Source organism: Enterobacter sp. R4-368 (assembly GCF_000410515.1).
Lineage (GTDB): Bacteria > Pseudomonadota > Gammaproteobacteria > Enterobacterales > Enterobacteriaceae > Kosakonia.
Genome location: NC_021500.1, coordinates 2,928,766 through 2,985,339, shown reverse-complemented (window position 1 = coordinate 2,985,339; position 56,574 = coordinate 2,928,766). Strand labels below are relative to the sequence as shown.

Genomic DNA, 56,574 nt, shown 5'->3' with positions numbered 1-56,574 from the left:
TCAGGAGCTTTTCTTCTCGCGGCTATGCAAACCACGTTTCTCCAGACCACGGTAAATCAGCTGCTGCTGAATAATGGTCACCAGGTTGCTGACGATATAGTACAGCACCAGACCTGACGGGAACCACAGGAAGAACACCGTGAAGATGACCGGCATAAAGGTCATGATCTTCTGCTGCATCGGGTCGGTCACGGTGGTCGGCGACATCTTCTGAATGAAGAACATCGTTACGCCCATCAGGATCGGCAGGATGTAGTACGGGTCTTGCGCGGACAAGTCGTGGATCCACAGGGCGAACGGCGCGTGGCGCAGCTCAACGGAACCCATCAGCATGTAGTACAGCGCGAGGAAGATTGGCATCTGAATCAGCAGCGGGAAACAGCCACCCAGTGGGTTCACTTTCTCCGCTTTGTACATCGCCATCATTTCCTGGCTCATACGCTGTTTGTCATCGCCTAAACGCTCACGCATCGCCTGAATTTTCGGCTGCAGCATGCGCATTTTCGCCATGGAGGTGTACTGCGCTTTCGTCAGCGGGTACATGATGCCACGTACGATAAAGGTGATGGCGATGATGGCGAAGCCCCAGTTGCCGAGGAAGCTATGGATCCATTTCAGCAGTTTGAACAGCGGCTGAGAGATGAACCATAACCAGCCGTAATCCACGGTCAGATCCAGGTGCGGTGCCGCAGCAGCCATTTTGTCCTGAATCTCCGGGCCAACCCACAGGGTGCTGTTTAGCGCGGTAGTCTGACCAGGCTGAACAATAACCGGCTGGGATTTGTAGCCGATAGCGGCCACGCCATTACCCAGATTGCTGGTGTAGAAGTTATTGGCACTGTTGCTGCTCGGGATCCACGCCGTAGCGAAATACTGTTGCAGCATCGCAACCCAGCCGCCATTGGAGCTGACGTTCAGGTTTTCGTTATCGGCGATGGTGTCGAATTTGTATTTCTCGTACTTCGCGTCTGGCGTCGAGTAAGCCGCACCGCGGAAAGTATGCAACGCAAAGTTGCTGCTGCCGGTATCACGGTGAGTCGGTAAATTGATGGATTGCTTCAACTGACCGAAGGCTGCCACTTCCAGCGGTTTTTCGCTGGCGTTCTGCACGTTATAGCCGACGTTCACCGTGTATTCACCGCGTTTCAGGGTGAAGACTTTGGTGAAGGTGTTGCCAGCCGCATCGGTATAGGTCAGCGGGATAGCCAGCTCGTTCTGGCCATCAGCCAGCACAAACGCATCTTTTTCCACGTTATACAGCGGACGTGGGCCGTTCGCCGGGTTATCCGGGCCATCACGACCTGTCAGGCCACTCTGCGCCTGATAGATAAACTGCGGGGTGGTTTCCAACAGCTGGAACGGCTCGCTGGAACCCAGCTCTTTCGGGTAAGCCGGAAGCAGTGCCTGCTCAACATCACCACCACGGGTGTTGATGGTCAGCTCGAGCACATCGGTTTTAACCGTAATCAGTTTCCCCTGGCCACTGGCCGGAACGCCCTGGTCGGCTGCGTTACCCGCTGCGGTGGTCGTAGTCTGCGTGGTCTGCTGCTGCGCCGGAGGAGGATTTTTATCCTTCTCCCACGTTTGCCAGATCATGAAAGACACGAACAACAAAGCGATGATAAAAAGATTGCGTTGCGAATCCATCGTTAGTGTTCTCTGGTTTTAGAAGGTCCTGGCGGGACGGGATCGTCTCCACCCGGGTGTAAAGGGTGGCATTTTAATACGCGTTTCACTGTCAACCAACTGCCTTTTATCACTCCAAACCTGCGCAATGCCTCAATTCCATAGTGAGAGCAGGTTGGGGTGAAACGGCAGTGCGGCCCGAGTAGCGGACTAATCAGGCGTTGATAGACCCGAATGAGGGCTATCAGGACCCTTGAGCCAGGCGACAATGGCGGCGCCATAATTTTTCCAACGCTTCCGAGAGAGCACGGTTATCGAGGTCGGCAACCCCTTTCTTCGCCACCACCACAAAATCCATTGCCGGCAGTTCATGCTGGCGTAAACGGAAACTTTCACGCGTCAGACGTTTAATCCGATTGCGTTCATGGGCGCGTTTGACGTTTTTTTTGGCGACGGTAAGACCGATACGGGGATGCCCCAGCGAATTCAGGCGGCCGAGGATGGTGATTTGCGGCGTGCCAGCCCGTTGTGGCTGCTGGAAGACGAAAGTGAAATGAGTGGGAGTTAACAAACGTAACTCCCTGGGAAAAGCGAGCTTAACCACTCAGGGGTTAGCTTTATTACTTGGAAACGGTCAGACGTGCGCGGCCTTTAGCGCGACGACGAGCCAGAACCTGGCGACCATTTTTAGTAGCCATACGAGCACGGAAGCCGTGAGAACGGTTGCGCTTCAGTACAGACGGTTGAAAAGTGCGTTTCATGGCGGTTTCTACCTAAACTTGAATAAATTCACTGACTTTTGCGTATGCCTGAACGGATATCGAACGACTGGCGCGCAAGCCATGGGTAATTAAAGAGGCCGGATTGTAATAATTGTACACTCCGGAGTCAATTCTCTTTCCTTATTGCGCTCCTATTTTTGCACAGATTCGCACAAAAAATAAGCAGCATTCGACGCCCAACAAGAGCAATACGCGCCGGGGGCAGAATTATACGGAGCCAACAGCAAAGCGCAAGGATCCTCCAGGATCTTCATTAGATCGTTTAAGCAATAAATCGGCGTTACTCATTAAATTTTCCAATATGCGGCGTAAATCGTCTCGCACGTCTGGTTGGATCGTTTACACTTACCCGATTCCGAATCGCCCTGTGGATAAATAGTGAAGAATCTGTGAGAAACACAAGATCTCTGCCGCGGTTTACGCTATGATCCGCGGTCCCGATCGCGATCCAGGATCGTGAGCAGGGCAAAAAACCGTAAATAGCGGTTCGCACGTCACCCGGTTGGGTCTTATCGACGTGTGTCAAAAAACATTAATGTTTCTGTCTTTACTATTTATCGATTTTCGTTCGAGTGGAGTCCGCCGTGTCACTTTCGCTTTGGCAGCAGTGTCTTGCCCGATTGCAGGATGAGTTACCAGCCACAGAATTTAGTATGTGGATACGCCCATTGCAGGCGGAACTGAGCGATAACACGCTGGCTTTGTATGCGCCAAACCGTTTTGTCCTCGACTGGGTTAGGGACAAATACCTTAATAATATCAACGGGCTGCTGAATGACTTCTGCGGCACGGATGTTCCGCAGCTGCGTTTTGAAGTGGGCACCCGCCCGGTTAGCCAGACCCTGAAAGAACCTGCTGTTGTCGCTGCGCCCGCGCAGGCGGCGCAAGTAGTTGTGCAGCGTGCGGCACCGGCAGCTCGCCCTGGCTGGGATAATGTCCCGGCGCCAGCGGAACCGACCTACCGCTCAAACGTTAACGTGAAACATACCTTTGATAACTTCGTTGAAGGTAAGTCTAACCAGCTTGCTCGTGCGGCGGCTCGTCAGGTAGCGGACAACCCCGGCGGTGCGTATAACCCATTGTTTTTATATGGTGGAACCGGTCTCGGTAAAACGCACTTGTTGCATGCGGTGGGTAACGGCATTGTGGCGCGAAAGCCCAACGCTAAAGTGGTGTATATGCACTCCGAGCGTTTTGTCCAGGACATGGTAAAAGCCCTGCAAAACAATGCGATCGAAGAGTTTAAACGCTACTACCGCTCCGTTGACGCCCTGCTGATCGACGATATTCAATTCTTTGCCAATAAAGAACGATCCCAGGAAGAGTTTTTCCACACCTTTAACGCCTTACTTGAAGGCAATCAGCAGATCATTTTGACGTCGGATCGTTATCCAAAAGAGATCAACGGGGTTGAGGATCGTCTGAAATCCCGCTTCGGCTGGGGGTTAACGGTGGCGATCGAGCCGCCGGAGCTGGAAACTCGCGTCGCGATCCTGATGAAAAAGGCCGATGAAAACGATATTCGTCTGCCGGGTGAAGTGGCCTTCTTTATTGCTAAGCGCCTGCGCTCTAACGTGCGTGAGCTGGAAGGGGCGCTGAACCGCGTTATCGCCAACGCCAACTTTACTGGTCGTGCGATTACTATCGATTTTGTCCGTGAGGCGCTACGCGATTTGCTGGCGTTGCAGGAAAAACTGGTCACCATCGACAATATTCAGAAGACGGTGGCGGAGTATTACAAGATCAAGGTAGCGGATCTGCTGTCGAAGCGTCGATCCCGTTCGGTAGCCCGCCCGCGTCAGATGGCGATGGCGCTGGCAAAGGAGCTGACCAACCACAGTCTGCCGGAAATCGGCGATGCATTTGGTGGTCGCGACCATACTACCGTGCTGCACGCCTGCCGTAAGATTGAGCAGTTGCGTGAAGAAAGCCATGATATCAAAGAAGATTTTTCCAATTTAATCAGAACATTATCTTCGTGACGCTATGAAATTTACCGTTGAACGTGAACACTTATTAAAGCCGCTGCAACAGGTTAGCGGCCCGCTGGGCGGACGTCCGACGTTGCCTATCCTCGGTAATCTGCTGCTTCAGGTTACTGAAGGCGCGTTGTCGCTGACCGGCACCGATCTCGAAATGGAGATGGTGGCGCGTCTTGCATTAGTCCAGCCGCATGAACAGGGAGCGACCACCGTACCGGCGCGTAAATTCTTCGACATCTGTCGCGGTCTGCCGGAAGGCGCTGAAATCGCTGTGCAGCTGGAAGGCGAGCGTATGTTGATCCGTTCCGGGCGCAGCCGTTTCTCTCTTTCCACTCTGCCTGCTGCTGATTTCCCGAATCTGGACGACTGGCAAAGCGAAGTGGAGTTCACGCTTCCGCAGGCCACCATGAAACGCCTGATCGAAGCGACGCAGTTTTCGATGGCGCATCAGGATGTGCGTTACTACTTAAACGGCATGCTGTTTGAAACCGAAGGCGAAGAGCTGCGTACGGTTGCGACTGATGGTCACCGTCTGGCAGTCTGCTCAATGCCGATTGGTCAGGCGCTGCCGAATCATTCGGTGATCGTGCCGCGTAAAGGGGTGATTGAGCTGATGCGTATGCTCGACGGCGGTGATATGCCGCTGCGCGTGCAGATTGGCAGCAATAACATCCGTGCGCACGTTGGCGATTTCATTTTTACCTCCAAGCTGGTTGATGGCCGTTTCCCGGATTATCGCCGCGTATTGCCGAAAAACCCGGACAAGACCCTCGAAGCGGGTTGCGATTCGCTGAAACAAGCATTTGCCCGCGCGGCGATCCTCTCTAACGAGAAATTCCGCGGCGTGCGTCTGTATGTCAGTGAGAATCAGATCAAAATCACCGCCAACAACCCGGAGCAGGAAGAAGCGGAAGAGTTTCTCGACGTCACCTACGGCGGGAGCGAAATGGAAATCGGCTTTAACGTCAGCTACGTGCTGGACGTACTGAATGCGCTGAAATGCGAAAATGTGCGCATTCTGCTGACCGATTCGGTTTCGAGTGTGCAGATTGAGGATGCGGCGAGTCAAAGCGCAGCCTATGTTGTCATGCCCATGCGTTTGTAGTGATTAAAAGGGGCTGGTTTACTTGCCATTTCGCCTTCCGGCAGTGCTCGAAATGCTCACGTACTTCGTGTACGCTCCGCTTTCTGTGCGCTGACGGTAGACGAACTGGCTGCGACACTCACGCCCCTGGACTGATGCTCTGAACTATGTCACTGACCCGCCTTCTTATTAAAGACTTCCGTAACATCGAGAATGCGGATCTCGCGCTCTCCCCTGGCTTTAATTTCCTGGTCGGTGCGAACGGCAGCGGCAAAACCAGCGTGCTGGAAGCGATCTATACGCTCGGTCATGGGCGGGCGTTTCGCAGTTTGCAAATCGGCCGTGTGATCCGTCATGAGCAGGAATCTTTTGTTCTGCATGGGCGTTTACAGGGCGAAGAGCGGGAAACGGCGATTGGCCTGACCAAAGACAAGCTCGGCGACAGCAAAGTGCGCATTGACGGCACCGACGGGCATAAAGTCGCGGAGCTGGCGCTGCTGATGCCGATGCAGCTGATCACGCCGGAGGGGTTTACTTTACTCAACGGCGGCCCCAAATACCGAAGAGCGTTCCTCGACTGGGGATGCTTTCACAACGAAACCGGTTTTTTCACCGCCTGGAGCAATCTCAAGCGTTTGCTGAAACAGCGTAACGCCGCGTTGCGCCAGGTGAGCCACTACGCGCAGCTTCGTCCGTGGGACAAAGAACTTATCCCGCTGGCTGAGCAAATCAGTCGCTGGCGTGCGGAGTACAGCACCGCTATCGCTGAAGATATGGCGGATACCTGCCAACAATTTTTGCCGGAGTTTTCCCTGACGTTCTCTTTTCAGCGTGGCTGGGAGAAAGAGACGGACTACGGCGACGTGCTGGAGCGCAATTTTGAGCGCGACCGCATGCTGACCTACACCGCGCACGGCCCGCACAAGGCGGATTTCCGCATTCGTGCGGACGGCGCGCCGGTAGAAGACACGCTGTCGCGCGGGCAGCTAAAACTCCTGATGTGCGCGCTGCGTCTGGCGCAGGGCGAGTTTTTAACGCGCGAGAGCGGACGACGCTGTTTATACCTGATAGATGATTTTGCCTCAGAACTTGATGACGCGAAGCGCGGGCTGTTAGCCAGCCGCTTAAAAGCTACGCAGTCGCAGGTTTTCGTCAGCGCTATCAGCGCTGATCACGTGATGGACATGTCGGACAAAAATTCGAAGATGTTCACCGTGGAAAAGGGTAAAATAACGGATTAACCCAAGATTAAATGAGCGAGAAACGTTGATGTCGAATTCTTATGACTCCTCCAGTATCAAAGTCCTGAAAGGGCTGGATGCGGTGCGTAAGCGCCCGGGTATGTATATCGGCGATACGGATGACGGCACCGGTCTGCACCACATGGTATTCGAGGTGGTAGATAACGCTATCGACGAAGCGCTCGCAGGGTACTGTAAAGACATTATCGTCACGATCCATAGCGATAACTCTGTCTCCGTACAGGATGATGGCCGTGGTATACCGACCGGTATTCACCCGGAAGAGGGGGTTTCCGCAGCGGAAGTGATCATGACCGTTTTGCACGCAGGCGGTAAGTTTGACGATAACTCCTATAAAGTTTCCGGCGGCCTGCACGGCGTGGGTGTTTCCGTGGTTAACGCCCTGTCGCAGAAACTGGAGCTGGTTATCCAGCGCGATAACAAAGTTCACCGCCAGATTTATGAGCACGGCGTTCCGCAGGCACCGCTGGCGGTTACCGGTGACACCGAAAAAACCGGGACGATGGTGCGTTTCTGGCCGAGCTATGAAACTTTCACCAACGTTACCGAATTCGAATATGAGATTCTGGCGAAGCGCCTGCGTGAGCTGTCATTCCTGAACTCTGGTGTGTCTATCCGACTGCGTGACAAGCGCGATGGTAAAGAAGATCACTTCCACTACGAAGGCGGCATCAAGGCGTTTGTTGAATACCTCAACAAGAACAAAACGCCGATCCACCCGAATATCTTCTATTTCTCCACCGAAAAAGACGGTATCGGCGTCGAAGTTGCGCTGCAGTGGAACGATGGTTTCCAGGAAAACATCTACTGCTTTACTAACAACATTCCGCAACGCGATGGCGGTACTCACCTTGCAGGTTTCCGTGCGGCGATGACCCGTACGCTGAACGCCTACATGGATAAAGAGGGCTACAGCAAGAAAGCCAAAGTCAGCGCTACCGGCGATGATGCCCGTGAAGGCCTGATTGCGGTCGTCTCTGTAAAAGTGCCGGACCCGAAATTCTCCTCGCAGACCAAAGATAAACTGGTCTCTTCTGAGGTGAAATCGGCGGTAGAACAGCAGATGAACGAACTACTCAGTGAATATCTGCTGGAAAACCCGTCCGACGCGAAAATCGTGGTCGGCAAAATTATCGATGCGGCGCGTGCGCGTGAAGCGGCGCGTAAAGCGCGTGAAATGACCCGCCGTAAAGGCGCGCTGGATCTTGCCGGTCTGCCGGGCAAACTGGCGGATTGCCAGGAGCGTGACCCGGCGCTGTCCGAACTCTACCTGGTGGAAGGGGACTCCGCGGGCGGTTCTGCGAAGCAGGGCCGTAACCGTAAAAACCAGGCGATTCTGCCGCTGAAAGGCAAAATCCTGAACGTTGAGAAAGCGCGTTTCGACAAGATGCTCTCTTCGCAGGAAGTGGCGACGCTTATCACGGCGCTGGGCTGCGGCATCGGCCGCGATGAGTACAATCCGGATAAATTGCGTTATCACAGCATCATTATCATGACCGATGCGGACGTCGATGGTTCGCACATCCGTACCCTGCTGCTGACCTTCTTCTACCGTCAGATGCCGGAAATCGTTGAGCGCGGCCATGTCTACATTGCGCAGCCGCCGCTGTACAAAGTGAAAAAAGGCAAGCAGGAGCAGTACATCAAAGATGATGAAGCGATGGATCAGTACCAGATCGCAATCGCCCTTGATGGCGCCACACTGCACACCAACGCCAGCGCACCTGCGTTAGCCGGTGAGCCGCTGGAAAAACTGGTCGCTGAATACAACGCGGTGCAGAAAATGATTGGTCGCATGGAGCGCCGTTTCCCGCGCGCGCTGCTGAAAGAGCTGGTGTATCAGCCGACGCTGGCCGAAGCCGACCTTTCCGACGAACAGAAAGTGACTCGCTGGGTTAATGCCCTGGTCACTGAGCTGAACGAAAAAGAGCAGCACGGTAGCCAGTGGAAGTACGATGTGCGTGTGAATAGCGAGCTGAACCACTTCGAGCCGATTATTCGCGTGCGTACTCACGGCGTCGACACGGATTATCCGCTGGATAACGAGTTTATTATCGGTGGCGAATACCGTCGTCTCTGCGCGTTGGGCGAAAAGCTGCGTGGTCTGATTGAAGAAGACGCCTTTATCGAACGTGGCGAGCGCCGTCAGCCGGTTGCCAGCTTCGAGCAGGCGCTGGACTGGCTGGTGAAAGAGTCCCGCCGTGGTCTCGCTATCCAGCGTTATAAAGGTCTGGGTGAAATGAACCCGGATCAGCTGTGGGAAACCACTATGGATCCGGACAGCCGCCGTATGCTGCGCGTGACCGTCAAAGATGCGATTGCCGCAGACCAGCTGTTCACCACATTGATGGGCGATGCGGTTGAACCGCGCCGCGCCTTTATCGAAGAAAACGCCCTGAAAGCGGCGAATATCGATATCTGATCCGCTGTTTCCCCTCTCCATCCGGAGAGGGGAAAATCTAAAAGAGGCACTTCCCGCCCCGTTTCCATCCCCCTTTTCCCGTTTTATCCGTGCTGTTTTTTGAGCGGAATCGCGTTAGCATGAGCCTGGAAATATCTCATCTGGGGATCTCATGGCTATCAAACTTATTGCAATCGATATGGACGGCACGCTGCTGCTGCCGGACCACACCATCTCTCCCGCGGTTAAAAACGCGATCGCCGCTGCGCGCGAACGCGGTATTAACGTGGTGCTGACCACTGGCCGGCCATATGCGGGCGTACACAGCTACATGAAAGAGCTGCATATGGAACGGGAAGGCGATTATTGCATTACCTATAACGGCGCACTGGTACAGAATGCCAGCGATGGCAGCACCGTCGCGCAAACTGCGCTGAGCTATGATGATTATCGCTATCTGGAAAAACTCTCCCGTGAAGTGGGTTCCCACTTTCACGCGCTGGATCGCAATACGCTCTACACCGCTAACCGTGACATCAGCTACTACACCGTGCATGAATCTTACGTCGCCACCATTCCGCTGGTGTTCTGCGAAGCCGAGAAAATGGATCCGACAATCCAGTTGCTGAAAGTGATGATGATTGATGAGCCAACCATTCTTGATCAGGCCATTGCCCGTATTCCGCAGGAAGTGAAAGAGAAATATACCGTGCTGAAGAGCGCACCGTATTTCCTTGAAATCCTTGATAAACGCGTCAACAAAGGCACCGGCGTCAAATCGCTGGCCGATGCGCTGAATATCAAACAAGAGGAGATCATGGCGATTGGCGATCAGGAAAATGACATCGCGATGATTGAATATGCCGGCGTGGGCGTGGCGATGGATAACGCCATCCCGGCGGTGAAAGAGGCGGCGAATTTCGTCACCAAATCGAACCTGGAAGACGGTGTTGCCTACGCGATCGAGAAATTTGCGCTGAACTAAGCCGTAACATGCGCAAGGGCGCTACGCCCTTGCCGCTGTTGTTGGTTTTTCTGCGGTCAGCGGGATATGCGCAATGCCGCTTTTCATGATCCATTTGCGTAACCACGGTGTGGTAAGAACGCGATTTTTAATGATTTTTCCCAGCAGTTTTATGCGTAATCCCCGCGTTTTTTGGCGATAGACGTTATTCGCATTATCCAGCGCATTGCAAAGCACGCCGCTGAGTATTTCGGCGCTATCCAGCGCGTAACTGATGCCCTCGAGCGAGCTGGCGCTGATAAAACCGGCCGCTTCACCAATCAAAAATGCATTATCTTCCCCACAAACAAAATCGCCCCAGCGCGACGGGCACAGAACGGTACATTTTTCGCTTTTCACCACCTCGCCGAAGCGAAAATTGAACGTCTCAAGCCGCGTTTTCAGCGCCTCAAAATTTTCACGGCTGTTTTTCAACGCAAACGCACCGCCAAAAATAAAGTAGCCCTCTTTACTGATGCTCCATGCATAACAATCGGTGGTCGCGTTATCGAAAACGCAGGAATAGAACGGCTGCGGGTGCTGGTCTTTAAACCATTGTTGCAGCGCGACATATTTACGAATGTCATGCGCAGGGTAAATAACCCGCCGCACCATTGAGTTTGCGCCGTCTGCGCCCACCAGATAACGGCATGTCACAGTGGATTCCGCGCCTTCGGCGCAAAATGTCAGATGCCAGAGATCGTTTTCGCGCCAGATTTTTCGGCACAGCGCATCGTGGTAAACATTGACCGAGGGTGGAATCAACGATTTCATCCACAAATCAAACGCATGGCGATCGATATTCAGGTAACTGCGCTGGTAGTTTCGCGTAAGGCCACTTTGCACATCGACCGTACGCACGCTAAAAATCTGCGGATCGGCCATCACCTGCACCGGAAGCGTAATACCTGCACGGATAAACGCCCGCTGCGCATCGGGTGCCAGCAGCCCACCGCACGGTTTTTTAAAGCCGCTATTGCCCTGCTGCTGCTTTTTATCCAGCGCGATAACGCTCAGGTTCCCGGCTAACTGCCGCGCCAGCGCTGCCCCCGCTGGCCCCAGCCCGATTATTGCCACGTCAAAATGCTGCATCATTTCCTCCTGTGTTAAGGGAGGAAGGCTATACCGAGTCTGTGAAGTGACCGTGAAGTACAGAGTAGGCGAATCCCGCCCATTGCTATACCCTGAAGCGACATTATGGCTTCAGGGTCTTTTCATGAAACGGCTCACCTTTGCTCCGCGCAATCATCAACTTACCAATATCAACACCTGGACAGCGGACAGCCAGTGGCTGGTATTTGATGTTCGGCCCTCTGGCGCATCGTTTACTGGTAAAACCATTGAACGGGTCAATGTGCGCAACGGTGACGTTGAGGTGCTGTATACCGCAACACACGGTGCGCATGTCGGGGTGGTGACGGTGAACCCTCGGGCGCAAGAGTATGTCTTTATCCACGGTCCGGAAAACCCGGACGCCAGCTGGCAGTATGATTTTCACCATCGGCGCGGCGTGGCGTTGGCAAATGGTATCGTCCGTAACCTTGATGCGCTGGACATTACCGCGCCTTACACGCCCGGTGCATTACGCGGCGGCACACATGTGCATGTGTTCAGCCCGAATGGTGAGTTTGTGAGCTTCACGTATAACGACCATGTATTGCACGAGCGCGATCCGGCTCTGGATTTACGCAATGTCGGTGTCGCGGTGCCGTTTGGCCCGGTTACGCCGCCTTGCACGCATCCACGCGAATATGGTGGAAGCCACTGGAGTGTTTTGGTTAGCCGCACGACGCCCGTGCCACAGCCGGGTAGCGATGAGATCAACCGCGCGTATGAAGAGGGGTGGGTGGGCAATCAGCGGCTGGCGTTTATCGGCGATACCTTGTCGCACAGCGGTGAAAAAGTGCCGGAGTTGTTTATTGTTGCGCTTCCCGGCAATGAACAGGGCTGGAAAACGCCGGGCGATGCGCCATTAGCGGGCAGCGAACAAACCCTGCCCGCGCCGCCAAAAGGTGTGATGCAAAAACGCCTGACGTTTACCCATCACCGCCGCTACCCAGGATTAGTGAATGTGCCGCGTCACTGGGTGCGCAGCAATCCGCAAGCCACGGCAATCGCGTTTCTGATGCGCGACGACGATGGCATTGTGCAATTGTGGCTGATAAGCCCGGACGGCGGCGAACCGCGCCAGTTAACGCATACAACTCACGGAATTCAGTCAGCTTTTAACTGGCATCCTTCCGGCAAAGCGCTGGGATTTGTGCTGGAAAACCGTATTGCGATGTGCGACGCGCAGCATGGCGATATCACCTTTTTGAGCGCCGATCATGCAAATCCGCCGTCGGCAGATGCGGTCGTGTTTTCACCGGATGGTAAGCAGATTGCCTGGATGGAAGAGGTGGACGGTTTCCGCCAGCTATGGATGACGGAAACCGGCAGGTAATTTAATGTGCCGGCATGGGCGCGGGGGGGATCACCGAATCGGTCGCCAGCGAGGCTTTCTCGCTTTGTTCCACCCGCGATTTGAGAGAACTATCGCGGCGGAAAAGATCCCACGGCAGCAATAGCGTATCCAGGATGGCGGTAAAGGGCATATCCAGCACCACCAGTGATTTCGTGCCTATGCCGGTGTCATCATCAGACAGCATCGCCGAACTGGCGCGTGTGCCGGGGTACGTCCCCTCTTTGCCGCCAGTATGCGACATCACGCTTGAACACCCCGACAACACCATCCCGCTGAGCAATGCAGAAACTATCAGAATCGTTTTCATTTTCGATTTGTCATCGTTGTTTATCGTTTGAATGCTATCCAGGGGGTTATAGCCTCCCGAACGAGAAAGCGACAGCATTCGAGCTCCGCTCTGTGGCGGCATTCGCACTTTAACTTTTTGTGCTGCTACCCCAGTCTATGCGTTGTGCCAGAAAGTGCAAAAAAAAGTCCGAATTGCGGGCTTGAAAACCTCTCCTTCAACCACATTTTAGGAATGTAGCCCGGGAACATGCCGGAAGGGTGTTCGGCTACGTTAGTTGCCTGTCCATGGTGGAAGGCATAAAAATCTCGCTGATTTCAGGAGCTTTAACTATGCGTAACTTCGATCTTTCCCCGCTTTATCGTTCAGCCATTGGTTTTGACCGTCTGTTTAACCTGCTGGAAAACAATCAGAACCAGAGCAATGGTGGTTACCCTCCGTACAACGTTGAGTTAGTGGATGAAAACCACTATCGCATCGCTATTGCTGTGGCCGGTTTCGCGGAAAGCGAGCTGGAAATCACCGCGCAGGACAACCTGCTGGTGGTGAAAGGTGCCCATACCGACGAACAAAAAGAGCGCACTTACCTCTATCAGGGCATCGCCGAACGTAACTTCGAGCGTAAATTCCAGCTGGCGGAAAATATCCACGTGAAGGGTGCCAATCTGGTCAACGGCCTGCTGTATGTCGATTTAGAACGCGTGATCCCGGAAGAGAAAAAACCGCGTCGTATCGAAATTAACTAATTATCCAGGGTCGCGGCTGGCGGCCCGTCCCAGACATGCTCGCCGACAGGGAGCATATGTGAGCTTACGCGCTCGCAGGTATTCACTCGCTTCTTAGAAGGAGAAACACAATGCGTAACTACGATTTATCCCCGCTGCTGCGTCAATGGATCGGCTTTGACAAACTGGCCAACGCCCTGCAAAGCACCAGTGAGCAACAGGCGTTTCCGCCCTACAACATTGAGAAGGGCGACGACAATCACTACCGCATTACCCTCGCGCTGGCTGGTTTCCGCCAGGAAGAGCTGGATATTCAGCTGGAAAACGGGCGCTTAACCGTTAAAGGTACGCCGGAAAAACCGGCCAACGAGCCGAAATGGCTGCATCAGGGGCTGGTGATCCAGCCGTTTAGCCTGAGCTTTACGCTGGCCGACTATATGGAGGTCTCCGGTGCGACCTTCACCAACGGCCTGCTGCATATCGATCTGCTGCGTAACGTGCCGGAAAGCGCCGCGCCTCAGCGCATTGCCATCAGCAATCGCCCGGCGTTAAACAGCTAACGGTCAGTAACGAAAAGGCTCCGCATGCGGGGCCTTTTTTGTTTATGCCCGCACGCCCTGCAAGAAGCGGTGGCGCCAGGGTTTCAGCACAAAAAATGCCAGCAAAGCACAGAGAATATCCAGCGTAATGGCGCAGCCAAATACCAAATCCCAGCTACCGGTTTGCTGATACAGCAGCGCCGCCAGCGGGCCGCCGAAAATCGAACCAATCCCCTGAGATATATAGAGCCAGCCGTAATTCGCAGTGGCATGCTGCGTACCGAAGGTGTCGGTGAGCGTGGCGGGAAACAGGGAGAAAATCTCGCCCCAGCCGAAAAATACCACCCCGGAAAGCAGAACAAACAGCAGCGGATCGTCTTTGCAGAGCAGCCACAGCGCCATTGCGCAGCCTTCCAGGCCAAAAGCGATAAACATCATGTTTTCCCGGCCAATCCGGTCAGAAATATAACCGCACACCGGGCGCGTCAGCCCATTCATAAAACGGTCAATGGTCATTGCCAGCGGCAGCGCCGCCATCCCCATTACCGTTACGGCAGTGATGCCGAAATCCTCAGCGAAAATGGCCATCTGCGACGTCACCATCAACCCTGAGGTAGACATCATGGTCATCATCGCAAACATCAACCAGAACAGCGGTTTTCGCAGCATCTCTTTCGGCGCGGAGCTTTTATCGTTCATCTTCAGGTTGCTGGTAATTTCTTCTGTTCGAATGCTGTGCGGTGCCCGTAGCCCCTGACTGGCGATAAACCCGATGACCGCCATCAGCAGGCCAAATTGCCACAGCGTATTCTCCAGCCCTTTGGCAGCCAGCGATTGTGTCACCGGGAAAGTTGTCAGGATCGCGCCCATACCGTAGCCCGCCGCCACCATCCCTGTGGCAAATCCGCGTTTTTCCGGGAACCATCGCACCATCAGGCCAACCACGCCGATATAAACAATGCCGGTGCCAAGGCCGCCCAGTACGCCGTAATAGAGATAGAGTTCCGTCAGGCTGCTGATGGTGGCGGTCAGCATCCAGCTTACGCCGCTCAACACCGTGCCGATGGCAATCAGCCGCCGCGGGCCAAACTTATCAATTAATCGCCCCTGAAAGGGGGAGAAGAAGGTTTGCAGAATAATCAGCAGCGAAAAAGTGAGCTGGATTTCCGCCAGGGGCACGTGCAGTTTTTCCATAAACGGTCGCGTCAGCAGCGCCCAGACATACTGCGGGCTGGAAATAGAAACCATGCACACCAGGCCCAGCGCCAGTTGCATCCACTTTTTCGGGCTTGCTACTACCACGTTGGTCAATGTTGTATTTGTCATTCTGCCACCCTGTTGTTAACAAAAGTGGTCTTTTGCATTAACTATGCCATAACCTGTTGTTGCGGCTGGGATTGCATCGATGCTTAGCAGGCATAGGGTTTGAATCAATCCTGAAGCAGTCAGACAGGCGAACAGCACTGCTTTGATTCGGGGCAACCGTCGTTTGCTGGTGCACTTTTCGCCACATCACGAAGCAGAGAAAATCCCTGCACTTTGTGCAGCATCACCCATACAGTTATTACAGCTTCTGCCAATATTCCTGTAGTCATCATGTACAGGGAAACGATCATGAGTGATATCGCATTAACCGTAAGCGTTCTGGCACTCGTTGCTGTCGTCGGGTTATGGATAGGAAACCTGAAGATTCGTGGCGTCGGGTTTGGCATTGGTGGTGTGCTGTTCGGTGGGATAATCGTCGGCCACTTTGTTGATCAGCTGGGCATTCCATTGAGTAGCCCAATGTTGTTATTCGTGCAGGAGTTCGGCCTGATCCTGTTTGTGTATACCATCGGCATTCAGGTCGGCCCCGGGTTCTTCGCCTCGTTACGCGTCTCCGGCCTGCGGCTGAATCTGTTCGCTATTCTGATAGTGCTTCTCGGCGGCCTTGTCACCGCCATTCTGTATAAGCTGTTCGCCATTCCGTTGCCGGTGGTGCTGGGGATTTTCTCCGGCGCGGTAACCAACACGCCTGCACTTGGCGCGGGGCAACAAATCCTGCGTGATTTGGGCATTGCAGGCCCGGTGCTGGATCAGATGGGCATGAGCTACGCGATGGCCTATCCGTTCGGTATCTGCGGCATTTTGCTCAGCATGTGGTTACTGCGCGTGCTGTTTCGCGTCAATGTGGATGAGGAAGCGCGTAAGCACGACGCCACGCTCAGTAACGGCACATCGCTGATTCGCACCATCAATATTCGCGTCGAAAACCCGAATCTCAACAAGATGGCAATTCAGGACGTGCCGATCCTCAACAGCGATAAAATCATCTGCTCGCGCTTAAAACGCGGTGAGTTGTTGATGGTGCCTGCGCCCGGTACGCTGATTGAAGCCGGCGATTTGCTGCATCTGGTGGGATTACCTAAAGATCTGCATAACGCTCAACTGGTTATCGGCCAGGAAGTTGATGTCTCGTTATCCACGCGCGGTACGGATTTGCGAGTGGAGCGCGTGGTGGTGACCAACGAAAAAGTGCTGGGGAAAAAGATTCGCGACCTGCACTTTAAAGAGCGCTATGACGTGGTGATTTCACGGCTTAACCGCGCCGGGGTTGAACTGGTGGCGAGCAGCGACGCCAGCCTGCAATTCGGCGATATTCTTAATCTGGTCGGGCGACCATCGGCGATTGAAGCCGTCGCCAATGAAGTGGGTAATGCGCAACATAAACTGCAACAGGTGCAGATGCTGCCAGTGTTTATCGGTATTGGTCTCGGCGTATTGTTAGGGTCGATCCCGCTGTTTATTCCCGGTTTTCCTGCGGCGCTAAAATTAGGTCTGGCCGGTGGGCCGCTGATTATGGCGCTGATCCTTGGGCGCATTGGTACCATTGGCAAGTTGTACTGGTTTATGCCGCCAAGCGCCAATCTGGCGCTGCGGGAACTGGGTATCGTGCTGTTTCTGGCGGTGGTTGGGCTGAAATCCGGCGGGGATTTTATCGCCACGCTGACTCACGGCGATGGGGTGAAATGGATGTGTTACGGCATTTTCATTACTGCCGTTCCGCTGATAACCGTCGGTTTGCTGGCGCGGATGCTGGCGAAGATGAACTATCTGACCTTATGCGGCATGTTAGCCGGGTCGATGACCGATCCGCCCGCGCTGGCCTTTGCTAACGCGTTGCACCCCACCAGCGGCGCGGCGGCGCTCGCCTATGCCACGGTCTATCCGCTGGTGATGTTTTTGCGCATTATCACGCCGCAATTACTGGCGGTGATCTTCTGGGGAATGGGCTAATGGCGTTTCCGGGTGGATACGCCGCAAATGGTAATCCACCTGGTAATCGCGGGTGTTACGGAACATCACCGAGTAGTTAAGGAACTCGCCGCTGTCGCTGTAGGAAAGGGAGGTGATGCGCAGCAGCGGCGTTTGTTCCTGGATGTTCAATATTTGCGCCAGTTGCTTATCTGCCAGCACCGGCGTCAGGCTTTCGTAGTTGCCGCTAATTGTTATTCCGCACTCCTTTTCGATGTAATCGAACTTTGACCCTTCAAGGTGCGCCAGCGAGAGCGTACGGAACAGTTTCACCGGCATATAGCTATCTTCCAGCATCAGCGGTTTGCCTTCGACATAACGCACGCGGCGCGAGAAGTAGATGCGCTCATTGATTTGGATGCGCAACTGGCTGGCGATCGCCGGTGGCGCAGGCATCACTTCAAACAGCAGCACTTTGCTGTGTACCTCTTTCCCTTGCTGGCGCAGCACTTCTACCAGCCCCGTCAGGTTGGTAGTTTCATGATGTACATCTTTGCGCGCCACAAAGGTTCCGCTGCCGTGACGGCGCACCACCAGCCCCCACACCACCAGCAGATCAACCGCTTTGCGAATGGTCATTCGCGCCACGCCAAACTCCTGCGCCAGCGTTTTTTCACCCGGTAAGGGACTACCGACGTTGTAATCCGAGGAATTCAGCCGCAGACGCAGTCGCTCGGCTATCGATTTGTAGATCACCTGTATACCTCTTTACACCCCATGTCAGGAATATACGCACCCTACATGTCTATTTTTAACTCAAAAAGTAGACCTGAAGGGGTGAAATAAAACCATGAAAGGGATCACGGAACGCAGCGGCGCGTCCTGCTGGCAGGAAGGTGAATTCTTATGCTCATTTCAGGCCACTAAAACAAAACAAGGCCTCTCCCCTACAGGTTGTTTCATGAGGATTTAACTATGCTCAGTCAAATACAACGTTTCGGCGGCGCAATGTTTACCCCGGTGCTGCTTTTTCCCTTCGCGGGCATGGTGGTGGGTATCGCCATTATGCTGCGCAACCCGCTTTTCGTCGGTGAAGCATTAACCGCACCCGATAACCTTTTCGCGCAGATTGTGCACATTATCGAAGAAGGCGGCTGGACCGTGTTTCGTAATATGCCGCTGCTGTTTGCCGTTGGTTTACCGATTGGCCTGGCAAAACAAGCGCAGGGGCGTGCCTGCCTCGCGGTACTGATCAGCTTTTTAACCTGGAACTACTTTATTAACGCGATGGGAATGACCTGGGGTCACTTCTTTGGCGTGGATTTCTCCGCAGAGCCGACGGCCGGTAGCGGTCTGACGCTGATCGCCGGGATTAAAACGCTCGATACCAGCATTATTGGCGCGATCGTGATTTCCGGCATTGTGACCGCCATCCATAACCGTTTTTTTGAAAAGCCATTACCGGTCTTTCTGGGGATTTTCCAGGGCACGTCGTTTGTGGTGATTATCGCCTTTCTGGTGATGATCCCCTGCGCGTGGTTAACCCTGCTCGGCTGGCCGAAAGTGCAGTTGGGCATTGAATCCTTACAGGCTTTTTTACGCTCTGCCGGTGCGCTGGGCGTGTGGGTGTATACCTTCCTCGAACGCATTCTGATCCCGACCGGGTTGCACCATTTTGTCTATGGCCCGTTTATCTTCGGCCCGGCGGCAGTGGAAGGTGGCATCCAGGTTTACTGGGCGCAGCACTTACAAGAATTCAGCCAGAGCACCGAGCCGCTGAAAGCTCTGTTCCCGGAAGGCGGATTTGCGCTGCACGGTAACTCGAAAGTCTTCGGTTCTGTCGGTATCGCGCTGGCATTGTGGTACACCGCCGCGCCGGAAAACCGCGTCAAAGTTGCCGGTCTGCTGATCCCCGCCACGCTCACTGCTGTACTGGTAGGGATCACCGAGCCGCTGGAATTTACCTTCCTGTTTATCTCGCCGCTGCTGTTCACTATTCACGCGGTACTCGCCGCCACCATGGCGACGGTGATGTACAGCTTTGGCGTAGTCGGCAATATGGGCGGCGGGCTGCTTGACCAGTTCCTGCCGCAAAACTGGATCCCGATGTTCCATAACCATGCGGCGATGGTATTCACCCAAATCGCTATTGGCCTGTGCTTTACCGCGCTCTACTTCGTGGTTTTCCGCACATTGATTGTGCGCTTTAACCTGAAAACCCCAGGCCGGGAAGAGAGCGAAATCAAACTCTACAGCAAAGCCGATTACAAAGCCGCGCGCGGGCAAACCACGGCAGCGGCAGCGAATACCCAGCTCGGCCAGGCAGCCGGTTTCCTGCAGGCACTGGGTGGCAGCGCAAATATTGAAAGCGTGAATAACTGTGCCACCCGGCTGCGTATCGCGCTGGTCGATATGGCGAAAACACAAAGCGATGACGTCTTTAAAGCGCTTGGCGCGCACGGCGTGGTCCGGCGCGGCAACGCCATCCAGGTGATTGTCGGGCTGCATGTCCCGCAAGTACGCGACCAAATCGAATCGTTAATGAAAACCCCTTTATCCCCCGAACCATCTACCATGACAGAGGCTGTATCATGAAAAAATTCTCCGTTGTTATTGCCGGTGGCGGCAGCACCTTTACGCCGGGTATCGTTTTAATGCTGCTGGCTAATCGCGATCGCTTTCCGCTGCGGGCGCTGAAGTTTTATGACAACGATGGCGCGCGCCAGGAAACTATCGCCGAGGCCTGCAAAATCATCCTGCGGGAGCAGGCACCGGATATTGAATTCAGTTACACCACCGATCCAAAAACCGCCTTTAGCGATGTCGATTTTGTGATGGCGCATATCCGCGTAGGCAAATATCCGATGCGTGAACAGGATGAAAAAATCCCGTTGCGCCACGGTGTTGTCGGCCAGGAAACCTGTGGCCCAGGCGGTATTGCCTACGGTATGCGCTCGATTGGTGGCGTACTGGAGCTGGTGGACTATATGGAAAAATACTCCCCGAATGCCTGGATGCTGAACTACTCCAACCCGGCGGCAATCGTGGCGGAAGCGACGCGCCGTCTGCGTCCGCAGGCAAAAATCCTTAATATCTGCGATATGCCCATCGGCATTGAAGGGCGCATGGCGCAGATTGTGGGCCTGCAAGATCGTAAACAGATGCGGGTGCGCTATTACGGGCTGAACCACTTTGGCTGGTGGACATCGATTGAAGATTTGGACGGCAACGATTTAATGCCGAAATTACGCGAATATGTGGCAAAAAATGGCTATGTTCCTCCGGCGAAAGATGAGCACACCGAAGCAAGCTGGAACGATACCTTCGCCAAAGCGAAAGATGTGCAGGCGCTTGACCCGGATACGATGCCGAACACCTATCTGAAGTATTACTTGTTCCCGGATTATGTGGTGGCGCATTCCAACCCTGAGCGTACCCGCGCCAATGAAGTGATGGATCACCGTGAAAAACAGGTGTTTGGTTCCTGTCGCGCCATTATCGAAGCGGGAAAATCATCGGCAGGTGAGCTGGAAATCGACGAACATGCGTCGTACATCGTCGATCTGGCAACCGCCATCGCCTTTAACACTCAGGAACGGATGCTGCTGATTGTGCCGAACAACGGCGCAATCCATAACTTTGATGCTGACGCGATGGTGGAGATCCCTTGTCTGGTGGGTAAAAACGGCCCGCAACCGCTCACGGTTGGCGATATCCCCCATTTCCAGAAGGGGCTGATGAGCCAGCAGGTTGCCGTGGAAAAACTGGTGGTCGATGCCTGGGAACAGCGCTCTTATCAGAAGTTGTGGCAGGCGATAACCTTGTCCAAAACGGTTCCGAGCGCTTCTGTCGCCAAAGCCATTCTGGATGATTTAGTCGAAGCCAATAAAGCGTTCTGGCCTGAGTTGCATTAATCCCCGCGACCGGCATCGTCAGGATGCCGGTCCAAATATGAAACGTGTCGAAAAAATTCACCGTATCCGCTACTTTGTTGACCAGTACACCAACAAGGAGCCCTGATGAAAATTTCCCGCGTTGGCCAGGCGCCGGACTATCGTTTCTCGCTGGCGAACGAACGTACTTTTCTTGCGTGGATCCGCACGGCGCTTGGTTTTCTGGCGGCCGGTGTGGGTCTGGATCAGTTAGCGCCGGAATTTGCCACGCCGCTGATTCGCGAAGTGCTGGCGTTGCTGCTGTGTCTCTTCGCAGGCGGGCTGGCGTTGTATGGCTATCTGCGCTGGCTGGGCAATGAAAAAGCGATGCGCCTGAAAGAGGATTTGCCTTACACCCGTGCCCTGCTGGTGATAAGCGTTATTCTGCTGGCGGTTGCGCTGGTGGTGATGGTGCTGGTGTTCTATGGCGGATAACCGCAAAGCGCGCCGCGAAGCGGACCCCGGCCTGCAACCGGAACGCACGTCGCTGGCGTGGCTGCGCACATTGTTCGGCTACGGCGCGTTGATGGCGCTGGCGGTCAGGCATAACTGGCAGCATTCAGGGCTGCCGTTTTGGATCTCGCTGGCGGTACTGCTGTGCGTGGCGCTTCTGCTCTGGCGCTACACACATAAACGTATCTTAATGGATGTGAATAAAAGTGATTTCGTCTTATCCGGCGCGGTTCGTGACAAATTGTTGATCTCCCTCGCGGTGCTTTCCCTCGCATTACTGTTTGCTGTAACGCATATCCGACAATTACTCCTGATTTTCTGAGGAACACCGCATGCCAGGCTGCCACGTTATGGCCAGGCCCGCCCGTTGTCGCCGCTGTACTGACATGGGAACACAGCCGCAAAAGAGAATGGATGATGCCGCTTTGCGGACGTTTATTCGCCAGCAGATCGCTACCCACTCCGCTGCTAGTGTGCCTTTTGCCTGGCAAGAGGGCGGTTTGGATTTTTTCCGCCGCATCGTTGCGCTGCAAAAGCGGTACGCTAAAAAACGTATCGAAAACACCTTCCATACGGACGGCAGTTCGCTTGATGATGAGTTGTGCCGTTTCTTTCACGAGCACGGCTGGCGGGTGAGTCTCTCTATGAACGTCCCTGCCGTGGCGCAAGATATCCGTCACGTTAAACGCAGCAATCAGCCCTCACACCAGCACGCGCTAAATGCTGTTCAATGGCTGGCGAAACATAGCGTGGCATTCAGTGTTAACTGTGTCGTCAACCACCGCAACAGCCAGCAGCCGCTGCATCTGTACCTTTCTCTGCGTGCTCTCGGCACGCCCTTTGTGCACTTTTTTCCGCTGGTGGAGCAAGATCTGCAGGGACATTTAACGCCGGAATCAGTGAGCGCAGCGGCGTGGGGCCATTTTCTGACCACCGTGTTTGACTACTGGGTGCGTGAAGATATTGGTCGGGTTTATATCCCACTCTTTGACGAAACCCTTGATGTCTGGAGCGGCTATCCGTTACACCTGTGCTCCTGTAGCGAAACCCGCGATCGCACGTTTGCGCCACATGCTAACGGCGATACCGCGTCGGTTTACTCCGATAACCATTTGGGCAATCAGATTATCACGGTGAATGCCAGCGATGACGCAGCGGCGGGCGGGCCGCATCAAACCAGTCTGCTTAGCGAAGCGTGTCGCCGCTGCGATATGCTGCCATTTTGCCAGGGCGATTGCCCGAAACATCGCGTTGTACAGGGCAAAAGCGCGCTGTGTGACGGCTATTACCACTTCTTTAGCTATTCCGGGCCTTATATGCGGGTGATGCGTGACCTGCGCAAACAGCGGCACTCCCCGATGTCGTTATGCGCCTTTTTGCAGCATTGCTAAATTAGCGCGCTTTCGCCAGATAGCGCGCCATCTCCTCTGCGGGCACCATGCCGCCGCCTGTCGCCCACACCAGGTGGGTGGCCTGCGCCAGTTGCGTCTGGCTAAAGCCGTGAAGCTGATGGTAATCGCGCTCTTCACTGATTTGTTTCGGACCCGGCATGCCCGCCAGCGCCGACGGTTCCAGCAAAATGTTCTCTTCCTGCGCCAGTAATCCCAGCAGGTTATAAAGCGTCTGGTCATCGACGGTGTAAAAACCGTCCAGCAGGCGTTCCATCGCGCGGCCAACAAAACCCGACGCGCGCCCGACGGCCAGCCCATCGGCGGCGGTCTGGTTATCAATGCCTAAATCCTGCACCGCAATGCCATCATGCAGGCCGGTGTACACGCCAAGCAGCATGCACGGTGAATGCGTCGGTTCGGCAAATATACAGTGGACATCATCGCCAAACGCCAGCTTCAGGCCGAACGCCACACCGCCAGGGCCGCCGCCAACGCCGCAGGGGAGATAGACAAACAGCGGATGGTCTTTATCGACCACTTTACCGATACGGGCGAACTGCTCTTTTAACCGTTGCCCGGCGACCGCATACCCGAGGAACAGCGTGCGGGAATTTTCATCATCAATAAAAAAGCAGTTCGCGTCTGCCTGCGCCGTGCGGCGGCCTTGCTCAACGGCAACACCGTAATCTTCTGCATACTCCACCACGTTCACCCCGTGGCTGCGCAGCAGCGCTTTTTTCCAGGCGCGGGCATCGGCAGACATATGTACTGTTACGCGAAAACCGAGGCGCGCACTGATAATGCCAATCGACAGCCCGAGGTTACCGGTCGAACCGACGGCGATACTGTACTGGCTAAAAAAGCGGGTGAATTCAGGCGAGAGCAGGCGGCTGTAGTCGTCTTGCGGCATCAGCAACCCGGCGGCGAAAGCCAGTTTTTCTGCGTGGGTCAGTACCTCATAAATGCCGCCGCGCGCTTTGATTGAGCCAGAAATCGGCAAGTGGCTGTCTTTTTTCAGCCACAGCTCACCGGTGATGCTTTGCCCCAGACGGCGCTGCATTGCCGGGATCGGCACTACGTCGGATTCAATGATGCCGCCGCTGGCCGCGGTTTCTGGAAACGCCCGCGCAATAAAAGGCGCAAAGCGTGTCAGGCGGGCGTGCGCATCGCTCACATCTTGCGGTGTCAGACCAACATGCGGCAAAGCCTCGGCAACCGAGGTAGTATTAGGGTTAAACCAGCGCGTTTCTTGCAAATCAATCAGGCGTTGCACTAGCGGGTCGTGCTGGATGAGCTTCTGGAGGTCGGCGTTTTTCATCGGTTCTTCATCATCGAAAGCGGATGGTTAAAGAAAACAGGAATACGCCGTCGGTGCAAGTGTGCAGACGTGGTGAGAATTTATTACGTTTTGCCGCTACACGTTGTGGCGCAAAGCATGCTAAATACATGTATTCGCCCCCAATTTTCACAAGGTTAACTGTGTTAAAGCCACTGATTGCTGTTGCTATGCTGCTGGCGGGAACCTCTGCGTTTGCCGCTGATACTCCGCTGACAGCGGCGCATTACGCGCAGCAGCTGGGTGTGGGGATGGATGTCGACTGGGCACGTACCGACAGGGGAATCCGTGAGTTTGACCCGCTGGTAGTGCGTGATTTCTACGAGGCGGGCATCCGCCATGTGCGTATTCGCGTTGCCGATAACATGACCGAAGCACGCCTGATCCATCTGCGAAAACTGGTGGAAGCCTGTGAAGCGTATGGCGTCATTCCGATTATTGCTTATCAGGCCGATAGCTTTAAAGCCGATCCCGACGCAAAAAACGAAGCGCAACTGGTGGTGTGGTGGAAAACCGTCGGCACCTTTTTTGGCACTGACCACCCGACGCTCGGTTTTGATGTAATTTATGAACCGGCCGATAAACTTAACCACGACCTTTTTGCGCTGAATCGCGCCTATGAAAATGTCGTCAGAACGCTGCATGATATCGATCCGCAGCGCATGATTTTTATCGCGCCGCGGATGCGTGCCGCTCCTGAAGATCTGCCCTCGCTGAAGCTGCCGCCGCATAGTCAGAACTTCCTGCTCGCCGAATGGCACATCTTTCCCTGGGGGCCGCTAAAAGCGAACGGCAAATACCCATGGACCTCGGGCACGGCGGCGGAAAAAGCCGCCATTCGCGCGCGTATCAACACCGCTGTGCGCTGGCAGCAGAAAACGGGCCATACCAGTTGGGTTGGCGGTTGGGCAGTCGGCGAGTCAATGAAAAGCGCGCCAACCGAGTCGCAGCTGGCGTTTGCCCGTTTTATGGCTTGCGAACTGAACAAGGTGAAAATCCCGTACGCCATTAACACCGATACGCAATTTTATGACGGTGAAGAGGGCGCATGGCGACCCGCGCCGGAGCCGTTACTGAAGGTGATGATCGCGCCAGATTGCTGCAAGCCCGACGCGAAGTCGGGCCATCATGAGGTTAAATCGCCGGTTCGTGGCGAGCAAAACGCGACGCCAGCGGCAGCCAGCACAGCAGGATCAAAAGCCCGGCCAGCGTCATCAGCATCCCAAGGCTAAACTGACTGTTCTGCGGCAGTTGTGACGAAAGCCACGCCAGCCCGCCGGAACCGATATTCTGCAAGCCACCGACCAGCGCCCCCGCCGTTCCGGCGAGAAACGGGAACGGCTCCATCGCGCCGCTGGTTGCCAGCGGGAACAACATCCCGGCACCAAAGAAGAACAGCGCAGCGGGAACCACCAGCGTCCAGATGTTCATCACGCCCAGCAAACCGGGGATCCACATCAGAATACCGGCTGCCAGGCAGCTAATCACCGACTGCCACATTAACGTGGTGAAGCGCTTATTCTGCCGTCCGGCAAACCATGCGCCGAAAAACGCCGCCGGAATTGGCAGGATAAACAGCACACTGACCGTCATGCTGTTGAGGCCAAGAACGCCGCCCATCAATACGCCGGAACAGGCTTCAAACACCGCAATTCCCGCCAGACCGCCAATCAACATCAGCAGATAGCAGTTAAACGCGCCGCTGCCGAACAGCGTTTTATAGCTGGCGATAAGCCGGATGCGCGGCGCATCCGTTGGGCGGGTTTCCGGCATCCAGCGCGCCATGCTGTAGGTGACGAAGACACACAGCGCCAGCAGGAAAATAAAGCAGGCGCGCCAGTTCACCAGCGTGTTCAGCACGCCGCCAATCAGCGGAGCCAGTAACGGGCTGACCAGAATCCCCATGTTCAGCAGGCTGTTGGCGTGGCGCAGCTCTGTACCCGCGTAAAGATCACGCGGCAGGGTTCGCGCCATCACGCCGCCGACGCCGGTACCAATGCCCTGCAAGGCGCTGGCCAGAATTAATACCGCCAGGCTGTGCGTGGAGATAGCAATCAGCGTCGCCAGCATAAAAATGCTCATCCCGGCGAGGATCACCGGCCGACGTCCAATTCTGTCCGCCAGTGGGCCATAAAAAAGCTGCGAGACGCCATAGGTCAGCAAATAGGCGGCCATGACGCTCTGCACCGCGCCTTCACGCACATTAAGATCGCGCGCCATATCGGCGATGGCTGGAATGTAGATTGTCTGTGCCATCTGCCCGACAGCGACCAGCAGTACCAGCATCAACAACAAATTGACGTTTCTTTGCCTTTTCATCTCGATGATTACTTTAAGAAAATGAGGAAATAAAGAATATATGGCTGTAATTCAGCCTTTATGCGGGAGAAATCTAGCACAGTCAGATGACAGAACCACTATGCGGCACAGCAATGGCAATGCTGCGCCAGGCAGGTTTTGTAAACGATTTTCGGCAACTTTTATTGCCAGTTTGTCTTATGAAAGACGCAGTAAAATTGCCCCGACGGCGATACCGCAGGCCGCGACGATTCGCAGCCCGGCGACCTTCTCATTCAGCAACAAAAAAGCCAGCAGCGCGCCGAAGAGAATCGAGGTTTCACGCAGTGCCGCCACCACCGCCAGCGGCGCTTGTGTCATGGCCCACAGCGCCAGCCCATAGGAGCCCATCGTGCCGATACCGCCGGGCAATCCCTTTTTCCAGTTTACCGCCAGATAACGTGTCACTTCTTGTCGGCGCGCCAGCATCGCCCACAGCAGCAGGCAGAAGCCATTCATAAAGAATGTCCACAGTGTGTAGCCGAGCGCCGAACCGGCGAGGCGCACACCGGTGCCATCCACCAGCGTGTAACCGGCGATAAAGCAGGAGTTGAGTAACGCCAGCCAGATGCCTTTACGCGACTGACTGCGGCCATTGAACGCCATGCCGAGAATCGACAGACAGATCACCGCAATCCCACCCCAAGCCACACTGGAGAGCGAATCGCCAAGCCACAGCACGCTGATTATCGCCACCAGCAGCGGCGCGGTGCCGCGCATCAGCGGGTAGGTCTGGCTCATATCCGCCACCTGATAGGTTTTGGCGACCAGCACCGTGTAGATCACCTGTAAGGCGCAACTGGCAATGAGATAAGGCGCGCTGGCGAGAGTCGGCTGCGGAGAAAAAGGCAGTAAAACCAGCGCGATTAATGCGGCGGAACCACTGACGGCAATAGCCGAATAGAGCTTGTCGCTGCCCGCTTTCACTATCGCGTTCCAGCTGGCATGCAGCAGCGCGGCGAACAGCAGGATGCAAAACACAGAGAGGGTCATAGCGGCACACGTGGGTGGAATGTCACCAAAATGTAACACGATGAGCGCAATGGAAGCCAGCTAACCAGACCTTCGCAAATGGCGCGTTATGCCTATAAAACGTCCCGCGAAAAGTGAACAGTTTTATAAAAAAGCGCCACCAATAAATCGTAGCAACCCCAAGTCACTACTCATCAATAAGGAGAAAACGTTATGGCCGGAGGAGCTTCAATGGGAGCGTCTTTAGCTTCCATGGGACAACTGGATATGGTTTCCGCTGCAACAACCATGATGAACGCCCAGGCGCAGTCAGCCAAAATGATCACCGATACCATTAACGGTATTACCAGTTCGTTGATCGATTCATCAACGAAAGCGCAAAACTCAATGCAGCAGGCGGGTAAAGCCATTCAATATTAAATGGCATCTCTACAATAGCGCTGTGCGATAAAGGAGTATTCTATGTGTTTTATTACCAGAGCAGCTTTAAATATGGTGAGCAACCCGCAGGTTGTTTTTCAGCAAAACAACAACGTGTTAACGCGCTGTGGTTCTGCCCCTAAACCGCCTGAAAATAATAATACCTGCTGTAAACCAGACGATGGCAAAAACTGTAATAAACCCAATAACGACTGGAATCACTGCAATAAACCCAACAACAACTGGAATAATTGTCATAAGCCAAATAATAACTGGGATGGTGGCCACCGCCCTGATAATAACTGGAATAGTTGCAATCGACCTGGCAATAATGGGAATAACTGCTCCGGTGCAAATAATCACCACCGGCCGGGCAATGACCGAAATGATTGCATTACCGATACGAAATCTATCCTGCGCCAGTTATCTGATATGTTAGAAAAGCTCTCCAGACAGGCGGGACGGGATTTAAAAGCGGCTTCCGGTAGCAATAATCCTTATGATCTACTGAAAGCCAACCGTTCGATGTCAAACTATTATTTAAATAATCAGTTTGTCTCGAAAATGATCAGCAAAATGACCAACAGCGTGGAGCGAATGACAAACCTCCAGTAACGATAAAAACCCATTATGTTAATAAGAGCAATTAACGCCATCACCCTGTTACTCATGGTTACCTTCCTCTGCGGGTGCCAGGGTGAACTGGCGTTATATCAGGGGCTTGCTGAGCCAGCGGCTAACGCCATCGTTGCCGAACTCAAGGACAAAGGTATTGACGCCGCGAAGCAGTCGGATAAAACGGGTTATTCCGTTTCGATAGCCATGTCCGATCTTCCTGAAGCTGTGAAAATATTACATTCCGCAGGATTGCCCTCCCAGAGCTATGTTAGCCTGGGAGATGTTTTTCGAAAGGAAGGGATGATTTCATCACCGCTTGAAGAACGCGTTCGCTATATTTATGCCCTGTCTCAGGAACTCGAGTTTACGTTATCGCAAATAGATGGCGTCATTATGGCCAGAGTGCATATTGTCCTGCCGGAACGTATCTCAGCGGGTGAGCCAATACAACCCGCCTCAGCGGCGGTGTTTATTAAATATAATCGGGATATTCATGTGGAAAAATTACAGCCTGTTATTAGGCGGATGGCGCTGAGCAGTATTCCGGGAATGGTTGATGCCGATGATAAAAAATTGTCTATTTCTTTTATTCCTACCACAGAATATAAAACGCAAAGTATTGTGGCGGAAAATAAAAAACCAAACACCATGATATTATATGTTATGGGTTGCCTCTGTTTACTTGCCTCGTTTTATTTCTTTATACAGAAAAAATAAAACCAATTTTATTAAAGGGATTTTCATGCTGCGATGGATTCACTGGTGGCGCGATGGCTGGCGTCATAAACGTCATCACAGTTGGCCGTTGCCGGAAGAGTTGCACCTTATTCATGCGGTTATCGCTCATGCTGAAGCACACCAAAGACACTGGATTGATAGCCTTTTTGGCGTCAAACCTGCGGCCATTCCTGAGCCAACAGAGGCGGTTATTAACGTCATTGAGCTATTACAACACCAGCGCGTTTTATTATTTGAAGCCCTTTTTTGTGTCTGCGTGGATCATCCACAATCGGTCTATCGTGTTATGTCTTCAGGTGCTTTGCAATGGTGTCGCCGGTTGGCTATGGGGTTAAAACCGGGGCTGTGGACGCCGCCTCTCTCTCCCGATCCGGACATTACCGGAATCATCCTGCTTCGCAGTTGGGTGGGGGAGCCTGTCTGGTCGCGAATGCGTTTTTCTCTGCCGAAAGAAAAAGTCGAAGAGGTCGAGCGCCAGCCAGTCATCCCTGTCACAGCGCATAAACTCTCCATGCTGTGGATGGCGGTTATCGCCTGGATACAGCGCGAACGCCCACGGGAAAACGGCCATGTTAACGGTGCATAAAATTAATCTGCTCGCCGGGGCTTCGGTTGTGCAACAACCGGTGCTGCGTAGGGAAGAGATAGCGAACTTTTTTGTCGCGCAACAGGCGTGCGACACTGCCAATCTGCGCGCCAGAGAGACGATAAAACATGCGCAATTAGCGGCAGAGCGGATTCGCCATCAGGCGTATGAAGAGGTGTCGAAGACGCTATGGAAACAGGCACAGGTATTACTGAATGACTGGCAAAAAGAGCGGGAAGAGATGCGTAAGCAGACGGTCGGGTGTGCAAAACAGTTGCTTACCCAGGCGCTGCGCCTCGCATTTGACAAAGAACCCGCAAAGGCACGTATACAAGCACTTCTCAAACAGTTGCAAAAGCATCCTGAAGTTAATCGCGCGGCAATGTTAATGGTTAATCCACGGCAATATGAGCAGGCCGAACAATTTTTAAATGCCCAAGGCGATACGCCCTGGACGCTGGTAAGTGATCCCCGGCAGGCCAAAGACGAATTGTGCCTGAAAAGCCCTCACGGGAAATATACGATCGGTTGGCAGACCTTCACCGACAGTTTCCTTTCTGCCATAACGGAAAGCGCGGCGACCACCAGGGGAGCAAATGAAACCGAACGGGGAGAGTAAAGTCATTGCGGCGCCATGACGTGGCGGTAATGGCGCCGTTTACTTTGCGGGGGTTAATAAATTTTGGTTATTTTATCCGGCGTGACCTGGTCGTTGGCCAGATGCACCTCATCGAATGACCAGGCGTAATCGCCAAACCTTTCCAGCTGATTGACGCTGCGCAGACCTGCGACATATCCTGGCTGCATGGTGTTTGCTAGCTCCATATATTGTTCATTGTGTTCAATATTTTCCCGAAGTGAGACACCGGGTATGCCCTGCGCATCAATTTCATACAGATGAAAACCATTGTTCAGCTCGCCCCGACCAAAACGTTCTGCTCCCTCCCGGGTTCGCGCAACGAATACCACCGGGCCGGACATCATCTTCTCAACACCGGCAAAGTAATTTCCGTCCCTGAAACCAACATTCTGCGGATCGCCACGCCGGTCGACCCGATCTGCCTGCTCAACACGGTACAATTTATTAAAATCCCTTCTCTCAATGTAGCCGCGATCGTTCAGATAGCTTCCTGGTGGCAGCTGAACGTTATCCGCCCAAGGGTTGAAATTAATCGCATCGTCGGCATAAGGCGTGTACCCGGCGCCGGAGGTTGCGACGGATGATGGGGTGCTCCTCCCTGAACTGTTTCCTGATCGCATTTCGGTGGCCGATAACTCACTTTCCGCGCCTGGTGTTAACGGCCTGGAAAGGGATGAACTTCGGTTTTCTGAGCCAAACAGGGAAGCGCCTGGCGTGCGCGGGAGGCCTGTTGCGGAATAACCTTCTGACATGGCTGGTGAGAAGGGGGTAACAGGTGTTGGCGCACGGCTGCTCGCCGGTGTGAATATGGGCGTGCCGGGCGTGGGTGGCAGGCTGTTTTCCGGCGATCGGCCATCCGGTAAGCGGCGGGGCAGGCTCAGATCAAGAGGGTGTTCCGTTTCTGCTGTGTCGAGTACTGTCGAAGGGCCTGGCTGTGAATCAACGTCCATCGGCGCTGGACGCGATAATGATGCTGGCCGGGAGATACTGAGGTCGAGCGGCTGTTCGGGAAGATCCGCTCGAGGATTACCATACATTTTGCCTGCTGGCGCATTCAATGGCTGGCCGGTTTGCGGCTGTACCCCACCAGGCAATGCGCTGCGCTGCCACTCGCCGTTGCCCGACTGCACCGTCAGCACCGGCTGGCGGGTCTGCGGGTCGATAATGCGCGCCCGCCCTTCGCCTGGGCGGAAATCCTGCCCGACTTCGTACACCCTGCTGTCACTTGTTCCATCGCGGTAGCGCAGCAACCAGCGGTCATTTCCTGCCGCGTCCTTCACCTGATGAATGCCCCCGGCGCTGGCGCGGCTCCCGTTGAGCAGAGCCTCGCCATCCTTCACCGCGTACTGGCTGATATCACCCGCCAGTGAAGGACGCAGCCGGTTTACTGCCGCCGTTCCGGTTTCTCCGGCCGCTTCGCTCGCTGCCGCCGTGGTTTCCCCTGCCAGTACTCCCTTAGCGGCTCCGGCGGCGGCTGCCCTGGCTTCACCGGCCACTGCCATCTCTGTACCGGTTGCGCCGGCCATTGCCACACCGGCTTCCCCGGCAGCCGCCTGCTCAGGGGCGTTGCGCAGCGTGGCCAGCGCGCTCCGGCCTTCCGTGGTCACCGCTTTTTCAGTGAAAAACTCCGCCATGGCGCCCGCTTCTGCGGCAATGCCGTCGAGCATCAGCAGCGCGCCGATATCTTTCATCACCAGTTCAGTGTTAGTGGGTTCATTCTGCTCGGTGCGCAGCGGCTGCCCGGCAAAATGGCGCAGCGACTGCACTTTATCGCGGTCGCTGTACTGCGCCAGCGGTTTGCCTTCCAGGCCCGGAACATCGTCATGGGTGTTGGTTTTGTACTGTGCGCCGGTATTGATCTGCTGGTCGAAAAAATCCCGCGCCGCCGCCACCAGCAGGGAAGGCGTGCGTGTGTTGCCCTGCGCGTCATAATGCGCCAGCGGAGAGGCGGCATACTGCCCGCGCACTTTGTCCAGCAGCGCTGTCGTCTGGGTATGCCCGTTATCGGGCAGGCTGGCCGGATCGTGAATGCCCGCCGCCGACAGGCCGTAAGCGAGGAGGGATTTTCTTGCCTCGTAGGGCGCGCCGTAGGAGGCGGTAAAGCCGGATTCGCCGGTCTGCCCTTCGCGCTGGCGGATCATCTGCCCGGCAATCTGTTTCTCAATGGAGGGATACCCTTCGCCGCGCGGGTCGGGAGTAAAGATCAGCGAGCGGGCATCGGGGCGGACAGGGCGGTCATCATTGTTGTTTTGCGGGCCGGTATATAACGAGCCGGTGGGGATTTCACGTTTGTTTTTGGCGGAGGTTTCCTCGCGGATAAACGGCTGGGGAAAAACAGGAACGGATACAGAATCGATTTTCATAACCACCTCTTTTGCACAAATAAAAAAGATGTCGTACTTCAGGCCGTCAAATTAATGACGGAGACCTAATTTTTTCAGGAAGGGTACTTCGACGGCGGGTAATTCAATATTTCCGGAAAAAATATTCTTAATATCATGCCTGAAAGGGTGTTCTGCATCTTTCAATCTGACAATAGTGATGGGATCGCGTGATGCATTTCCTTCGATGGCGTGAATCTCTTTAACTTTTAACGGCGTGTTAGGGTTAACTAAAATATGGTCCGGGAGCATTCCTCCGGCAGCCATTTTTTTCGGCGTGGTATGATCTAAAATAAAAAGCACCTTGTCAGTAGATTGCTTTTCAAATTGTCCAGTCCAGGTCTCAAGCCAGTTTATTGAGTTCTGCGGTAATGCGGATGCGGACATAAATCCGGCGTCGGTCACCACATCGTTGACTTTTATTTTATTACCGTACGTCCCCGCGGGAACTGTCGCCGCCCGATATGCCGGTGCATTATAATCCGTCAGTTTAGCTACGGCTGCTTTTAATTCTGTTGCCAGTGTTTCCCCTTCGGCTGAAGGGCTAATATGCCGCAGATGATTATTTATCGTGCGGTAAGTGCCATCTCCCCCTTCAATATATTCCGCAAGAATAGCTGATTCCTGCCTGTTTTTTACCGAATTCAAATCCAGCAGGATTTTTTCATCGGTTGCTTTCTCTTTTGCTGTTCTGGCCCGATATTGCCCCTCATCAGGCCTCATATAAAGTTCGCGAAGCTCTTCGCTGACCGGGGAAAATTTTTCCTGGCGGGTAAGCGTACTGCTGCCGGATGTTCCGGCGGTCGCTGCAAGGCTGGTTTGCGGTTCGGTGTTGGTGCGCGGCTGTACCCCGCCGGGCAATGCGCTGCGCTGCCACTCGCCGTTGCCCGACTGCACCGTCAGCACCGGCTGTCGGGTCTGCGGGTCGATAATGCGCGCCCGCCCTTCGCCTGGGCGGAAATCCTGCCCGACTTCGTACACCCTGCTGTCACCTGTTCCATCGCGGTAGCGCAGCAGCCAGCGGTCATTTCCTGCCGCATCCTTCACCTGATGAATGCCCCCGGCGCTGGCGCGGCTCCCGTTGAGCAGCGCCTCGCCATCCTTCACGGCGTACTGGCTGATATCACCCGCCAGTGAAGGACGCAGCCGGTTTACTGCCGCCGTTCCGGTTTCTCCGGCCGCTGCGCTCGCTGCCGCCGTGGTTTCCCCTGCCAGTGCTCCCTTAGCGGCTCCGGCGGCGGCTGCCCTGGCTTCACCGGCCACTGCCATCTCTGTACCGGTTGCGCCGGCCATTGCCACACCGGCTTCCCCGGCAGCCGCCTGCTCAGGGGCGTTGCGCAGCGTGGCCAGCGCGCTCCGGCCTTCCGTGGTCACCGCTTTTTCAGTGAAAAACTCCGCCATGGCGCCCGCTTCTGCGGCAATGCCGTCGAGCATCAGCAGCGCGCCGATATCTTTCATCACCAGTTCAGTGTTAGTGGGTTCATTCTGCTCGGTGCGCAGCGGCTGTCCGGCAAAATGGCGCAGCGACTGCACTTTATCGCGGTCGCTGTACTGCGCCAGCGGTTTGCCTTCCAGACCCGGAACGTCATCGTGGGTGTTGGTTTTGTACTGCGCGCCGGTATTGATCTGCTGGTCGAAAAAATCCCGCGCCGCCGCCACCAGCAGGGAAGGCGTGCGTGTGTTGCCCTGCGCGTCATAGTGCGTCTGCGGGGAGGCGGCATACTGCCCGCGCACTTCGTCCAGCAGCGCTGTCGTCTGGGTATGCCCGTTATCGGGCAGGCTGGCCGGATCGTGAATGCCCGCCGCCGACAGACCGTAAGCGAGGAGGGATTTTCTTGCCTCGTAGGGCGCGCCGTAGGAGGCGGTAAAGCCGGATTCGCCGGTCTGCCCTTCGCGCTGGCGGATCATCTGCCCGGCAATCTGTTTCTCAATGGAGGGATACCCTTCGCCGCGCGGGTCGGGAGTAAAGATCAGCGAGCGGGCATCGGGGCGGGCAGGGCGGTCGTCGTTATTGTTTTGCGGGCCGGTATATAAAGAGCCGGTGGGAATATCCCGGCGGTCCCGTTTCGCAATACCAGGATCTTGTCTGTTTTCCAGCGGCGTATTAATAATGGCAGGGGTTAATGGATTAATTTTCATTGTAGGGCTCCTTCACGATCTTTGAGCGAGGTTATTTCTGTGCTTCGTTCTTTCTGGCGATATAAACTTCGATGTAAGCACCAGGTGATATAGGTGCGTTGGGGTAAGGGACGATCATGATATTTTCATCGTTATCACAATCGGTACCATGAAATACAACCGACTGCTGACCTGCGTTTTTTATTAATGATGAAGAGATAGTATATTCCTGCGTTGCCAGCGATTTAACGTTTCCAGCCAGCACGGTCAGTGGCCAGTGAATATCGCACACGTCCTCGATGGTTATATCATCGATAGCTGGCGATGTAGCTGGTGAAATAGTGCCGCTGGATAGCCTGGTAATATCATCGAAGATCTGCTTGTATATTTTTTTGGAAAACGAACCGCCATATTCTGATGTGGTTTTCTTTGCGCTGGTTTTTTCTTTATTCGCATCTTTTTGAATTATCTTCGGCGTAATGATAATAAACCGTTGCCGATTTTCACTTTCCCGTAAGTTGAAGGTGGTGTTCTTTTTTTCATGGACCGATAAACCGCCAATAATTAACGAATCACCCTCATCGACTGTTACCAGCGTGCTGAGATTGCCTGTCTTGTGGTTATCTTCAGGCGCTGGCGTTGTCCCTTTGTTATACATATTGACTTTAATCTGCAACGCTTGCTGTTTGTCACTGGCGATAACACGGGGCGTGATTTGCAACACCGCACCGTTGGACGCAGTAGAGAGCGGGCCATCTTTTGTTGCGGGTCGGTTTTGATTACTAAAATTAAAGACTGCGGGAAAATTCTCCATTGTTATCAGTGAAGGGCGAGCGGTTAACGACGCGCCGCCTTGTTCGACAATCCTTTGAATTTCAGCCTGAAATTTTTTCATCTCCCGGGCGTTAAGAACAGATTTGTTGCCGTTAATAACCTCATCGTAAACGCTGCCTCGGCGGCTTAAACGTTTTTCCTGCATGCCGGTGTTAAGAACCTGACGGTTATCCACGTCGATAACGAGGGTATCGATGGCGACCGATCTCAGCGGAACATCGAGCTTTTCAATGAGCTGCGCATACTCACTCCTTTTGGCGGGGTTGTCCTGAATGAGGATGGCATTGCTGCGTGTACTGACCACGATTTTCGGTTTGTCATCGCTGGATGCAGGCAGTGCAGGTGCCAGTGAAATGCGGTCAGTCAGCGCTGAAAACGAAGCGCCTAAGCGGTTATTAAATGGATTTTTGCTTTCACCCGCCTCAAGCGCAGCCGGGTAATTGTAGCGCTGAAGCTGGGGCGAGGATTTGTTTGCATCTAATAGCTCCGATAATATTGTGCCAACCCCCGGAATGGTGATCAGTTCATTTTGATATTCAACCCGGATATCGGCCGCTTCAGCGAAACGCAAAGGAAAGAACATGGTTTCAAATGCGCCCCCTTTGTTTTTACTGGCATCAGGCTGTTCGGCAAACATTTTTATGAGGTTCACATATTCGGTTGGGCCACTTACCAATATTTCAGCGCTCTCCGGCAGTTCTCCCCAGCCAAATCGCTTATCCAGCAGACCTATATCCGTTAACGCCTTTTTAAGACTATCAATCGACTCGCCAGACACTTTAATCTTTAGCGAGTGCTGATCTGTTTTACTGCTGACGTATAATTTATCCTCGAAAATAAACCACTGTAAATTATATTCAAGCGCCAGGCGTTCAATAAACTGCTGAGCCGTATTAGCGCGTAGTTTATTCTTTACCGCTGCCGAAATTTTTGGATCTATAACCAGGCGTAGCGAAAATGCATGAGCAAAATCCTCCAGCACTTTATTTAACGGCGCTGGGGTGTTTTGATACGAGAATTCACTACTGTTTAATATGGCGGGCACAGCCGCCACGGCGTGTTGATGTATAAAAGCTGTTAATAATATCAGGGTTAGTGTTGCGCAGCGTTTAAATAATCTGGCGCAATGCGAAAGAGGTGAATAAAAAATACGCCAGTAGCATTTCATACATGTCACCTGTTAGCTTATCGACCATCGTTAATAATTGAGCGAGCCAGGTTGTGATTGAGCGTCACTTCCTGGTTTGCAGCCCAGGTGGCAGAAGAATATTGTTTCATATGTTGATGAAACGTGAGCCAGTCGCCCATCGACATACCGTTCATATTTTTGGCAGAGGTCTGAAAATCACTGCTGGCTTGTTTTAATTTACTATCTAACTGGCTACGCACAGAATCCATTTTTAGCATATCGATTATCCCTGTTTTATTTATAAAGACGCAGATCCGGCCGGAAACCAAACAGCATGACGCTGGCGCGTTGTTCACCGAAACGGGCAATTCTGGGTAAGAAAGCCCATTGTTCTCCGCCGAGATATTTGGCAATTCGTTGGCTGGCAAGGTTAGACGCCATAATCCAGGCGACCATGGTTTCAAACCCATATTCACGGCCAAGCAGCAGCGCCGCCAGCCCAAGATGCACGCCAAGCCCGCTGCCGCAGCGATCCGCGCGCACATATAAGGCAATTTCCCCGGTTTGCCGGCAAGCTAACGTTCCCCAGCTAAAGCGGTTGATTGACAGCCAGGCGATGATTTCCCCTTCGCGCTCCAGTACGTACACCGGCAATTTATCTTGTTGATAAAGCTCGATATAAAACCCCAGTTCTTTCTCGGTGATCGGCCTTGTTACGGGAGAATTCGCACCGGTATTCGCTGTCTCATTAAAAATCATGGTCATGGCTTCAATATCGCTTTTTTGCGCCACCCTGAGCCCGCGGGGCAGCCGTTTTAAGATTCGCTCATCTAATTTCATTTCCATTAATTACCCTTCTTCCTGATTATTTTTCAGTATTTTTCGAACTCTGGAGAGCCTGGAACGTATTGTTCCAATCGGAATACCTAATTGCTCGGCGGCGTCGTTATAACTGGTGTCTGAATCCATAATATGGTAGATGACGTTTTGCATTTTGAGCGGCAATTTATCGACCATAGCAATGGTTTCAGAAAGTTGTATTTTATGTTCGTTAATATAGTCAGGATTGAATATCTGATCGGAAATTAAAAAATTAACATCATCCAGTGCCACCATCTCAGGTTTATTAAATGTCTTTTTAAAATGATTTCGCACCAGGTTAGACGCAATGCCAAATAACCAGGTTTCTTTACTGGACGCACCAATAAACTTATGTTGATTGCGAAATGCTTCAAGGTAAGTCATTTGTACCAGATCATCTACATCACTTTGATTGTAAACCCGACGGCTGATGAATTTCCTGAGTCTGGTGGTGGTGTTTGCGACTAACTCATCTATATCGAATGCGTTTTTATCCGCTGATTCATTATTAACATTGATGGGTAACTTCCCCATAAAAATTCCCTTTGTATTATCCAGTTATTCCTTGCTCACTTATGAGTGGCAATGAAGTGAAAATCTGCCTGGTTAATTTGCAGAATATTTCAGGTACGTCTTCAGAGTGGTGGTCTGCTTTTATGTGCGCGGGTGGAGGAGAAATGCACGCTCTACATCACGTGATACGCTTTTAGGTATTTTCTTTTGCGCGCATTCCTGCGTTGAGAACACTAATGCAAAGGTGTTGTCTTTTGATTGATTTGAAAAATGTCGATTGTCGACGCGTTAGCTAATACAGAGATGATTATCGATGGTTAATAAAAATTACTTATTCGATCAATGTGAAAATATGTGGTGTTCATGAGACTTTTTTTTACGAAACTGGCCGTTCGAATGGTAAACCAGACTGAACTCATTGGTGCGGTTATTGTCATGACGATTGTCTTTATGATGGTTTTGCCGCTGCCGGTTTTTATTATTGATACCGCACTCTCATTGAATATCTGTATTGCCACCTTGCTGGCCATCCAGGCATTATTTATGCAGCACCCGCTGGCATTTTCTACGTTTCCGGCAGTTTTACTGCTGACAACCATGTTCCGCCTCGCGTTATCCGTTGCCACGACGCGCATGATTTTATTGCAGCATGATGCGGGTCATGTTGTTGAAACTTTTGGTAATTTTGTCGCGGGCGGTAACCTGGCTGTAGGGTTGGTTATCTTTTTGATCCTGACGCTGGTTAACTTTCTGGTCATTACAAAGGGGGCTGAACGCGTCGCGGAGGTTTCCGCCCGTTTTAATCTGGATGCGATGCCGGGTAAGCAGATGGCCATTGATAGCGATTTACGCTCGGGCCTGATTGATACGGCAGACGCGAGGGTGCGCCGCGAGCAGCTGACCAAAGAGAGCCAGCTTTTTGGCGCCATGGACGGGGCGATGAAATTCGTCAAAGGTGACGCCATTTCCGGAATTATCATCGTTTTTATTAACTTAATCGGCGGTTTTTCCGTCGGCATTTTGCAGCACGGAATGCCCGCCGCCGACGCCATGCATATCTACTCGATTCTGAGCATTGGTGATGGCCTGGTGGCGCAGATCCCGGCGCTGCTGATCTCGCTTGCGGCGGGCATTATTATTACGCGTGTTAATTCCGATAACGCGGCTTCCAGCCTCAATATTGGCGGTGAGATCATCTGGCAATTAACGCGCCACCCCAAAGCCTGGATCTATTGCGGCATCATTATGGCGCTGTTTGCGGTGGTGCCTGGCATGCCAGCAATGCTTTTCACTACCCTCAGTTTGCTCTGCCTGACGTTAGCCTTCCTGCTTACCCGACAGGAAAAGCCCAGGCTGGAAATGGCGGGGCAACCTACTCCATCGATTGTCGGCGCTGAGCCTGATAATTCAACAGAATTAATGGGTTATGAAAATGTTCGCCGCTTTTTCCCGCTGCGCGCCTACCTGCTGCAATTTCATCCACAGCATCAGCAACAACCGGGGTTTGAACAACTACTCCAGCGCATCTATGCCCTACGCAACGACACTGTTTTTGAATATGGCCTCACGCTGCCCTCTTTCGAGCTTGAGGGTAATGCGCAACTGGCACCCGATGAGTTTCGTTTCTGCGTGTATGAAGTGCCGGTTATTCGCGCAACGTATGATCCTGATAAGTGTGCCGTCACTGCCAGACTGGTTGCTGAGGATGACGGTACGTCCGGGCTTGAAGAGCGCGAAGAGCAAGGCTTGCGATGGTTTGACGTTGACGATCACCGCTTATCACAGTACGAGACCGAAAAACGCACTTCTGGCGATCTGATCCTCGCCAGAATGCGGCGGGCCATTCTGTCAACGGGGTGGAAATTTGTCGGCTTACAAGAGAGCAAAGCGCTGATTGACTGGCTACGAAGCGAACAGCCTGAGCTGGCCGATGAACTCGAAAGGTGCTTGCCCATCGCGTGGTTTTCGGCGGTTTTGCAGCGGCTGGCCGCAGAACGTGTCACCCTGCGACCGCTGCGCCTGATTGCCGAAACATTGATTAAACATAGCCGCCATGAATCCAACCTGATGGTGTTAACCGAGCTGGTTCGCCACGCGCTGAGAGAGCAGATTTGTTACCAGTACAGCCAACATGAAACGCTGAATAGCTGGTTACTGGCACCCGCCACGGAAGCGGTGTTCCGCCAGGCATTAAACGCGGAGGGCGCGCAGTCGATGACGCTCTCTTCGGTGATGCATGAAGCGTTACTTGCCCGTTTAGCGCAGTGCTTTCCCACTGATGAAGGCACCCCCAGTGTGCTGCTTGTCGAGCCTGAGTTGCGCGGCCCGCTTTCCGGTCTGCTACGGGAGTCGTCCACGCTTGTTCCGGTACTCGCCTTTTCGGAGCTTATTCCCTCGATAAAAGTCCAGATCCAGGGGCGGATCGATCTTGAAACAGAAACCCACGAACCCGCAGAACATGCAGCAGATTGAGGAAAAACATCGTGCTCTATGAACTGAGAGTGCTTAGCGGCCTGAATAGCGGCGCACTGTTACCCTTGACCGGTACGCAGTGGTTGATTGGATCATCGCCCGATGCGGACATGGTGTTATACGACGCGGCGATTGCGCAAAACCATTGCCGGCTGCATGCGACGGATAACGGCTGGCAAGTGGAAGCCCTGCAAGGCGCGGTGCTGACGAATGAAGGTCGTCGCGTTGAACACATCGATAACCTCGAACCCGGTACGCCCTTCTCGCTGGCGGGGATTTGGTTATGTGTGGCGCAGTCAGACACGCCGTGGGAAACGGAAAGCGCTCCCGCTGCGCAAGCCGACCACCAGGCGGGTTCGCATGCGCCTGTGGCTGAAAGACCGCGTGGTCGACTGAATAAAGCCGTGGCTGCGGTTTGTTTTATTCTCGCGATAGCCGCGTTCGGGCTGGGCGGTTTTTCTGGCAAAGACGCGCGGCCGGCGGCGATTTCTGCGCCGGTGCCGAAGCCGCAGAAAACGTTTCTTGAAACTGCCGCGCAAACCCGCGAAATGCTGGCTTCACTGCTTCAGCAGGCCGGTTTAGGGCAACGCGTCGATCTGGAAATAACCGGCAGTGACGACATTGTTTTGCATCTGGTCGGCGATGATAAGTTACAGGCTGAAACGCAGGCGCTACTGCAACATTTTGCCCAGCGTTACCAGAGTGCTGCGCAAATCTCAGTGGATATTGTCCAGCCGCCGCCGCCGCTGCCTTTTCGCATTGCCCTTGTGGTAAAGGGTGAATCCCCGTATATCGTGACCGACAACGGGCTGCGGGTGTTTATCAATGATGAGATTAGTGGCATCAAACTTCTCGCCATTAACGAAGAAAAGCTGATCTTTCAGGGTAAAACGCGGTTTGAGGTGCCCTGGTGAGCGACGGCTGGCAAGAGGAACTTACCCGCTGGCAGCAGGCCACACAACGCCAGCTTGAGCAGACAGAGCCGGTAAACGTTATCGGCTCGGTAACCGGGATTAGCGGCATCGTTTTACAGTGTTATCTTCCGGGCGCGCGCTTAGGAGACTTATGCCTTTTGCCGCGCACGTCAGGCGCGCCGATTATGGCTGAAGTAATTGGCTTTGATTCGCAAGAGGTTTCACTTGCCGCCCTGGATACGCTGGAAGGCATTAAGCCCGGTTCAGAGGTCCATCCTTTAGGTTTGCCCCACAGCATACAGGTCTCGCCAGCGCTGAAAGGGTGCGTATTCGATGGGTTTGGTCGTGCTCTTGGCGGGCAGGGTCAGGCCGCTTTTGTCGACACCTTAACCGCGCGATCTGTACCGGTGATGCATAACGCCACGCCGGCGACCGATCGCCTGTGTATTGAGACGCCGCTCTACACCGGGCTCAGCAGTATTGACGGTTTGCTGACGCTGGGTGCAGGCCAGCGGGCGGGGATTTTTGCCGGGGCGGGATGCGGTAAAACAACGCTGCTGGCGGAGCTGGCGCGAAATATACCGTGCGACACTATCGTGTTTTGCCTGACGGGTGAGCGCGGGCGCGAGCTGCGTGAGTTTATGGACAGGGAGTTGGATGAAGCGCTACGTCAGCGCACCGTGCTCGTGTGCGCCACCTCGGATCGCAGCAGCATGGAGCGTGTGCGCGCTGCGTTTACGGCCACCGCCATCGCCGAAGGGTTTCGCCAGCAAGGGGAATCGACTTTGCTCATTGTTGATTCGCTGACACGTCTTGCCCGCGCACAGCGCGAAATCGGGCTTGCCAACGGCGAACCGCCGGGGCGCAATGGCTTTCCTCCTTCGGTTTACAACCTGCTCTCGCGGCTGGTTGAACGCAGTGGACGTACCCGGCAGGGCACTATCACCGCGCTGTATTCGGTACTGGTTGAACAAGATTCGATGCACGACCCGATTGCTGACGAAGTGCGCTCTTTAGTGGACGGGCATATTATCCTTTCGCGCAAACTGGCCGATCAGGGACATTATCCCGCCATTGATGTGGCAGCCAGCCTGAGTCGGGTGATGAATAATATTACGGGAACTGAACAGCAAACTATTGCCACACATATAAGGCAATTAATGACGGCCTATGCCGATATCGAAATGTTAATTCGTCTGGGCGAATACCAGACCGGCAGCGATCCCTTTACCGATTACGCGGTTGCGGTTAAACCGGCACTGGATAATGTTCTCAAACAATCATTACGCGCGCTGCGAGCGCCTGAAATAACCTTAAATCAATTACGGGAGATCGTGGCGAATGCTCCGGGTCCGCAAGGTGTTTTATAACGCAGAGGATGAAAACACTGCAGATGAATCGCTAAGATTAACTTCGCTGCTGCGCCAGTTATTATCGCTTTATCATTACCGGACGGTAAAAACGGAATTGGCGTGGTTAAAGCAACAGCGCGAAATGGTAAAAATGGCGCAACAACTTGACGCGCTTAATCGCTATTCACAACATATCGCCCACTATAATCGTGATTACTTTTCCGCGATGAGCGACCGTAATACACAGCGCGCGTTATCGTTAATGGATATGCGAAAGTGGCTTGAAAAAGAACAGGTAATGGTGCAGCAACAGCAGGACGCCATATTGCGGATTAAGCAGCAAGAAACAGATTATCTGCGCCAGTGCGATAAGGTCGCTGCGCACTTTCAGCAGGTTATCGGAAAAAGAAAACGGCAGGAAAAGTTTCGTTTTATCCTTGAACAACTGCATGCCATTTAGTATTGGGCAAAGAGCCATTATTGATGAATAAAGCTGCGCTGTTATTTCCTCCTGTCAGTAAAGATGAGGTCATCGCCCGGCAATATCTGGATCGACAACCGATATTGAATTTTCAATGTAACGGCCAGCAAGGGCAGTTACGACTCTTTCCGTTGCAGGCGGGAGAACGATTGCCGGATAAACAGATATGTTTCGCCAGTCAATACGGGAAATTACGCCTTTATAATGCGGAGCCTTTGTTGAACTTGTTATCGCTTTGTCCGTTATTAGCTGAAAATAATAATACCTCGGCGCAGTGGTACTGGGATGTATATAACGCCGCGCTCAGTCAGGAAATTAAAAATATAGTCGGTTACTTGCAGCCTGCTGAGGAAAGCCATGAACCGGAAATTTATTGTTGGATTGAAATAAAAAATAGCGAGCAATATGAAAGAGGATTAATGGCGCTGTCGCCGTTAACATTAATTCGCCTGCTTCAGCATTCGGCGTGGCACTTTTCCCCGACGCGACAAAATAAGCAGTTTTTACTCTCTTTCCCGTTGATCCTGGCCTCAACGGAGCTTGCGGCAGACGCGTTACGGCATTTACGCGTTGGCGACATTGTGCTGCCAGAAAATCGGCTTTTTAACCCGGCAGGAGCAGGGCAACTGCAAATCGGCACACAGTGCTTCTCTTTACAGCAATGCGCCCCGCTGGCGCATTGCTTTACGATGGGGGGGGTTGATACGGCACTCCCGCAGCCGGACGCGACGCTTCCCCCGGTGCCTTTATCGCGCGAGATCCCGGCACAGCCCCATGAAATGCCGGATCTTTCCTCTGTTCCCCTGAGGATAACGCTGCGTGCGGGAACGCTAACATTGACGCTCGACGCGCTGCAGTCGCTGCGGGCGGGTTCGATACTGACATTCACGGATTTTACCCCCGGTCAGGCGGCCATTTATTATGGCGAGCGCCCGCTGGCGCAGGGCACTTTGGTGGATGTTGAAGGTGTGCTGGGGCTGCAAATTACCCGCATGGAGCATTTCTGATGGATATTCAGCAGATCAATCCCGCGGCGCTGGCACTGTTTATCGCGGCGCTGACGTTGTTGCCTTTGCTGATGATTATCTCCACCTCGTTTCTTAAAATTTCCGTTGTTTTGCTGATTGTACGCAACGCGTTGGGCATACAGCAGGTGCCTGGCAATATGGTGATCTACAGCATTTCGCTTGCCGCAACGCTGTTTATTATGGGGCCGGTGTTCAATGATATGACCCAGCGCGTGCGACAAATCTCACCGGATAAAATCGATGTCGCCGCGATTTATGCTCACTATCCGACGGTAATTGCGCCGCTGCAAAATTTTTTACAGCGCAATATTGATGCAGATACCCATGTTCGTTTAACGGAAGCGGCAAAAAAACTGTGGAAAGATCAGGCGAACAATCCCATAACACGCGATAACCCTGCGCTGATATTAAGCGCGTTTGTCCTTTCGGAATTACAGTCCGGTTTTAAAATTGGTTTTTTAATTTATATTCCCTTTTTAGTGATAGACCTCGTTGTATCGACAGTGCTGATGGCATTGGGAATGCAAATGGTGGCACCGATGTTTATTGCAATTCCGCTTAAATTATTGCTTTTTGTTTTGATTGAGGGGTGGAGTCGTTTACTTGAAGGGTTATTTTACAGCTACATTTAGCGATGAGAATAAATATGTATATTGTCGAGTTGCTCAAGCAGGGATTAATACTGGCGATGATGATATCGGTTCCGCCAGTAGTGACCGCTGTGGTGGCGGGTATTATCATTGCGCTGCTGCAATCGGTGATGCAATTACAGGATGCAACATTACCTTTTGCGTTGAAAATGGTGGCTGTTGCCGTCATTCTGGCTTTTTCCGGCCACTGGATGCTGCAAAAAACAGTGCAATTGAGTATTAACTGTTTTGACTTAATCAGCCAGATAAGAGCCTGGCAATGACGTTTGTCTCTTTCGACTGGTTAGGTGAGGCGTTAATGGCTCTGGTGAGTGCCTGTGCGCGTATTTACCCCTGCATGGCGATTATTATTGCTTTTTCTTTCCGGGAGATCAGAGGCGCGGTGCTCTACAGTATCGCACTGGTATTTACTTTGCTTCCCGCTACCACCTTTTATGCGCAACCCGATTTTGGCAATATCAAAGGCATCATGTTTATTATCATGATGATAAAAGAGTCGCTGCTGGGTATGTTTTTAGGCTTTCTGTTGGTTGTACCTTTCTGGTTATTCGAAAGCGTCGGGGTTCTGTTTGATAATCAGAGCGGCGGACAAATGGGTGAGCAAATTAACCCGGCGATAACTAATAGCGGATCTTTTTTTGGTTATGTCTTTAAAAGTATTTTTCTGCTGATTTTTATTCATTTTCACGGTTTCGCTTATCTTATTGATATTCTCTGGCGCAGCTACACCTTCTGGCCGATCGATAAACTTTTTTTCACTGACACTGCGGTAACTTTTAAACAGTGGTTAGCTTTTCTCGCAGACATATTCTCTTTTATTGTTATTTACAGCGCGCCTTTTGCTGTGCTGATGCTGATGATCGAATTTAGCGTGGCGATACTGAGCCTTTACAGCCCGAAAATGCAGGTCACCAGCGTGACCATCCCGTTAAAAATTATTATCGGTTTGTCCTTCCTGGTGATGTATATCCCGACATTACTGCATCTTGCGGAGCAGCAATTATTGCAGCCTGAGCGCGTCGTCCCGATGATTTCTTCCACGCTTAATCTGACGGCGGATTAAGCGATGGCGGAAAAAAACGAGCAACCCACGCCGAAAAAAATCCGCGATGAGCGTAAGAAAGGGAATGTTTTTAAAAATGAAGGGGTGCCGCTGCTGCTGCTGATCACGCTGGCGATGGAATTCATTTTTATCATGATGGAGCGCGGCATCGCTCGTCTGCAACAGCTCTTCATTGTGGCGCTGAGCTTCATTACGCTGCCGTTTATTACAGCGGCAAAGCGGTTAACGCTGTTGCTGGCAGTCGAATTGAGTATTTTCCTGGCGCCTGTTCTGGGCGTGGCGATAGCGGCAAGGTTATTAGGAAACTGGCTGCAATTTGGCTTTCTCATCGCGCCTGAATCAGCGATGCCAAAATTTGAACGCTTAAACCCGCTACAAAAAATTCAGCAAATGTTCTCCTCCAGAGAGCTCGCAGAGTTGGTGAGCAGCCTGCTGAAATTCTTAACTATCGTCTATGCCAGCTACAGTACGGTTTATCCGCATATCAACGAAATCGTCTTTCTGGCGGCAAGCCCGCTGATGCGCGTAGCGCAGGTGCTGCGTAACCTTGTTAGCGACATCTTTCATCACATGTTGATCCTGCTCGTTGTCTGGACGGCGCTCGATTTCGGCCTGCAAAAATATCTGTTTATCAAGACGCAAAGGATGAGCCTTGAGGAGGTGCGCCGGGAAAACAAAGATACCGAAGGCGATCCGCATATTAAATCGTACCGCAGAAGCCTGATGATGAGTCCGCCGCCGGTGCCCGCCGACGTGCCACGGCCCGGGGAGGTGTTAAAGCTGGCGGATGTGGTGCTTAATGATGCCGCATCTCGGGTGGTTCTTCTGCGTTACGAACAGCAGAACATTGCGCTACCGCATATTCTTTTTAAACAGCAGGGCAAAGACGCGGTATCCGGGCTTCTCAATAGCGCCCGCGCGTTGAACATTCCGGTTATCGACGCGCCGCAGCTGGTTCATCTGCTGATGCAATACGAGATTGGGCAGGCCATTCCACGCCAGGCGATTGCCCACACGGCGCATATTTACAACCAGCTACAGCAAATGAAAAAGCGCGAGCCAGAGACAGCGTGAGAGGTGTAAAAGAGGGGCGGTTTCCCGCCCCTCTTTGGTGCGACTTGAACCTGAATTACCGCAAAAACTTCAGGACAGCTTCAAGCAGTTGCAACAAGGCAACAATGAGTTTCAGGATCAGTATAAACATCTCCATTCCGCCCATACGCTTCTCCTCTGGTCAAGGAGCACCGGCTGGCGTACCTTTCCGCTACCTGTTGCCAGCCTTGTTGTTGGCGTAACGCAGTGTGCTCTTGAGGGGTTAAGGCACTGACGGCACCACCCGTTTCAGCCAGGAATTCTTGCGCCGTTGAACGCGGCCCCTCACGCTGGTTCGCAAGGTCATTATATATTAACGCTGTTTATATATACAGTATTTATTGGCGGAATTTTCGACATTGATCCATACTCAATGCGGGAAAAAACGCCTGAAAATTGCGCATCCGCAGGATTCGTCGTATAGTTGCGTGGTTGACGTAACGCAGTGTGTTTTGCGGCCACCAACCGCGAAAATGCTGACAAAAACCTCGCTCCGGCGAGGTTTTTTGTTTTCAGACGCCAGGCAAATAAACGTGATCGGCTGCGCAGTTTTCTGCGGGTGCGTAAAAAGCAGTTGTCGGCGAATGATTCCTGTGCTTGTATAAATCTCGTTAATAACACAACACACAGGCCCCTAATGAACGCTTCCACCAATCCGATGAACCTACTAAAAACCGCGCATAACGCCGCGGTGGTCGTCGTGCGTGTGGTGGTGGTCGTCGGCAATGCGCCGTAGGGTCCGGAACAACACACGATTCCAAAACCCCGCCGGCGCAAACCGGGCGGGGTTTTTCGTTTAAGCCTCTCCTGGAAAGCCGGCTCAGAAGAAAAGGACTGGAGCATGGCAAGTTCGGGCAGCACATCGCAATCCACGCGCTATACAGGCGCGCAGCTGATTGTTCATTTACTGGAACGTCAGGGCATCACCACCGTGACCGGCATCCCCGGCGGTACCGTTTTGCCGTTATACGACGCGCTAAGCCAAAGTAAACAGATTCGCCATGTGCTGGCGCGTCACGAGCAGGGCGCGGGTTTTATCGCGCAGGGCATGGCGCGTACGCAGGGCAAACCGGCGGTTTGTCTGGCGTGTAGCGGGCCGGGGGCGACCAACCTGGTGACCGCCATTGCCGACGCGCGTCTCGATTCGATCCCGCTGATTTGCATCACCGGCCAGGTTCCGGCCTCGATGATTGGCACCGATGCGTTCCAGGAAGTGGACACTTACGGCATCTCTATCCCCATCACAAAACACAACTACCTGGTTCGCGACATCAGCGAACTGCCGCAGGTGATTTGCGATGCGTTTCGCATTGCGCAGTCTGGTCGCCCTGGCCCGGTGTGGATAGATATTCCTAAAGATGTGCAGACGGCGGAAATTACCCTCAGCGAGCTGCCGGAACCGGGTCATAAAGCGCCAGCGCCCGCCTGGAACGCTCAGGATGTTCACGCCGCCGCAGAGATGATCAATGCCGCCGAGCGCCCGGTGCTGTATCTGGGCGGTGGGGTGATTAACGCGCCGCAGCAAATTCGTCACCTGGCGGAAAAAGCCAATATGCCCACTACTATGACGCTGATGGCGCTCGGCATGTTGCCAAAACAGCACCCGCTGTCGCTCGGGATGCTGGGAATGCACGGTGCCCGCAGCACCAACTACATTTTGCAGGAAGCGGATCTGCTGGTGGTGCTTGGCGCACGTTTTGATGACCGGGCGATTGGCAAAACTGAACAGTTCTGCCCGAATGCCAAAATTATTCATGTGGATATCGACCGCGCGGAGCTGGGCAAAGTGAAGCAGGCGCATGTGGCAATCCAGGGCGACGTTGGCGACGTGCTCGATGCGCTGATCCCGCAAGTCGAAGCCCATTCCCGCCACGCCTGGCGCAACACCGTGGAACAGCTGCAAAAAGAGTTTCCCGGCGCGATCCCGCAAGCGGGCGACCCGCTCACCCATTACGGTTTGATCAATGCGGTCGCTGCCTGCGTGGATGACAGTGCGATTATCACCACCGATGTTGGTCAGCATCAGATGTGGACGGCGCAGGCTTACCCGCTGAACCGCCCGCGCCAGTGGCTGACTTCCGGCGGGCTGGGCACCATGGGTTTTGGCCTGCCTGCGGCGATTGGCGCGGCGCTGGCAAACCCGGAGCGTAAGATCATCTGCTTTTCCGGTGATGGCAGCCTGATGATGAACATCCAGGAGATGGCCACCGCCGCGGAAAATAATCTCGATGTGAAAATTATCCTCATGAATAACGAAGCGCTGGGGCTGGTGCATCAGCAACAGAGCCTGTTCTACAAGTCCGGCGTGTTTGCCGCAACGTATCCCGGTATGATCAACTTTATGCAGATTGCCGCTGGTTTTGGCCTGCATACCTGCGATTTAAACGCCGAGTCTAACCCGCAGGCTGCGTTGCAGGAGGTTATCTCTCGTCCGGGCCCGGCGCTGGTGCATGTGCGTATCGACCCGAAAGAAAAAGTTTACCCGATGGTGCCGCCAGGCGCGGCGAATACAGAAATGGTGGGGGAATAAGCCATGCAAACAACTGATAACGTCATTCTCGAACTCACCGTGCGCAACCATCCGGGCGTGATGACGCATGTCTGTGGACTGTTTGCCCGCCGCGCGTTCAACGTGGAAGGCATTCTTTGTCTACCGCTACAAAGCGGCGAGCAGAGCCGCATCTGGCTCCAGGTGGCGAACGACCAGCGGCTGGAACAGATGATAAGCCAGATCGATAAGCTGGAAGATGTGGTGCAAATTATCCGCCACCAGACCGATCCAGGCGTATTCAACAAACTCGGTCTGTTCTTTGAGTAATCGCCGCGCTTAACGCTGGCTGATGTCGAACAGCAGATTGCGTAGCCACTGATGCGCCGGATCGCGGTGGCTGCGTTCGTGCCAGGCCAGGGTTTTGGTAAACCCCGGTATCGGCAAGGGCGCTTCACGCATACACATGCCCGGTGTCAGGCTGGCGAGGCGCTGCGGCACCACGGCAATCATATCGCTGACGGTTAACATCTCTGGCAGGATCAGGAAGTTATTCACCGACACGCCCACGCGGCGGCTTTTACCGATTGCGGCCAGCGCGTTATCCGCCACGCCGCGAAAACGTTCGCCATCCCACGATACCAGCGCGTGCTCCAGCGCGCAGAAACGCTCCAGTGTCAGCGTATCTTGCGCCGCATCCGGGTGGTCGGCGCGCATCATGCAGACAAAACGTTCCTCAAACAGCGCCCGGCTGTGCAGTGCTTCCGGCGTGCTGTGCGGTGTCATTAACGCCGCATCCACTTCGCCGCGCTCAAGCTGGCTTACCAGCCGCTGCGGCTCCACGGGTTCAACGCGGATGCGGATCCCCGGCGCGTGCTTTTTCAGCTCAGCAATAAACGGCACGATCACCACTTTCAGCGCGTAGTCGGTTGCCGCCAGCGTCCAGATAAATGTGGCGCTGAGCGGGTCAAAGGCGGTGGGTTTGAGCAAGCGGTCGATATCGGCAAGGATCTGTTTAACCGGTGCCGCCAGGGCCTGCGCACGCGGCGTGGGCACCATGCCATGCGGCGCGCGGATAAACAGCGGGTCGGCAAAATAATCACGCAGGCGCGTCAACATGCCGCTCACCGCCGGTTGCGTCAGCGAAAGGCGGGCGGCAGCTCGGGTGACATGGCGTTCATCAAGCAAGGCATCGAGCGTTTTCAACAGGTTAAGATCGAGGTTTCTGATATCGTTATTCATGATGATGACCAGCCAGAGCGATAATAAAGATTATCGCATTTACGGCTGTCCGTAGCGGGTAATTTCCCCGTATGATGAGCCTCTTTTGCGCTTCGGGAGCGGTTATGATTTGGTTGATGTTGGCAACGCTGGCGGTGGTTTTTGTGATTGGTTTCAGAGTATTAACTTCTGATTCTCGCCGCGCGATTCGCCGCCTCACCGACCGACTCAACATTCAGCCCGTGCCGGTGGAATCGATGATCGACCAGATGGGCAAAAGCGCCGGTAACGAATATTTAAGCTACCTGACGCGCCCGGACGAAGCGCACCTGCAAAACGCCGCCCAGGTGTTACTGATCTGGCAGGTGTCTATTGTCGATAGCAGCGAGCAGAACCTGGTTTACTGGCACCGGTTGCTGCAAAAAGCGCGGCTGGCAACACCTGTCACCGATGCGCAAATCCGCCTGGCGCAAGGGTTTCTGCGCGAACTGGAACCGGACAGAGCCGATCTCAATAATTTCCAGATGCGCTATAACGCGCTGTTTATGCCCGAAGAGGGCGTTCACTGGCTGCACTGATATCACGCAGCGTGATGACGCTCATCAAAGATAGTCATTAGATTTATAACACCGCGCGGCGCAAAGTGGCCTCGTTCATCCATGACGAGGTACACCATGACGCAATCTCTGACGCAAAGCGCCATTGTCTGGCCGCAGGGTTACCTGCCAGGCACCACCGATAATTTTGTCTCCAACGAAATCATTGTCGCCGGGCTAACGGCACATGAGATCTGGGCGCAACTGAACGATACTCGCCTGTGGCCGACTTACTACAGCAACGCGCAAGACATCCGTTTTCACGATGGCAGCGGCCCGTTATTAAGCGCCAGTGCCCGTTTTCGTTTCACTACCTTTGGTTTCCCGGTCGAGGCGCAGGTGTGTGAATATGTGCCGCCGGTTGAAGGCCAGGCCGCGCGTATCGCATGGTATGGCTGGGTGGAAGGGGATGCGCAGTCGCGTCTGGATGCGATTCATGCCTGGTTGTTTGAGGATTTACCCGGCAGCCGCGTGCGCATCCTGACCCAGGAATCGCAAACCGGTGTTCCGGCGCGGCAACTGGCGAGCGCGGTGCCAAACCCGATGATCAATGCTCACCAGGAGTGGATTGTCGGCCTGGCAACGGCGGCGCGTAACGCGCGGGCTAAAGAGTAAACCGTGCTGGTGTCGCGGCATAAACCTCATCGCAGTCATGCCGCGGCTCCATATACACACTGGCGGACACGCTTTGTGCCTGGCGGTTGAATTCATCGCCGCCACAGAGTTGCCAAATTGTTAATTGCGTCACACATTTTGAATGTTACACTGCGCGACTTTCACGAATAAAAACTAAGCAGGTAACCAATGAGTGAGCAATCTGTAACGCAATCTTCTATGGATACGGTAAGTCGCCCGAACTGGTCGGCGGTATTCGCCGTGGCGTTTTGCGTGGCTTGCCTGATAACCGTGGAGTTTTTGCCGGTAAGCCTGCTCACGCCCATGGCGCTGGATCTGGGAGTGTCGGAAGGTCTCGCCGGGCAAACCGTCACCGTGACGGCGTTTGTTGCGATGTTTGCCAGCCTGTTTATCACCACGGTTATCCGTGCTGCCGACCGCCGCTATGTGGTGATCGCGTTCGCGGTGCTGCTTACGCTTTCCTGCCTGCTGGTGTCGTTCGCCACCAATTTTACCCTGCTGCTGCTGGGTCGGGCCTGCCTTGGCCTGGCGTTAGGCGGTTTCTGGGCGATGTCGGCGTCGCTAACCATGCGGCTGGTGCCGATGCGCGTTGTGCCAAAAGCGCTGTCGGTGATCTTTGGCGCGGTGTCGATTGCGCTGGTGATCGCGGCCCCGCTCGGTAGTTTTCTTGGTGGCATTATTGGCTGGCGCAATGTGTTTAACGGCGCGGCGCTGATGGGCGCGGCCTGCATCATCTGGGTGTGGCAGGCATTGCCGTCGCTGCCGGGGAAAACCGAGCACCACGAGAACATGTTCGGCCTGCTCAAGCGCCCCGGTGTACTGGCCGGGATGATTGCCATTTTTATGGTCTTCGCCGGGCAGTTTTCGTTTTTCACCTATATTCGCCCGGTTTATATGAATCTCGCCGGGTTTGATGTCGACGGGCTGACATTAGTGCTGCTGAGCTTCGGTATCGCCAGCTTTGTCGGCACGTCGTTCTCCTCGGTGGTGATGAAGCGCTCGGTGAAACTGGCGCTGGCGCTGGCACCGTTAACCCTGGCCATTAGCGCCCTGGTGCTGATTCTGTGGGGCAGCGATAAGGTTGTCGCGGCGGGCATCGCCATTATCTGGGGGCTGGGTTTTGCGCTGATCCCGGTGGGCTGGTCAACATGGATCACCCGCACGCTTGCCGATCAGGCAGAAAAAGCCGGTTCTATTCAGGTGGCGGTGATCCAGCTTGCCAACACCTGCGGCGCGGCGATTGGCGGCTTTGCCCTCGATCATTACGGTTTACTTTCGCCGCTGGTCCTTTCCGGTAGCCTGATGCTGTTAACGGCGCTGCTGGTGGCCGCGAAAGTGCGGGTAAAAGCGTAAACCAGTCGGCTTATGCGGCGCGTATTTTGCGCCGCGAATCCCAGGAAATCAGCAATACCGACGAGACAATCAGCAGCGTGCCGAGCCAGTCCGGCAGCGAAAACGCCACGCCGAGGAGCGCCACTGACAGCAGGGCGCTGCTCAGCGGTTCGGCGCAACTCAGAATGCTGGCTTTCGAGCCGCCAATCATCTGCGCGCCTTTCAGATAGAGGCTAAACGTCAGCGCGGTGCCAATCACCACCAGGTAGAAGAACGCCATCAGCAGGCGGCCATTCACCACAACATCATTTCCCTGACCGCCAAAGAAGGGCGTCAGCATCAGTCCCGCCAGCAACATACTCCAGCCGACAATCGGCAGCGTACCGTAACGGGCGATAAGCTGCGAAGGGTAGGTAGTGTAAAACGCGGCGGCAAACGCCGAGACAATGCCCCACAGCAGCGCTTCAGGCGAGATAGAGAGCGACGTCAGATTGCCGTGCGTCACCAGTAAAAATGTACCGATAAGCGAAGTGACAATCGCCGACGCCACGGGGAAGGTGGGGCGCGCTTTGCGCACCAGCGCGAACCACGCCACGATAATCGTCGGGGAGAGAAATTGCAGCACCGTCGCGGTGGCGGCGTTGGATTTTTCAATCGTCAGCAGGAAAGTGAGCTGCACGGTTAGCGCGCCAAACAGCGAGAAGAACAGCAGGCTAAAGGCGTCTTTGCGGTTTTTCAGGATGGCGAAAATTTTGTCACCGTGGACAAACGACAGCGTTAACAAAATCACGCCGGTGAACAGCAGTCGCGTCATCGTCAGCCACGGCGAGGAGATATGACTTTTCTGCATTATGTACTGCGCGCAAACCCCGGAACTGCCCCATAAAACGGCGGCGGCCAGGACGTAAAACATCCCTTTCTTGCTCGAACCCATGTGCTAACCCAACTCTGTGATGCTGTTTACTTATCGTAAGGCCGCGCATCATAACACATGTACAGAGTTTAACCGGAGGCGGCATGAGGGGGGACCGCCTCCGGTTTTGTTACCTTACCACCAGGCTTCCCACATCGCGCCGATGTTGAACGAATCGAGCGTCGAGTCGTTGGTGCCGTTCACGCGTGCGGTGCGTTTGTTATCCACTTCGCCGCCGGTCACGTAGAAGCGCAGCATCGGGCGGAACTCTGGTCCCATCGCGATAGAGATGTTCTGCGACAGGGTTGCTTTCCAGCCGTGGTTATCGCCGCCGTCATCATAATCTACGCGTTGATAACCCAGTTCCAGCCAGGTGGAGTGCACATCGTTCCACCAGTGCATCGGGCGGACAATCGCGCCATAGTTGCGGCGGTTATCCGCTTTGTTGGCGCTGTTGTCGTAGTCGTGGTACGCGAGCAGGTAGTCCACCTGCGTCTGCCGGGAGAATTTGTAGCTGCCTTCGAAGCTGGCGTAAATCGCGGTCAGATCGTCGGTTTTGTTAAATACGCTGTTATCCGCGTTATCGGAGTAGCGCGCGATCAGTTTGTTAATGCCGTGGTCGTAGGTGTGGCTCAACACCGCACCACCTTGCCAGGCTTTCAGACGGGCATCGCTTTCAATCGCTTTCGAATCAAAACCGTAGTTAGCGTAGATTTCCAGATCCAGCGGGCCGACTTTCATGCCGTGGATTTTGGAGGTCACCGCATAGTTACCTTTATCGCCGACGTTGGAGCCGCCAGTACAGGTGATGCGTGACGGGTTGGCTTCATCTTCCAGCACTTCCGGGCTACAGGATGCCACCGAACCAACAGCCGCGACATCAAACTGCACGCCGCCGATATCGAAGTTTTTTACCCCGGCGCCCTGGCCGTCGTGGTTCATCCAGAAGTAGTCGTTGATGCCCTGTTGTGGACGCTGGTGGAAATCACGTCCCGCCCAGAAGTAGGCGTTCGGGTTGGATGCCAGCAGGTTGGTCACCCCGGCATAGGCTTTTTTCAGGTTAACTTCGTCGCCCCAGTGGTCGAACATCACGTTGACGTCCCAGATTGCGCCGTTGTCGCCTTTAAAGGCTTTGGAGAGCTGGAATTCACCGCCGTTGCCTTCGTTGCCCAGACGACCAATCGCCGACGCGCCGTTATAGGAGCCATCGACGCCAACATATTTCTGATCGCCAGACTGGAAATGCGCGCCATAACGGGCGTAACCGCTAAATTTCAGGCCGTAAGGCACCGCCAAATCCGGGGTTTGCGCCGCGCTTTGCGGTTCCACCACCACATCCGCTTTTTTATTCACGGCGGCGTCCATTTTCGCCTGGCGTTCCGCCAGCGCTTTATCCACCGCCTTGGCGACGATGGCATCGATTTGCTCTTGGGTAAACTCTTGTGCGAAGACGGAGCCAGAGCAAAGGGTGGCCGCAACCGCCAGCGCCACTGGAAGTTTTTTATTAATTCTCATGGTTATCTCAATTTAGTAAGTTATTCTCAGACAATAACCATCCCGGGTGACCGGGCAGAGATTATTGCCATCACCATTACGAACTGCTTTTATTTTTTAAATGCGGGTACAGCTTAATTAAGATTTACCGTAATCAATTCTCCGTTAATTATTGCCGATATAAAGTGTGAAGCT

57 protein-coding genes and 1 other annotated feature (1 of these 58 only partly in view) are annotated in these 56,574 nt (G+C 53.9%); of the genes, 35 read left to right on the top strand and 22 right to left on the bottom strand.

Going from position 1 to position 56,574, the window contains the following annotated elements; all coding sequences use genetic code 11:
* Genes yidC through rpmH form a run of 4 tightly spaced genes read right to left on the bottom strand, consistent with a single transcriptional unit; the run spans position 1 to position 2,387 of the window.
* Positions 1-1,647: a membrane protein insertase YidC gene (gene yidC, locus H650_RS14045; RefSeq protein ID WP_020455848.1), complete on the bottom strand. Its 1,647-nt coding sequence runs from the start codon at positions 1,645-1,647 to the stop codon at positions 1-3.
* A 2-nt stretch (positions 1,648-1,649) separates the two neighbouring features.
* Positions 1,650-1,907 (bottom strand): membrane protein insertion efficiency factor YidD, encoded by a 258-nt coding sequence (gene yidD, locus H650_RS24650; protein ID WP_017458070.1) that lies wholly within the window; start codon positions 1,905-1,907, stop codon positions 1,650-1,652.
* Positions 1,871-2,230, bottom strand: a complete 360-nt coding sequence (gene rnpA, locus H650_RS14040; protein WP_017458071.1) for a ribonuclease P protein component — start codon at positions 2,228-2,230, stop codon at positions 1,871-1,873. Before rnpA ends, yidD begins: the two co-directional genes overlap by 37 nt.
* 16 nt (positions 2,231-2,246) lie before the next feature.
* Complete coding sequence (gene rpmH, locus H650_RS24645; RefSeq protein WP_000831330.1) at positions 2,247-2,387, bottom strand: 50S ribosomal protein L34; 141 nt, start codon at positions 2,385-2,387, stop codon at positions 2,247-2,249.
* A gap of 605 nt (positions 2,388-2,992) precedes the next feature.
* Between rpmH and dnaA the strand changes: the two genes are divergently transcribed.
* From dnaA to yidA, 5 genes are all read left to right on the top strand, one after another.
* Entirely contained in the window at positions 2,993-4,390 is a 1,398-nt protein-coding gene (gene dnaA, locus H650_RS14035) for a chromosomal replication initiator protein DnaA (protein WP_017458072.1), read from the top strand.
* A 4-nt stretch (positions 4,391-4,394) separates the two neighbouring features.
* Positions 4,395-5,495 carry a DNA polymerase III subunit beta gene (gene dnaN / locus H650_RS14030; RefSeq protein ID WP_020455845.1) on the top strand — a complete coding sequence of 367 codons (1,101 nt, stop codon included), beginning with the start codon at positions 4,395-4,397 and terminating at the stop codon, positions 5,493-5,495.
* Positions 5,496-5,641: 146 nt separating this feature from the next.
* Entirely contained in the window at positions 5,642-6,715 is a 1,074-nt protein-coding gene (gene recF, locus H650_RS14025; RefSeq protein WP_017458074.1) for a DNA replication/repair protein RecF, read from the top strand.
* Between the two features lie 28 nt (positions 6,716-6,743).
* Positions 6,744-9,158, top strand: coding sequence for a DNA topoisomerase (ATP-hydrolyzing) subunit B (gene gyrB, locus H650_RS14020; protein ID WP_020455844.1), 2,415 nt, complete (start codon positions 6,744-6,746; stop codon positions 9,156-9,158).
* Positions 9,159-9,309: 151 nt separating this feature from the next.
* Entirely contained in the window at positions 9,310-10,122 is an 813-nt protein-coding gene (gene yidA / locus H650_RS14015) for a sugar-phosphatase (RefSeq protein WP_020455843.1), read from the top strand.
* A 21-nt stretch (positions 10,123-10,143) separates the two neighbouring features.
* Here yidA and H650_RS14010 read toward each other — a convergent pair whose 3' ends face one another.
* Positions 10,144-11,232: an FAD-binding protein gene (locus tag H650_RS14010; RefSeq protein ID WP_020455842.1), complete on the bottom strand. Its 1,089-nt coding sequence runs from the start codon at positions 11,230-11,232 to the stop codon at positions 10,144-10,146.
* A 124-nt stretch (positions 11,233-11,356) separates the two neighbouring features.
* Here H650_RS14010 and H650_RS14005 point away from each other — a divergent pair, with 124 nt between their 5' ends.
* A complete protein-coding gene (locus H650_RS14005) occupies positions 11,357-12,583 on the top strand; it encodes a YidR family protein (protein ID WP_020455841.1) in 1,227 nt (408 codons plus the stop codon).
* Between the two features lies 1 nt (position 12,584).
* Here H650_RS14005 and H650_RS14000 read toward each other — a convergent pair whose 3' ends face one another.
* Positions 12,585-12,911, bottom strand: coding sequence for a YceK/YidQ family lipoprotein (locus H650_RS14000; RefSeq protein WP_044489763.1), 327 nt, complete (start codon positions 12,909-12,911; stop codon positions 12,585-12,587).
* Positions 12,912-13,153: 242 nt separating this feature from the next.
* Positions 13,154-13,229 (top strand) — a sequence feature (ROSE (Repression Of Heat Shock gene Expression) occurs in the 5'-region of heat shock genes and acts as an RNA thermometer to modulate expression.).
* On the opposite strand from H650_RS14000, the gene ibpA reads away from it, so the two are divergent.
* Together ibpA and ibpB are read left to right on the top strand one after the other, a co-directional pair.
* Complete coding sequence (gene ibpA / locus H650_RS13995; RefSeq protein ID WP_020455839.1) at positions 13,223-13,636, top strand: small heat shock chaperone IbpA; 414 nt, start codon at positions 13,223-13,225, stop codon at positions 13,634-13,636. It overlaps the preceding feature by 7 nt.
* A gap of 110 nt (positions 13,637-13,746) precedes the next feature.
* Positions 13,747-14,175, top strand: coding sequence for a small heat shock chaperone IbpB (ibpB, locus tag H650_RS13990; protein ID WP_017458081.1), 429 nt, complete (start codon positions 13,747-13,749; stop codon positions 14,173-14,175).
* Positions 14,176-14,217: 42 nt separating this feature from the next.
* On the opposite strand, the gene oxlT is transcribed toward ibpB, so the two are convergent.
* Positions 14,218-15,480 (bottom strand): oxalate/formate MFS antiporter, encoded by a 1,263-nt coding sequence (gene oxlT / locus H650_RS13985; protein ID WP_044489532.1) that lies wholly within the window; start codon positions 15,478-15,480, stop codon positions 14,218-14,220.
* 288 nt (positions 15,481-15,768) lie between these two features.
* Here oxlT and H650_RS13980 point away from each other — a divergent pair, with 288 nt between their 5' ends.
* On the top strand, positions 15,769-17,430 hold the full coding sequence (locus H650_RS13980) for a putative transporter (RefSeq protein WP_020455837.1): 1,662 nt from the start codon (positions 15,769-15,771) through the stop codon (positions 17,428-17,430).
* Here the strand turns inward: H650_RS13980 and H650_RS13975 are convergent.
* Positions 17,398-18,144 (bottom strand): GntR family transcriptional regulator, encoded by a 747-nt coding sequence (locus H650_RS13975; RefSeq protein ID WP_020455836.1) that lies wholly within the window; start codon positions 18,142-18,144, stop codon positions 17,398-17,400. The two genes, H650_RS13980 and H650_RS13975, sit on opposite strands and share 33 nt — an antisense overlap.
* Positions 18,145-18,363: 219 nt before the next feature.
* Here H650_RS13975 and H650_RS13970 point away from each other — a divergent pair, with 219 nt between their 5' ends.
* From H650_RS13970 to H650_RS13950, 5 genes are all read left to right on the top strand, one after another.
* Positions 18,364-19,983: an alpha-glucoside-specific PTS transporter subunit IIBC gene (locus H650_RS13970; protein ID WP_020455835.1), complete on the top strand. Its 1,620-nt coding sequence runs from the start codon at positions 18,364-18,366 to the stop codon at positions 19,981-19,983.
* Positions 19,980-21,302 carry a 6-phospho-alpha-glucosidase gene (locus H650_RS13965; RefSeq protein WP_020455834.1) on the top strand — a complete coding sequence of 441 codons (1,323 nt, stop codon included), beginning with the start codon at positions 19,980-19,982 and terminating at the stop codon, positions 21,300-21,302. The genes H650_RS13970 and H650_RS13965 overlap by 4 nt, the downstream gene beginning before the upstream one ends.
* Before the next feature lie 105 nt (positions 21,303-21,407).
* Entirely contained in the window at positions 21,408-21,755 is a 348-nt protein-coding gene (locus H650_RS13960) for a YidH family protein (protein ID WP_020455833.1), read from the top strand.
* On the top strand, positions 21,745-22,095 hold the full coding sequence (locus H650_RS13955) for a DUF202 domain-containing protein (RefSeq protein ID WP_020455832.1): 351 nt from the start codon (positions 21,745-21,747) through the stop codon (positions 22,093-22,095). The genes H650_RS13960 and H650_RS13955 overlap by 11 nt, the downstream gene beginning before the upstream one ends.
* 88 nt (positions 22,096-22,183) lie before the next feature.
* A complete protein-coding gene (locus H650_RS13950; protein ID WP_020455831.1) occupies positions 22,184-23,164 on the top strand; it encodes a radical SAM protein in 981 nt (326 codons plus the stop codon).
* Position 23,165: 1 nt separating this feature from the next.
* Here H650_RS13950 and dsdA read toward each other — a convergent pair whose 3' ends face one another.
* Complete coding sequence (gene dsdA, locus H650_RS13945) at positions 23,166-24,482, bottom strand: D-serine ammonia-lyase (RefSeq protein WP_020455830.1); 1,317 nt, start codon at positions 24,480-24,482, stop codon at positions 23,166-23,168.
* A gap of 161 nt (positions 24,483-24,643) precedes the next feature.
* Here dsdA and H650_RS13940 point away from each other — a divergent pair, with 161 nt between their 5' ends.
* Positions 24,644-25,732 carry a cellulase family glycosylhydrolase gene (locus H650_RS13940; RefSeq protein WP_189660068.1) on the top strand — a complete coding sequence of 363 codons (1,089 nt, stop codon included), beginning with the start codon at positions 24,644-24,646 and terminating at the stop codon, positions 25,730-25,732.
* On the opposite strand, the gene emrD is transcribed toward H650_RS13940, so the two are convergent.
* Together emrD and H650_RS13930 are read right to left on the bottom strand one after the other, a co-directional pair.
* Positions 25,635-26,819, bottom strand: a complete 1,185-nt coding sequence (gene emrD, locus H650_RS13935; protein ID WP_044489531.1) for a multidrug efflux MFS transporter EmrD — start codon at positions 26,817-26,819, stop codon at positions 25,635-25,637. The genes H650_RS13940 and emrD overlap by 98 nt on opposite strands.
* Before the next feature lie 177 nt (positions 26,820-26,996).
* Positions 26,997-27,830, bottom strand: coding sequence for an EamA family transporter (locus H650_RS13930; protein ID WP_020455827.1), 834 nt, complete (start codon positions 27,828-27,830; stop codon positions 26,997-26,999).
* 192 nt (positions 27,831-28,022) lie between these two features.
* Between H650_RS13930 and H650_RS13925 the strand changes: the two genes are divergently transcribed.
* The 5 genes from H650_RS13925 to H650_RS13905 are packed head-to-tail and all read left to right on the top strand — an operon-like array spanning position 28,023 to position 30,790.
* Positions 28,023-28,229, top strand: coding sequence for a type III secretion system major pilin HrpA (locus H650_RS13925; RefSeq protein ID WP_044489530.1), 207 nt, complete (start codon positions 28,023-28,025; stop codon positions 28,227-28,229).
* Between the two features lie 42 nt (positions 28,230-28,271).
* On the top strand, positions 28,272-28,844 hold the full coding sequence (locus H650_RS24180; protein WP_020455825.1) for an EscF/YscF/HrpA family type III secretion system needle major subunit: 573 nt from the start codon (positions 28,272-28,274) through the stop codon (positions 28,842-28,844).
* Between the two features lie 15 nt (positions 28,845-28,859).
* Positions 28,860-29,564 carry a type III secretion system inner membrane ring lipoprotein SctJ gene (gene sctJ / locus H650_RS13915; RefSeq protein ID WP_020455824.1) on the top strand — a complete coding sequence of 235 codons (705 nt, stop codon included), beginning with the start codon at positions 28,860-28,862 and terminating at the stop codon, positions 29,562-29,564.
* Complete coding sequence (locus tag H650_RS13910) at positions 29,506-30,171, top strand: hypothetical protein (protein ID WP_238328351.1); 666 nt, start codon at positions 29,506-29,508, stop codon at positions 30,169-30,171. The genes sctJ and H650_RS13910 overlap by 59 nt, the downstream gene beginning before the upstream one ends.
* The gene (locus tag H650_RS13905) at positions 30,155-30,790 is read left to right on the top strand and encodes an HrpE/YscL family type III secretion apparatus protein (protein WP_020455822.1); all 636 of its coding nucleotides are present in this window, start codon (positions 30,155-30,157) and stop codon (positions 30,788-30,790) included. Before H650_RS13910 ends, H650_RS13905 begins: the two co-directional genes overlap by 17 nt.
* Before the next feature lie 53 nt (positions 30,791-30,843).
* On the opposite strand, the gene H650_RS13900 is transcribed toward H650_RS13905, so the two are convergent.
* Genes H650_RS13900 through H650_RS13875 form a run of 6 tightly spaced genes read right to left on the bottom strand, consistent with a single transcriptional unit; the run spans position 30,844 to position 38,668 of the window.
* On the bottom strand, positions 30,844-33,174 hold the full coding sequence (locus H650_RS13900) for a hypothetical protein (RefSeq protein WP_020455821.1): 2,331 nt from the start codon (positions 33,172-33,174) through the stop codon (positions 30,844-30,846).
* A 51-nt stretch (positions 33,175-33,225) separates the two neighbouring features.
* Positions 33,226-35,331: a hypothetical protein gene (locus H650_RS13895; protein ID WP_020455820.1), complete on the bottom strand. Its 2,106-nt coding sequence runs from the start codon at positions 35,329-35,331 to the stop codon at positions 33,226-33,228.
* A gap of 31 nt (positions 35,332-35,362) precedes the next feature.
* Positions 35,363-37,312, bottom strand: a complete 1,950-nt coding sequence (locus H650_RS13890) for a secretin N-terminal domain-containing protein (protein WP_020455819.1) — start codon at positions 37,310-37,312, stop codon at positions 35,363-35,365.
* A 17-nt stretch (positions 37,313-37,329) separates the two neighbouring features.
* The gene (locus H650_RS13885; RefSeq protein ID WP_020455818.1) at positions 37,330-37,551 is read right to left on the bottom strand and encodes a hypothetical protein; all 222 of its coding nucleotides are present in this window, start codon (positions 37,549-37,551) and stop codon (positions 37,330-37,332) included.
* A gap of 16 nt (positions 37,552-37,567) precedes the next feature.
* Positions 37,568-38,119, bottom strand: a complete 552-nt coding sequence (locus tag H650_RS13880) for a GNAT family N-acetyltransferase (RefSeq protein WP_020455817.1) — start codon at positions 38,117-38,119, stop codon at positions 37,568-37,570.
* Positions 38,120-38,122: 3 nt separating this feature from the next.
* Positions 38,123-38,668, bottom strand: a complete 546-nt coding sequence (locus tag H650_RS13875) for an RNA polymerase sigma factor (RefSeq protein ID WP_020455816.1) — start codon at positions 38,666-38,668, stop codon at positions 38,123-38,125.
* A 375-nt stretch (positions 38,669-39,043) separates the two neighbouring features.
* Between H650_RS13875 and sctV the strand changes: the two genes are divergently transcribed.
* The 9 genes from sctV to H650_RS13830 are packed head-to-tail and all read left to right on the top strand — an operon-like array spanning position 39,044 to position 47,681.
* Complete coding sequence (sctV, locus tag H650_RS13870) at positions 39,044-41,119, top strand: type III secretion system export apparatus subunit SctV (RefSeq protein ID WP_020455815.1); 2,076 nt, start codon at positions 39,044-39,046, stop codon at positions 41,117-41,119.
* Positions 41,120-41,130: 11 nt separating this feature from the next.
* The gene (locus H650_RS13865) at positions 41,131-42,033 is read left to right on the top strand and encodes an FHA domain-containing protein (RefSeq protein WP_020455814.1); all 903 of its coding nucleotides are present in this window, start codon (positions 41,131-41,133) and stop codon (positions 42,031-42,033) included.
* Entirely contained in the window at positions 42,027-43,403 is a 1,377-nt protein-coding gene (locus tag H650_RS13860; RefSeq protein ID WP_502690913.1) for a FliI/YscN family ATPase, read from the top strand. Before H650_RS13865 ends, H650_RS13860 begins: the two co-directional genes overlap by 7 nt.
* Positions 43,393-43,845 (top strand): hypothetical protein, encoded by a 453-nt coding sequence (locus H650_RS13855; RefSeq protein ID WP_238328350.1) that lies wholly within the window; start codon positions 43,393-43,395, stop codon positions 43,843-43,845. The genes H650_RS13860 and H650_RS13855 overlap by 11 nt, the downstream gene beginning before the upstream one ends.
* Positions 43,846-43,868: 23 nt before the next feature.
* The gene (locus H650_RS13850) at positions 43,869-44,873 is read left to right on the top strand and encodes a FliM/FliN family flagellar motor switch protein (protein WP_020455811.1); all 1,005 of its coding nucleotides are present in this window, start codon (positions 43,869-43,871) and stop codon (positions 44,871-44,873) included.
* A complete protein-coding gene (sctR, locus tag H650_RS13845) occupies positions 44,873-45,526 on the top strand; it encodes a type III secretion system export apparatus subunit SctR (RefSeq protein ID WP_020455810.1) in 654 nt (217 codons plus the stop codon). The genes H650_RS13850 and sctR overlap by 1 nt, the downstream gene beginning before the upstream one ends.
* Before the next feature lie 14 nt (positions 45,527-45,540).
* Positions 45,541-45,807, top strand: a complete 267-nt coding sequence (locus H650_RS13840; RefSeq protein ID WP_020455809.1) for an EscS/YscS/HrcS family type III secretion system export apparatus protein — start codon at positions 45,541-45,543, stop codon at positions 45,805-45,807.
* Positions 45,804-46,607 (top strand): EscT/YscT/HrcT family type III secretion system export apparatus protein, encoded by an 804-nt coding sequence (locus tag H650_RS13835; RefSeq protein ID WP_020455808.1) that lies wholly within the window; start codon positions 45,804-45,806, stop codon positions 46,605-46,607. The genes H650_RS13840 and H650_RS13835 overlap by 4 nt, the downstream gene beginning before the upstream one ends.
* Before the next feature lie 3 nt (positions 46,608-46,610).
* A complete protein-coding gene (locus H650_RS13830; RefSeq protein ID WP_020455807.1) occupies positions 46,611-47,681 on the top strand; it encodes an EscU/YscU/HrcU family type III secretion system export apparatus switch protein in 1,071 nt (356 codons plus the stop codon).
* A gap of 55 nt (positions 47,682-47,736) precedes the next feature.
* Here H650_RS13830 and tisB read toward each other — a convergent pair whose 3' ends face one another.
* Complete coding sequence (gene tisB, locus H650_RS24640; protein WP_404820068.1) at positions 47,737-47,817, bottom strand: type I toxin-antitoxin system toxin TisB; 81 nt, start codon at positions 47,815-47,817, stop codon at positions 47,737-47,739.
* A 519-nt stretch (positions 47,818-48,336) separates the two neighbouring features.
* On the opposite strand from tisB, the gene ivbL reads away from it, so the two are divergent.
* The 3 genes from ivbL (at position 48,337) to ilvN (ending at position 50,517) form a co-directional block, all read left to right on the top strand.
* Entirely contained in the window at positions 48,337-48,435 is a 99-nt protein-coding gene (gene ivbL, locus H650_RS25325) for an ilvB operon leader peptide IvbL (RefSeq protein ID WP_110093690.1), read from the top strand.
* Positions 48,436-48,540: 105 nt separating this feature from the next.
* Complete coding sequence (ilvB, locus tag H650_RS13820; protein ID WP_020455805.1) at positions 48,541-50,229, top strand: acetolactate synthase large subunit; 1,689 nt, start codon at positions 48,541-48,543, stop codon at positions 50,227-50,229.
* A 3-nt stretch (positions 50,230-50,232) separates the two neighbouring features.
* Positions 50,233-50,517, top strand: coding sequence for an acetolactate synthase small subunit (gene ilvN, locus H650_RS13815; protein ID WP_017458118.1), 285 nt, complete (start codon positions 50,233-50,235; stop codon positions 50,515-50,517).
* 9 nt (positions 50,518-50,526) lie between these two features.
* Here the strand turns inward: ilvN and H650_RS13810 are convergent, their stop codons facing one another.
* Positions 50,527-51,429 carry a LysR family transcriptional regulator gene (locus tag H650_RS13810; RefSeq protein WP_020455804.1) on the bottom strand — a complete coding sequence of 301 codons (903 nt, stop codon included), beginning with the start codon at positions 51,427-51,429 and terminating at the stop codon, positions 50,527-50,529.
* Positions 51,430-51,533: 104 nt separating this feature from the next.
* Here H650_RS13810 and H650_RS13805 point away from each other — a divergent pair, with 104 nt between their 5' ends.
* The 3 genes from H650_RS13805 to nepI all read left to right on the top strand — a co-directional run bounded on the left by H650_RS13805 (position 51,534) and on the right by nepI (position 53,993).
* Complete coding sequence (locus tag H650_RS13805) at positions 51,534-51,986, top strand: DUF1198 domain-containing protein (protein ID WP_020455803.1); 453 nt, start codon at positions 51,534-51,536, stop codon at positions 51,984-51,986.
* Between the two features lie 96 nt (positions 51,987-52,082).
* Positions 52,083-52,619, top strand: coding sequence for an SRPBCC family protein (locus H650_RS13800; protein WP_020455802.1), 537 nt, complete (start codon positions 52,083-52,085; stop codon positions 52,617-52,619).
* 189 nt (positions 52,620-52,808) lie between these two features.
* The gene (gene nepI, locus H650_RS13795; protein ID WP_044489529.1) at positions 52,809-53,993 is read left to right on the top strand and encodes a purine ribonucleoside efflux pump NepI; all 1,185 of its coding nucleotides are present in this window, start codon (positions 52,809-52,811) and stop codon (positions 53,991-53,993) included.
* A 10-nt stretch (positions 53,994-54,003) separates the two neighbouring features.
* Here nepI and H650_RS13790 read toward each other — a convergent pair whose 3' ends face one another.
* The 3 genes from H650_RS13790 to H650_RS13780 all read right to left on the bottom strand — a co-directional run.
* A complete protein-coding gene (locus H650_RS13790) occupies positions 54,004-54,906 on the bottom strand; it encodes an EamA family transporter (RefSeq protein WP_044489528.1) in 903 nt (300 codons plus the stop codon).
* 114 nt (positions 54,907-55,020) lie between these two features.
* Positions 55,021-56,400: a carbohydrate porin gene (locus H650_RS13785; RefSeq protein WP_020455799.1), complete on the bottom strand. Its 1,380-nt coding sequence runs from the start codon at positions 56,398-56,400 to the stop codon at positions 55,021-55,023.
* Positions 56,401-56,548: 148 nt separating this feature from the next.
* Positions 56,549-56,574 carry the 3' portion of a PTS lactose/cellobiose transporter subunit IIA gene (locus H650_RS13780; protein WP_044489757.1) on the bottom strand. It continues 286 nt past the right edge of the window, so only the last 26 of its 312 coding nucleotides appear in the window; its start codon lies off the right edge, out of view — the gene reads right to left on this strand; the stop codon is at positions 56,549-56,551.

What these genes read in the sequence shown, in the direction of transcription:
- yidC (WP_020455848.1), bottom strand. Translation starts at nt 1,647, where the DNA reads ATGGATTCGCAACGCAATCTTTTTATCATCGCTTTGTTGTTCGTGTCT.
- yidD (WP_017458070.1), bottom strand. Translation starts at nt 1,907, where the DNA reads ATGGCGCCGCCATTGTCGCCTGGCTCAAGGGTCCTGATAGCCCTCATT.
- rpmH (WP_000831330.1), bottom strand. Translation starts at nt 2,387, where the DNA reads ATGAAACGCACTTTTCAACCGTCTGTACTGAAGCGCAACCGTTCTCAC.
- dnaN (WP_020455845.1), top strand. Translation starts at nt 4,395, where the DNA reads ATGAAATTTACCGTTGAACGTGAACACTTATTAAAGCCGCTGCAACAG.
- recF (WP_017458074.1), top strand. Translation starts at nt 5,642, where the DNA reads ATGTCACTGACCCGCCTTCTTATTAAAGACTTCCGTAACATCGAGAAT.
- gyrB (WP_020455844.1), top strand. Translation starts at nt 6,744, where the DNA reads ATGTCGAATTCTTATGACTCCTCCAGTATCAAAGTCCTGAAAGGGCTG.
- yidA (WP_020455843.1), top strand. Translation starts at nt 9,310, where the DNA reads ATGGCTATCAAACTTATTGCAATCGATATGGACGGCACGCTGCTGCTG.
- H650_RS14010 (WP_020455842.1), bottom strand. Translation starts at nt 11,232, where the DNA reads ATGCAGCATTTTGACGTGGCAATAATCGGGCTGGGGCCAGCGGGGGCA.
- H650_RS14005 (WP_020455841.1), top strand. Translation starts at nt 11,357, where the DNA reads ATGAAACGGCTCACCTTTGCTCCGCGCAATCATCAACTTACCAATATC.
- H650_RS14000 (WP_044489763.1), bottom strand. Translation starts at nt 12,911, where the DNA reads ATGAAAACGATTCTGATAGTTTCTGCATTGCTCAGCGGGATGGTGTTG.
- ibpA (WP_020455839.1), top strand. Translation starts at nt 13,223, where the DNA reads ATGCGTAACTTCGATCTTTCCCCGCTTTATCGTTCAGCCATTGGTTTT.
- ibpB (WP_017458081.1), top strand. Translation starts at nt 13,747, where the DNA reads ATGCGTAACTACGATTTATCCCCGCTGCTGCGTCAATGGATCGGCTTT.
- oxlT (WP_044489532.1), bottom strand. Translation starts at nt 15,480, where the DNA reads ATGACAAATACAACATTGACCAACGTGGTAGTAGCAAGCCCGAAAAAG.
- H650_RS13980 (WP_020455837.1), top strand. Translation starts at nt 15,769, where the DNA reads ATGAGTGATATCGCATTAACCGTAAGCGTTCTGGCACTCGTTGCTGTC.
- H650_RS13970 (WP_020455835.1), top strand. Translation starts at nt 18,364, where the DNA reads ATGCTCAGTCAAATACAACGTTTCGGCGGCGCAATGTTTACCCCGGTG.
- H650_RS13965 (WP_020455834.1), top strand. Translation starts at nt 19,980, where the DNA reads ATGAAAAAATTCTCCGTTGTTATTGCCGGTGGCGGCAGCACCTTTACG.
- H650_RS13960 (WP_020455833.1), top strand. Translation starts at nt 21,408, where the DNA reads ATGAAAATTTCCCGCGTTGGCCAGGCGCCGGACTATCGTTTCTCGCTG.
- H650_RS13955 (WP_020455832.1), top strand. Translation starts at nt 21,745, where the DNA reads ATGGCGGATAACCGCAAAGCGCGCCGCGAAGCGGACCCCGGCCTGCAA.
- H650_RS13950 (WP_020455831.1), top strand. Translation starts at nt 22,184, where the DNA reads ATGGATGATGCCGCTTTGCGGACGTTTATTCGCCAGCAGATCGCTACC.
- dsdA (WP_020455830.1), bottom strand. Translation starts at nt 24,482, where the DNA reads ATGAAAAACGCCGACCTCCAGAAGCTCATCCAGCACGACCCGCTAGTG.
- emrD (WP_044489531.1), bottom strand. Translation starts at nt 26,819, where the DNA reads ATGAAAAGGCAAAGAAACGTCAATTTGTTGTTGATGCTGGTACTGCTG.
- H650_RS13930 (WP_020455827.1), bottom strand. Translation starts at nt 27,830, where the DNA reads ATGACCCTCTCTGTGTTTTGCATCCTGCTGTTCGCCGCGCTGCTGCAT.
- H650_RS13925 (WP_044489530.1), top strand. Translation starts at nt 28,023, where the DNA reads ATGGCCGGAGGAGCTTCAATGGGAGCGTCTTTAGCTTCCATGGGACAA.
- H650_RS24180 (WP_020455825.1), top strand. Translation starts at nt 28,272, where the DNA reads ATGTGTTTTATTACCAGAGCAGCTTTAAATATGGTGAGCAACCCGCAG.
- sctJ (WP_020455824.1), top strand. Translation starts at nt 28,860, where the DNA reads ATGTTAATAAGAGCAATTAACGCCATCACCCTGTTACTCATGGTTACC.
- H650_RS13910 (WP_238328351.1), top strand. Translation starts at nt 29,506, where the DNA reads ATGTTATGGGTTGCCTCTGTTTACTTGCCTCGTTTTATTTCTTTATAC.
- H650_RS13905 (WP_020455822.1), top strand. Translation starts at nt 30,155, where the DNA reads ATGTTAACGGTGCATAAAATTAATCTGCTCGCCGGGGCTTCGGTTGTG.
- H650_RS13900 (WP_020455821.1), bottom strand. Translation starts at nt 33,174, where the DNA reads ATGAAAATCGATTCTGTATCCGTTCCTGTTTTTCCCCAGCCGTTTATC.
- H650_RS13895 (WP_020455820.1), bottom strand. Translation starts at nt 35,331, where the DNA reads ATGAAAATTAATCCATTAACCCCTGCCATTATTAATACGCCGCTGGAA.
- H650_RS13890 (WP_020455819.1), bottom strand. Translation starts at nt 37,312, where the DNA reads ATGAAATGCTACTGGCGTATTTTTTATTCACCTCTTTCGCATTGCGCC.
- H650_RS13885 (WP_020455818.1), bottom strand. Translation starts at nt 37,551, where the DNA reads ATGCTAAAAATGGATTCTGTGCGTAGCCAGTTAGATAGTAAATTAAAA.
- H650_RS13880 (WP_020455817.1), bottom strand. Translation starts at nt 38,119, where the DNA reads ATGGAAATGAAATTAGATGAGCGAATCTTAAAACGGCTGCCCCGCGGG.
- H650_RS13875 (WP_020455816.1), bottom strand. Translation starts at nt 38,668, where the DNA reads ATGGGGAAGTTACCCATCAATGTTAATAATGAATCAGCGGATAAAAAC.
- sctV (WP_020455815.1), top strand. Translation starts at nt 39,044, where the DNA reads ATGGTAAACCAGACTGAACTCATTGGTGCGGTTATTGTCATGACGATT.
- H650_RS13850 (WP_020455811.1), top strand. Translation starts at nt 43,869, where the DNA reads ATGAATAAAGCTGCGCTGTTATTTCCTCCTGTCAGTAAAGATGAGGTC.
- sctR (WP_020455810.1), top strand. Translation starts at nt 44,873, where the DNA reads ATGGATATTCAGCAGATCAATCCCGCGGCGCTGGCACTGTTTATCGCG.
- H650_RS13840 (WP_020455809.1), top strand. Translation starts at nt 45,541, where the DNA reads ATGTATATTGTCGAGTTGCTCAAGCAGGGATTAATACTGGCGATGATG.
- H650_RS13835 (WP_020455808.1), top strand. Translation starts at nt 45,804, where the DNA reads ATGACGTTTGTCTCTTTCGACTGGTTAGGTGAGGCGTTAATGGCTCTG.
- H650_RS13830 (WP_020455807.1), top strand. Translation starts at nt 46,611, where the DNA reads ATGGCGGAAAAAAACGAGCAACCCACGCCGAAAAAAATCCGCGATGAG.
- tisB (WP_404820068.1), bottom strand. Translation starts at nt 47,817, where the DNA reads ATGGAGATGTTTATACTGATCCTGAAACTCATTGTTGCCTTGTTGCAA.
- ivbL (WP_110093690.1), top strand. Translation starts at nt 48,337, where the DNA reads ATGAACGCTTCCACCAATCCGATGAACCTACTAAAAACCGCGCATAAC.
- ilvB (WP_020455805.1), top strand. Translation starts at nt 48,541, where the DNA reads ATGGCAAGTTCGGGCAGCACATCGCAATCCACGCGCTATACAGGCGCG.
- ilvN (WP_017458118.1), top strand. Translation starts at nt 50,233, where the DNA reads ATGCAAACAACTGATAACGTCATTCTCGAACTCACCGTGCGCAACCAT.
- H650_RS13810 (WP_020455804.1), bottom strand. Translation starts at nt 51,429, where the DNA reads ATGAATAACGATATCAGAAACCTCGATCTTAACCTGTTGAAAACGCTC.
- H650_RS13805 (WP_020455803.1), top strand. Translation starts at nt 51,534, where the DNA reads ATGATTTGGTTGATGTTGGCAACGCTGGCGGTGGTTTTTGTGATTGGT.
- H650_RS13800 (WP_020455802.1), top strand. Translation starts at nt 52,083, where the DNA reads ATGACGCAATCTCTGACGCAAAGCGCCATTGTCTGGCCGCAGGGTTAC.
- nepI (WP_044489529.1), top strand. Translation starts at nt 52,809, where the DNA reads ATGAGTGAGCAATCTGTAACGCAATCTTCTATGGATACGGTAAGTCGC.
- H650_RS13790 (WP_044489528.1), bottom strand. Translation starts at nt 54,906, where the DNA reads ATGGGTTCGAGCAAGAAAGGGATGTTTTACGTCCTGGCCGCCGCCGTT.
- H650_RS13785 (WP_020455799.1), bottom strand. Translation starts at nt 56,400, where the DNA reads ATGAGAATTAATAAAAAACTTCCAGTGGCGCTGGCGGTTGCGGCCACC.